The sequence below is a fragment of the Cytophagales bacterium genome (assembly GCA_033344775.1).
Taxonomy (GTDB): Bacteria; Bacteroidota; Bacteroidia; order Cytophagales; family Cyclobacteriaceae; genus JAWPMT01.
In genome coordinates this window covers 461,370-519,040 of the sequence record JAWPMT010000007.1, presented here as the reverse complement: position 1 = coordinate 519,040, position 57,671 = coordinate 461,370, and the positions used below count along the sequence as shown (strand labels likewise).

Below are 57,671 nucleotides of genomic sequence, written 5' to 3'. Positions count from 1 at the left end.
GTTTGAATTCATTCAGGAAGGCTATAAGGTTATACAACGTTACAGTGATCAATCTTTCAGGCATAACAATCAGGAGTGGCGGCCTAAGACTTATTGCTTTGATGACCTGGGCGCTGAAGACACTTTGAAATATTTCGGAAACGAATGCAATGTGATGGCCGAAATTCTACTATCCAGGTACGACCTATTTATTTCCCAAGGCATGCTTACTCACATCACTACAAACCTCAACAGTACAGAAATGGACGAACTCTACGGCAACAGAGTACGGAGCAGAATGAGGGAAATGGTGAACCTGATTAATTATGAGAATGGAAGGGATAAGCGATGCTGATTAAACGAAATACTTACGGATTTAAGTTGATGTTGAAAAAATCCTGTCTTTTAATCTCGAAGTAATCTAGCATTACAGCAACTATCCCTTTAAGCTCAATGTTCAGATTATCTGGATGAATTATGTTTCTCGCAAAACTTGCTCGCTCGAACTCAATAGCTACTTTAAAAAGATTTCGCGAAACTTCAGACTTTGAAAAATATTCTCGAAGAATGTCCATTTCATTAGTCTCAATAGACTTTCGAATCGAACTTGGGGAAAGATCAGATCCTGCAATTTGGACTGCCATTTCAATAGTACGGTTGACTCCTTCTCTACCTAAATTGCCAAACTTCAACCCGTCATTCAAAGACTCGTGTCTTAGTTTTTGCTCCATAAAAGCTATATCCTTAAGAAGAAAATCCAGAATTATCATACCATGAGAAAGGACAATGTAAAGTGCTCTCAAGGCCGTAGAAGCTTTCTGATGATCAAAGACTCTTTGAGCAAAGTATTTAGCAGTAATCAGATTTGAATTGAAACCGCTAAAATCCAATTCATTTAAGAGCATTGATTTTGACCTCTCATATATAATCTTCCACGATTTATTATTGTGTGTTTTAAAGCTTTTAAATCTTAATAGTTCTTCTAAAAATTCTTCTTCTGAATATCTTTCAGTAAGACTATAGTTTAGTTTTTGAAGGAAACTTCCATCCAGAATTTTTACTCCATTTTGTTGCCCATACATACGGACAACTTCTCTTCTATCCATTGTGGCCACAACACAACCCTCAAATTCCAATAGTTGCTGCAGACCTTTTGCCCAAAGGATTCTCTCAAATGCTTTTGATGATTTTTTGTTCTTTAAATCGACATTCAACCGTTCCCTCGATAAGCTAGAAAACCTACCATAAAGAAATAAATCAACATCAGTTATTTCATTTCCTTTGAAATGATACTTTACACCTCTTGCGACATAATAACCAGCTTCCAGGAAATACTGACGCAATTTTTCTTCCATCAATTCCCCTTTGAATAATTCAGCTTGTTTCCCCATTTTTAGTTGCGCATCGTTCTTAGGAGTTCTCCGACATTTATCTTCTTTGAGGTGCTTTTCTTTCGCCTTATTCTCATTCTATTATCCTCCGGTCCCGTATAATTTGTTACACTCGAGCTCTTAAAATCTAATTCTAATGATGCTTGTTCGGCTGAATCACCTTTTTCAAGAACATCCAAGGCTAATCTACCTATATCAAATTTGAGTAAACGCATGGAGTACAATGAACCGCGACTATGCTTTAATTCGATAACTCTATTTACCACTAGAACAAGATAATCCTGTCCTATAGCTGTACATGGACCAACACTTTCACCTCGCAGTAATTTCCGGATAGTGTTGACCAGCATCGAATGCCCTTGTATCTGTCCTCTATCTGGACTACTGATTTTCATTCCATACGTCAATGAAGCAATAAAGGCTTTTGCCATATCTAAAGCATCATCTTCAAACGGGTTACCAAACTTTGAAAAAGAGGACGGTTTTGTTATAAAGACCATTGAGTGCTGATTGTTACTCACTTCATTGAAATCATACATCGCAATTGACTGTAATTTGGAAAGAAGAATGCTTCCCAATATTCTGATAGCTGATTCTTGCGTTATACAGCCTTCCGATTTAATCAAGTTATCGACTTCAGTAATTTTCCGGGAATCTTCATCACTCAATGAAGACAAGACTTTGGAAGTTTTTGCAATCGCGTCTCTTCTAAAAAGATTTCCATTGAAGTAAACCTTTTCAGAATCGAATTCTTCGTAATCAATTAATCCAATTTCTTCTGAGAGTTGAAACAACTTCTTATTCTTTTCGGAACTAAGATGATAGGTGTCACTGATATATTCTTTGACTAGATCTCCTTGAACGGGTCTATCTGAGCTATAATTTGCCAGTTCCAATGATGCTTTCTGGAAATCATCGGTGGTCGAATCCTTAAAAATTTGGGAAGTATGATCCAGAACTTTAGAGGTAGTGATTCCTAATACTGAAATATCACCCTTACTAGAAATATCAATCAGTTTCGCTTTTTGCAGGGTATCTTTAATAATAGGTAGCTCTAGACGCTTATTTATATTGGAAGCCTCGGCAATAGTGTTTACTTTGTTTGCGTTAAGATAACTCTGTTCCTTTGAAGCCGCCAAGCTTGATAAAAACAGTCCGCATTTACCAGCAAGTTCAATATCTTCGAATTCAGGAGCGTTCTTGAATTCCCTAATTTTCTTCGTGTGGTGAATTACCCATGCACCTTGAGTCCTTTCTTCCATTGTGAGTTTATAGGAATGATTTTACGCGATACACCCAGGTATATCACTATGTGGTTTCTTATTGAGATTACAAGGAACTAACGCAAGAAACTAAAAAACGTTTTGTGAGGTAAAGGGCGTCATTTTCGCGCAAAATCTATTAATCTATACCAGATTAACCGAGTTCCGTGCCAAATTCGATGTTGAAAAATTCAAGAAATAAGCTTAAGTACTCTTCCTGATAACAGTACTACATATCATCTCTATCTCTACCACGACCTTTTCAACTTTCAAGGAGATTTCATCTTGTCCTTCATAATCAGACCAAATAACCTTTTCAAGCTTATCAATAAGTTCAGACTCTTGGACGTAATTCGATTCCTTATTTAACATTCTGACTCTAGCATCGGCCAATCTAAAGGCGGAAGAGATTAATTTATTTCTAGTTCGAATTAATTCATCGAAAAAGGAAGTATCACGTTGATTAAATACTGCGGCAAAACGAAACTTTAGCGATTGAAGTTTATAAAATGTCTCTTTCACTGTATTTGCTCGCTCAATGGTGACATAGGCGGAATTTCGAATTTCTGTTTCTTCAACTGTCTCATTTTCTAGTTTCTCTCTTGTTCTCCCTTCACTAGACCAACTGAAGTCTTGCCGAATCATCGCAATATTTTCTTTTGCTTCATAGACCAAAGCCAAGATCTCTTCGGCTAATTCATATTTCCTTTTCCACCTTGTTTCTCTTCGCCAGGAATTGATTCCATATATTCCAACAATAGAGGCCAACAGAATCGCAAGAGTTCTAAACCCTGCCAATATCAACTTTACAATCTCTGTTTCCGGGAATTCCATAATATGATAACTACTTCTTAATCCTCTTATATGACTCAAAGACTTAAACTCAGCAATTCATCGATTAACATCTTCAGCAAAAAACCTAAATAACGGAAAAACACATCAACTGCCTGTTATATTTACTAGAAATGTTGCAATAAAAGGTCGATAACTTCGGAACATAAATATGGATTTCAGTTCAATCATTGCTTTACTTAAGACCTTAAAAACCATCAAATCCAGTGTAGGAGTACTAATTTCATTCAAGGATTTCTGGCAAAAGCACGCCGTTGGCAGTGCTTTTGATCAAGCTTTATCCAGCACCTTGATCAAAGTTGATGAAAATTACTCAGGGCGTCTCTTCGGAGGAGATTTGCGGCAGGTATTCAATAAACCGGAAATTAAAGCTCAATTGCAAGAAGTATTGTTTGCATATGGTGAAATAGATAAAGAAGAGTTATCCAAGGAAATCTACTTTAACAACCTTCCAGAAGACTTCTTTGAAGTTTTCATGTCTAATTATTTTAATGAACTTATTCAACGTGAAGAGACAAGAAAGTCCTTAGCTGAGTGGGCAAGTTCACAAGATCTTGTTTCAATACAGGAAGGAGTCTTTCGAGTAGAAGAGGAATTGCAAGCGATGAAAAGCCTTCTGGTTGACCTTGCGTCAAACAAGACGAAGCTAGAAGACTTATCGCCCATCTCGTATCCAAATGTTCCGAAGTATTTAGAACGCACACTGGTTCCATTTCTTGAATTTACCTCCTCCAATCTCGAATATGATCATGTTTCACATCAGCTTTGGAAGTCGGATTCAATCAGACTTGAAGATTTACTGCTAGAGAAAGATAGAATTGTAATTCTTGGAGTGGGTGGTTTCGGGAAAAGCGTTGAATTCAAAAATCTGGCTTTTGTCCTTTCGAATCAGGATACGAAATTTCCAATTCACATCAATCTGGGAGAGTATGGCAATGAAAGTATTGAAGACCTGTTACGCCTCGAATGCGAGCAATGGTTACTAATCCCTCCAGAAAATATCATTATAATCTTTGACGCGCTAGATGAAGTTCACACATCTCAAAGCGACTTTTTCATTAGGAAACTTAACAAGTTTTCGAAACTGTATGGAAGTATCAAAATAGTAGTCAGCTGTAGGAATAATCAATATCCGTTAGATCAAGAGGGAAAGGGCCCATTAGAGGGGTATGAAACCTATTCTCTTGCTCCACTGAGTACCGGAGTTATCCTTCACTACTTAGAAGGAGAACTAGGAAAAAAGGGCGAAGAATTCTATACGAACTTATGGAACAGAAATTTACTGGACCTGATTAGATCACCGTTTTATCTTATCAAGATCACGGAATTGCATATTGAGAATGGGTTCTTGCCAGAAAAACGTTCTGACCTTTTTGACCACCTAACAACGAAGAAAATCGAAAGCGATCTCGAGAAATTCAAACTCATAGGAGTTGACTTAAGAAACTATACCAAGAAAATCAAAAAGGAGATTTACAAAATTGCATTTGTATGTCAATGTCTTGGTAAAGGCTCGCTAGATGAATTCGAAGAATTACAAGAGATTGTTCTTGATCCTGAAATGTTACAACGTATTCAAAGATCTTTTTTGTTCAATAGAAGTGACGGAAACAAATGGGAATTTGAGCATAACAATTTCCGAGAATACTTTTCTGCCATTTTTTTAAGAGAAATGGGATTCGATTTTATCAAACGAATAGCCACATTTCCGCCATCCAATAAGATAATCAAGCCTAATTGGGTTAATACCCTAACCTTTTTAATTGGAATCTTAGACGGGAATTCTGATTTAAACAAAAACGTGATCCATTTCTTACTGGAGTATGAGCCGGAACTGCTATTCCGCATGGAGAAAGAGAAATTGGATTTATCGACCCGATTGAATTTAGCGCAGCAAATAGTAATGAAATATGAGAGTAGAGACTTGTGGGTAAGAAGTGAAAAATTCAGCACCCATGACATCTCTCTTTTTATTTCTGGCAGTCCTGACGCTTTCGAGTGGTTAAAGGGCAGACTGAATTCTAAGGATAGCAAGATTCTCTTACACACCTTAGAATTTTTAGAAGGCTTCGAGTTTAATTCTGAACAGAAACAAACAGTAATAAAGAAACTAATAGTTATTCTGGGGGAAAATGGTATTGACGAATATTTCTACTACAAGACGGTAAAGCTTTTATTAAAGTTAGAAGTGCAAAGCGAATCCATTATCGAATTATTGCACTCTAATGAAGGGTTTGGTAGAAGTCAATATATACGAGCAGGATTGTATTTGTTTATAAAATCCAATGGACTGAGCGATAAATACCTTTCGCTATTAATTGACGGCGCGTCACAGGTTAAAGATCTAGGTGTAACAAGGAATTCAAAACGAAGAAGGAGAGACGTTTTCACAAATTTGGAATCGGAACACTTGATTGAAGCATTTTCCAATATTCATAGTCGCGATTCTCTTATAAGGCTTATTGATTGGATAATTCAATTACCGAGACATTCGGACCTTTCTGATCAAGAAGGTATTATTGAAGCCATCGTAAATAAGTGTCAAGACTATGATCTAAAAGATCCATTAATTCTTGATTCTTTTGTTAAGCTATTGATTTTTGTTGAACGCACCCACATACCGAAATTAGAAAAGAAATTATTAGATTCAATAGCAAAAGCAAGTCTTCAACATAAAGTATTTCGGAAACTCTTCCAGAAATCCAATAGCCACCAGGATGATAGTTTCTGGGTCATGTCAAGAGTCGCTGGAATTGACGAAGTAAAGTTGGTTTATGACAGCTATGTCTCCAACAAAATCTCAGATGACTATGTGCGAATATTTAGAAACACATTAAGTGGCGAGGACAAGGAGGTTCGAGAATGGTTTCATACGAAAATCAATGAATTCTCCGGCAATAAATTCCTGTATGATCCACCAGAACCATCGTGGGACGAAATTATGAACCGAAAGCGTAAGGAAACTATCGATTTCCTTCATAACAAAGAGGCTCTAGTTCAATTGGCTCGAAGGATTTTTGAAAAATTCGGCAAGGAAATCCTTTTCAAAAATGAAATGCTACGTCGTATTACCCGGAAAGAATTGGATTCTGAACTCAATGAGAATTTTGCTTTGGACATACTCAGAGGGATCTCCACGGAGCAAGGAGTGACATTTGACCAGTTCGTGAATCACATTGATGATAGTAAAACATGGGAGTGGATCCAAATGACGGAGCTCGTATCACAAGAAAGAAGTCATAATGTTGCATTACAACCTAGAGATATTCATCTGTTAAAGTTATGGACTGAAAAAAACCTTGCCGATTGTGACTTTAAGACAGCATTGACGGAATCTGGAAACCAGATTTCTGTTAAACGATTAGAAGTATATATCACATTCTTAATACGACATCACGAATTTGATGTTCCTTATCATGTGATCTTAGACTTATTATATATGGCATCATCTTACCTTCTATTGGGAATAGAGGGTGATACAGAAGACCAAAAAGTTGATAGGCCTACAGAGCTCTTAAGGTGGATATCTGAGAAATGTGGGCTTGAAGAAACTAAAGAGAAAGTTTTAGAAATTCTATCTGAGAATCTTGCTCAAGATGTGTTCACGAACTTAGCTTCATTCGCGGCAAGTCAAAACATGATTGACTCATTACCATTTATACTTTCAGCGATTAGATCAGATCGTTTTAGAGATCACCAAAAGAACAATCTTCTAGATGCTTATTTTGAACTCAATGGCGACATGGAACAACTAACTGAGGACATTCACAGATTTCCTTTATACACAATACTCCACGCTCTTGATCTGTTGAATGACAATGAATACCTAAGACTTGAAGACCTTTGTTTAACATTATGTGAGACAATTGAAGATTCAGACAAACAGCTTGAGCTGATCCAACGAATGATGAATTTTTCATTTGTATCAAGCTGCCGAGAACTATTCAAATGGATTAAAAGAAATAATGATCTACCGGTTAGGCACGGTTTTCAATCTACCATAAGTGCAAATGATACTCTGCTAAGCAAGACTTATAAAGACCTCACTGATATTTACGAAACCTTGATTAAAAAAAATCTAGGAGACTGGGATTTCGATGGTCGCCGATCTTATTTAGAGTTGATACTTAAGGCTGGTACTTTGTCAGAGCAGCCTTATAACTATGTAAGAATGAAGTTGCACGAGTGGATGGAGAATTATGACGGTCATCATTTTCTTTATTTTAAAATCCAGGAATTAGACACCCAATACTACCAAACAGTCAGCCCTGTTATGACACTCTCCGATATCCTTGAAACCATAGAATGAACGGTGGTATTAATTAGTAAAAATGGAACTGATCGCTAAAAGGACGAAAAACCATAATAGGGTACTTCCAATCAGTTGTAGTGTAAGAAAAGGTATATAGCTGTCTTTTGCGAATTGATTTTTCTTTACTGTAATTATGCTCCTAATTGAGTAACCAAGAAAGAAAAGAAGGATTATCGGCCATAAAATCACCAGGATCAAAACGACTATAATCTCAAAGAAAGCTGGAGAGCTTAATCCCGCCCCCTTAAAGATTCTGTAAGTCGCTCGAGCAGTATTAGAAATAACTAGAGACCCAAAAAACACATAGTCTTTCAACCAATTATCCAGACAAAAAGGTAGCCAATTAAACAAAAGATACCAGATTGATTTATACTGTGAAATCAGAACCTGAAAGAATGGAGCCCACTTATAAACATCCTCAGTTATGTTTACTAAGCCAATAGCACCGAAAAGTGTACTGATTATCATCCAAGTCTTTTGAATGGGATTTAATTTCGACATTTCAATGTTTGGACTCTACTGTTTACCTTCAAATACTTCCTGCCAGATACTAAAAAATTTCATAGCATGATCGGGATTTGTTATATCTACCTCCTTCGATAGATTTCGGGCATTGAAATTGATGTAGTTTTTTCTGTACTTATTGAATTCTTGATATGCCTTTAAACCATAGCTGTCAGGACCTGGAAGCACAACACCAAACCTATGTTTTTCATTTAATTCTAGGTCAAAAACTACTAACAAGGATCTTATCTCAAATGGTTTTGTAATGATGTTAACTCCCAATAATTCATCTGGAAATCCTTCATAAAACAACGGGATATCATTTACAATCTTCTTCTCGGGACTGTTTATTTGATCCCTTAGTTGAGGGATAGACTTTCCCAAAAGAAAACTGTACCCCAAAGTTCCAAAAGCTATCAAGTACGCCACTCTTAATAAAGAGATGTCTGCCTTAGGATTTGGAATATTCACTTTAAAATTTATACTATTTCCCTCAACTGAGAAATACTCGACTAACTTCTTCGCTCCCGGGTGCATACTTGGTGGCCTGAAGTGGAAAGTTGGGTTACTTTTAGTCGAAATTTCAACTGGAATACCTATTGTATCATCAAAAAAGAACTTTGTTTTCATGGGTGTAACACCCATTGTAAATTCCCTTACTTCAACAAAAGTTCTAAGCTTATGATCTAATAAATGCCCTCCCTTAGAATTTGAATCTTTTGCAGTTAAGGCAACGACGTGGCCTTTTAAACTGTTTGGGGGAGAATGTTCTAGTGTCAAATGATCGGTATAAATATCATTTAGCCCTTCTTGATTGAATAGCTTTAGTGAAAGGGGACATAGATATTCAGAATCCGCTGAACTGTAATTATCATCTTTACTTTGGATAGAAACTCCAGGATAATTTCGAACAAAAGCAAGATTCTTGCTGAACTTATTAAACAGAGCTAATTTCTTTTTTTGTCGGGTGTTCACTTGATCATTTCAACTTATGCAAAGTTACAAAAGTCACTGAACCATTTTCTGCCAAAAACTAATAATCAAGAGATAGGGGCCTATTAAGTCCAATAGTTATTCCCCTCACACCAACTAACTTTCACGGTATGTTTCATTTAACAGATTACAATCATGAAAAAGTTAGCTAAAACTTTAATTCTAGCACTTCTATTTGCACCAATGTTTTTTGCTTGTACATCACTCACAGGTGACCTGGAAGAACTTAATAAAAGTACTCCAGATCTCGTTACGCAGGAGTCTGGAGGAGGCGAAGATGATGGTGAAGATTTCCCTAAAGGAGGGCAGTAGTCTACAATATGAGGCTGGAGAAGTCTGGCCTCACACTTCAATCCATCAATTTGATATTACTAAATTCCGTTATATCTTTTCCTCATAATTCTGTCATAATGGTTTCACCCTCTTGTGATAGAACCCCAGCAAATCGCCTACAGCAATGGAAAAGATACTTCTTACCTCTATCAGTGTGGTTCTGTGCTTATACTTGACTATGGTCAAGTTATCGGCTATGGATTATCAAACAACTAGAGAAAAAGTAAAAGAACTACGCAAATCAAACCCCGAAAAAGCAATTATAACAATTGAGGAAGTACTAGACGAGCAGGTTATAACTGCTTTAGAAAGAGCTGAATTGAATTACTTACAAGGTGAAATTTACTACTTCGAATTATCCGATAAAGAGAATGCCTTGGGGCAATTTTATAATGCTTTAAAACACTTCAGGTTAGCTAAAATTCCAAAAAGAGAATACGACTGCCTAGTCGCCATTGCCCTATCATTTCACAACCTGTTTCATTACGATTTAGCAGTGAGTTATTTTGAAGAAGCATTAAATGTAAGTGGCTTAGACACATTAGGAATAAAGAGGGCCGAATACAACCTGGCAAGAACTCTTCGAACTCAAAAGAAATATAGCCGAGCTGAAATTATTCTAAAGCAACTCTGCAGTTTCTATGAAACGACAAACAACCTGGGAAGGCTCTATTCTTCAAAAACTGCCCTGGCACTTAATTATTTAGATAGTGGAGCTTACGGTGAATCCTTACGGCTGTATAATGACGTACTAGATTATGCTGAATTCAATAATGACCAATCAAGAAAAAGCAGAGCTATCAACAGCATTGGATTTATTAAACTGAAGCAAAATGAATTCAAGGAGGCCGAAGAATTTCTATTGAGAGGGTTAGAGTTGAAGAAAGAATCAGCTAACCAACAAACCTTACTGGTCAGCTATCTCAATCTTGGGGAATTATATACCGAATTACAGAAACCAGCACAGGCTTTAAAGTATTATCAGTTAGGGAGTGAATTAGATCCTTCGGCAGTTAATCACTTGAATTTCATTGAGGCATTGGATCAGCTTATTCTCATTTCTAAGGATCAAAACGATCTGGCATCTGTTGTTAAGTATCACGAACAGATAGCTGAAATCCAGGGACCATACGTAGCGCTCAATGAACGCTTAGAGCAAATGCATGCTCGTTACCGCGCCGAACGAGTAAAGTACATGCATGACCAGCTGGAGTTAAAAGATCAATTGATTCAATCCCAGAATCGAAATATCATTATTGGGATCATACTGTTTGTAGTTACCATCATAGCCGCAGTGGTTGTGATCATTCAGCAGCGGAAGAGAGCAGTAGATAAAAGTCTTCGTGCCTGGCTCATGGAAAAGAATAAGTTGCTTTACTTCATTGCCGGCCGCTACAAACTCGATCTGAAAGAGGTTCAAAAGGAATTAGAAAATCGCTAGTCAGCTTTTTGGTTCTTCTCCAGTAATTCGATGTACTTTTCTTTCAAGTCCGTGTTTTCTTTTAACAGGCGCTCTTTTGTCTTGTACAGCTTGATATAGATCTCAGCAATTTGTTCTTTACTGTAGCCCTCCAGGTATTGGAATTGATCAGCAGTTGATACTCCGCTTTCCACAAATTGATCGTGAACCATGCTTCGTTCTTCCCCTTCTGTTTCATCACCTCGTGATACAGAACTTCTTTCCATATCCTGGGTAACAAACTTGCTTGGGTCTAGGTTGAAGTAATCCATCATCTGGATAAACTTCTCCAGTTTAGGAAATGCCCCGTTTTCGTAGGAGTTTATATTGGACTTACTCAGACCAAATAATAGCCCAAACTCTACTTGTGAAAGGTTGTTCTCGGCGCGTAGTGCCTTCAGGTTCTTACTAAAGTAGTTCAATGTCGCTCTTGGTTCAGGTAAACAGCTTATCGAATCACAATATTATTTGCGAACAATAAAATGATACCGATGCATTTATCTAGGTCTAAACTAAGGAAAAATACAGGAGGTACAACACTAACAGCCTTAGGTACTACGACATGGTACGGCGTGATTCAAGTAATGCGATGTACTTTTCCTTAAGGTCCAGATTTTCTTTCAAGAGACTTTCCTTCGTTCGAAATACCTTAATGAAAATCGCTCTTAGTTGTTTTTTTGAGAAGTCTTTCAAGTACCTAAACTGATCAGCTTCCGAAACGGCACTTTGTACAAAATGATCATGCAAGATGCTCATATCAGTTGATTCCGCATCATGGTCACGATATACAGCATGCCTTGTCATGTCTAGGGTCACAAATTTGCTGGGGTCCAAATTGAAGTGATCCATCATCCCGATGAACATTTCCATCTTCGGGAAAGCTCCGTTTTCATAAGAGTTGATATTCGACTTACTCAGACCAAACAACAGACCAAATTCCACTTGCGAAAGTTGTAGCTCTGCACGTAGCGTTTTGAGGTTTTTACTGAAATAGTTCAACGTAGCTTTTTTTATTCAAACAATAATATCTATTATTGAACTATAATATTGCTTTTGAGTAATTTAATAATTCTTAACAAGAAATATGTTAGTTGTTCAAGGGTGATTTATTGAAGAACTATAGATGCTTCGGATCATATGATTACTCCCGGACCACAAGAATCCTCTGTAAGTGTACACTTACCCGCACTGATGCAAGCAAAGCTCTCCGTGTTCAACAGGTTAATCAATGAATACCTGGAAGAAGAGGACCCAGAGACACATGGAGTTTTGTATCAGGAGTTGATTAAGCAAGTGCATTTAATGATGGAAGAGAATCGTGATCTAAAGACGTTGGTGCATTTATTTCACAAGACTGGCATTATAGAAGATTATGGCGTCATGATGGATAGAGAAGAATTTAAGCATGAAGGAGAAGGTTAATTTGAGACAGGTGGCGGCCATGTGACTCATGATTGTTATCTGAACCCAATAGCGGGTAGGAAACTAGGCCTACCCCTATTACTCCTCATAACTGACAATATGAAAATCAAAGCTTTCAGATAGGACTACCATCCTTTTACAGCTGATAGCTGTTTGCAAAAATGAAAGGCCTGGTGGCAGGTTCTTAGTGAGGGAATCACAGGCCTGACATTTTTGATCTGTTGCGAATGAATATAAACCTGTGAATTGGTGCAGGTCTATGCTGGTTGTATTTGCAGTGGGGTTACCGCTCCACTGTTTTTTATACCAAACGAAAGATGTATGCTCTGTTTGGCGGAGTAATACCGATGCTGGTTCTATGGCAAAGTCGGGGCGTCACGTCCTCGACTTTCTTCTTTTAGGATAAGCTAAAATGATAGTTGAATTAGATACTGAATTGAAGGAACACCGATGCTGAAAGCCGGAACATCACACTACCGACTTTCCTAAGGTTCTAAGACAAAAGTGTTTCCACTTTGAGAGTAAGATATCAGAATTGAATGAATTACACACTCTAACCAGAGCAACTATCAACACATACTATGATCAGAGGAAGTAGCTTGAATTCCACCTATTAAGTCATTATTTACATTAAACTTCAGTTCTATTGCGCTAGAATAAGGTAGCCTTGAGGATGTCTATGCCATTTAAAAATCGAATTGGTTAATACAATTGCCTCCAGGAATTCATCAAAGCTATCAGGCCATCCTGGTATTCTACCATAAATCTGTTCCTCCGGAACTTCTGGAGCAGATTTAAAACCCTTACTTTCTCCCCGTTGATACCATTCTAACCAATCTGAGTTCACGAAAACCGTCCATGGTGTTTCATAATTTGCAGGTTGATGATCTCCAATAGGTGAACCACACAATAGAACACCCAATTTTGAAAGATCGGATAGGTCTTTATCTTGAATGATTGGTGAAAGAATACTTCGGTAGTGTTTTGCCATCTCACCAACGGTCAAGTATGCAAATTCTTTTGGCGTAATAGAAGAGGATTGCTTCTTAATAGTTGCTTTAAATGAATGCCTTTCTTGGGGAATCCCAATTGTTTCCAGCACAATTTCCTCATGCCTTCTTTTTACTTCTTGCAAATGGGCTACCGTCCATGTTACTACATCTCGATCAATCATACGAGCATGGGTTCCACATAACCATATTCCATTTGATATATCCTTTCTCTGTTCTGCTGTTAAAGTTGCATCATAACGAGGACCGCCTGGAGCTGCTGCAGTTATGTGGGCAGCCTCTCCAATATTGTTAACAGAATCCGGGGCTTCCGCACTTGGCCCTATTGTCACCGCTCTACATATGGAGCATTGAAACCCAGACCGCTTTGCGAGTATTCCTCTAGTTGAATTGCTGAATTCATCTCTCATAACTCAATTAAACTCATCAATTAACACCCAAAATTCCTAATGAAATAACCCTGAAAATAGAGTATTTTTTCTAAATCAGACCCTCAGTTTATTCACGGGATTTAACTTGTACAAAAGTGATAAGAGTACTGTAATAGCTCTGTAAGAGTAGTGTAATAGTACTGTAAGAGTATTGCGACTATATATAAACATATTAAACATTTAAAACTTGATAAACAAAAAATGTTTGTCAAAAAATTTTCTATCTCCACACTTGACGTAACAAGGCGGCTTTAGTGGGGTCCAACCATTATTTAAAAAGATACATTCGTTACGGTATGTATTATAAGACCCAGTAATCTTGGATGATTTTGTAGACTTTGGGCGTCTCCCTGCGGGTCGGGCTCTCCACAGTACACGGTACTTTGTTGCGATCCCTGACGCGACGATTTCTGCGGAGGCACCGCACCCTTTGCCCTCTACCTTTTAAATGATGTGAAGTTTTGGAATTATAGGTGTCTCCCAATCAGTAGTTCGTTTTCTTTTCTTTGGAGGGCAAAGCGTGCTCTGAACTGCTCCTTACTTTTATTTGATTCTCCGAAGGCCAAGCAAGAGATCTGTAGTGGCCGCTTATCTAAAGGCCAACCCTTTCGGGACCACTCCAGAACACTTGCTTTTTGGCCTCCAAGTTTATTCCGTGGTTTGCTGCTCAATGACCCACACACATTTGCTGCGTTCCCTCCCCATCCCGATAATATCGGGGGCTAACCTCCCTTGTGGTCCTGTAGCTCCTCGGCGGCTCACACGCACCAAAAGCGTGTTTAGTTCGTCTTCCTTTCTCTAGTTCCCCATCTCACAGGGTCCGGCAAGAGATCCAGAGTGAAGGGGATAGCTTTCAGTTGGTTGAGGTTTCTTAAATGGAAATAAACCTTTGATAATTTAATCCAGCTTCCGACTTTCTTCCACTCCGCAACACTTGCCTATTGCTACACACCAATGGAGGAACTGCAAAAGGCGGGTTTCGCAGGTAATGCGGCGTGGCGCACCGGTTGCCCTGCAGGTTTCACGCCAGACTAGCCAGAGCCTATTCCATTAGTGTTCTATTTCAAAGGCATTCCATACACACTGGCTCCCTTTCAGGTCTTCGAGTCTGTCATGTTACCTGCTTTGTGCTGTCCTATGCGCCACAGCAGTTACCCTGGCCACTGTAGCCCCTTTCCTCCATACGCGCAAATCCGTTTCCCAGGCGCTAGTGTCCTGCCACTGCTCTAGTTAATGCGAGCCTGCGGACTCGGGCAGTACCGTATCAGCCGCACATGGCCAACGCTGGACCAAAGCTGCCACGCACTCCCAGGCGGCCTAATTCGGCCTTCTTCTGGCAGGCTGCCCTCATACTCGCTTACGGCTCGCCGCACAGACGTCCGCAACCCACTCCACTGCGTTCCGCTCATTGCAGCCGCTTTCCATCCGCACGCTGAAGGCTCTTTTACCTGCACTAAAGATGATGATTAAGGTACCCACCCAACCCACCCTTTGGTTAGGTTCATCTTTAGAGCTTAGGAGAATTAAAGTTTATGATCGAGATTTAATTGAAAACTATTGACACATGAAGTTTACAAAACCATTTAGAGGATTCTTATTAGGTCTAGTTATGGGAACCGTATTAGGCTATTCTTTGCACGACATCATTTATTTAATTCGGATATTGTCTGATCAATTTTCGAAAGGTGAGTACTTCGCTTAGTTGTTTCGGATAGGAATTCTCTCCAAGCAAAAAAATCCATCAAAGTTAAGGGGGTTCCCGCTTGGCTTTCCCGCAATTAAAAAAGCAAGGCGAAAGCACTGGATTGTTTCCTTATTGCGCTTTGCCTTGCTTTTTTCCTCCACCCCCTTTTTTGATGGCTTTCTTTTTTTCTCTTTTTTCTTTTGGAGTCAATCACTTGAGTCTTGACCTGGCTAAGGCTACAATCCATTTCAAAAACATCGAAACGAAAAAACTAACTGTAGCGCCAACCATGGCCAAGACGATTGTCCGGCCAACATCATGAAGATGAAGCGAAGGGATAATCGAAAGGACTGTCCCTCCGAATATCCCCGCCTTTGAACTGTACTGACTAAACATCATTATGCGTCAGGTGCCGGATCCGCTACTTCTGGTGCTTCATCAATCGCAATGATGGTCAAAGGATTGTAAGACCCACTCTTCAACGGGTACATGATTCCATTGACTTCTTGAAGAAAGTCCAGGCCAAGGACCAAGAACATGTCCAACTCGCTATTGGCAGTAGTCGGAACATTGAAATCACTGGCCGCTTCAGTTTGAGGACCAAGCTCAATCTCAGGGCTTGCGACCTGATTGAACAAGAAGCTTTCATTCTCGAAATCAATCTCCGCAGCTGCGACCAGGAACTTGAAGTGAGTTGCCCCGGAGGGAAACGCCACGGTATTGCCAGGAATGAACTCTGGGATTTGAACGCCCATGCTGCCAGCTGCCCGATCAACCACCGGATCATACTGCGCATACAAGGTCGAGCTCAGCTTTCCGTCGATGTTGAAATCAAAGCCATTCAGAATGTTCAGATCTCCTGCAGTGACTTGGCGCTCACCTCGAGCATTGGTGACATCAGTCTTAATCACTCGAAGGATTTCCCTGGTCAACCTGCTGGTAACCTTGGAGTCAGATGCGTTTTGGATCAACAGCCTGAAAGCATTTCGGATGATCCGACCTGCTTTGCCTGCCCGGCCAAACTCAGAGCCATTTTCACGGGTCCGCTGAAAGGCTGGATCATTCTTGATACGATCCGCATCAACCCCGCCTTTCTCCCTGGCTAAATAGCCGTCTTTGCTTTTGTAGAAGGACACATCCCCGATGGTTCCCTCTAGTTTAATGATTCCTTTTTGTCGTGCCATAAAACTTAAAAAATTTGGTTTACGGCTGAAAAAACGCATATTTAACCTAGAGCAGATACAGAGAGATTCCGGCTTTGATAGCTATTGGTACTTATTGCCGAACATGCCTCCTGGAAAGAGCATGGATAAAGCATGACAACTAAGAAATGAGGTTAAAACGAATCATAATCTATCCCAAGGATATCCAGCGCATTACTGGCAAAAGTGAGCGCTACGGGAGGCTTATGCTTCAACGAATCAGAAAGCAACTAAAAAAAGAGGATCACCAGCTGGTGACCCTTCGTGAGTTTTCTGAGTTTACCGGGATCGATATGGAGGAGGTAAGGGAGTTTATTGATTAGTAGCTCTACCAAAGCCCGTCCCGCCAAGCTTCTCTTTCAGCGCTTTCATGTCCTCGCTTACTTTCTCCTGGACAACCTTCGCATAGACCTGGGTAGTCTTCAAATTCTTGTGACCTAACATATTTCCGACCGTTTCAATCGCTACACCATTTGAAAGCGTGACTGTCGTTGCGAAAGTGTGCCGGGCCATGTGGAACGTAATGTTCTTGGTGATCCCGCATAGGTTCGCGATCTCTTTCAGATAAGCATTCATTTTTTGGTTTGAGATCACTGGTAGCAAATGACCAGAGTTTACGGTTTCTGGGTGGTCCTGGTATTTCTCCATGAGCTCACTAGCCTGGGGTAACAAAGGCACATTAGAGGAAGATCCCGTTTTCGTTCTTTCGACAAATATCCAGTACTCACCATCCAGCCCCTTAGAGATATGTTCAGGTGTAAGTTTCTTCACATCGGCATAAGCCAAACCCGTGTAGCAGCAAAAGAGGAAGATATCTCTTACCTGCTCCAATCGCTCTACCTGGAATTCCTTTTGGTACAAGTCCGAAAGCTCCTCTTTGGTTAGGTAGCCTTTCTTGACTTCCTTCAGTGTCATTTCAAACCTTGCGAATGGATCACGCTCGATCCACTCATTCTTCAATGCTAGGAACACGATCTTCTTGAAATAGCTCAGGTATTTCATCGTGGTATTGTGGCCAATGTTCTTCACTGATTTGAGGTAGAACTCAAAGTCTGCTATGAATGCATACTTTAGTTCTCTCAGCATATAGTCGTCTCTTTGGTACTGATGCTTAATGAATCGTTCTAAGTGCTTCAGAGTCGTCTCATATCGCTCCAAAGTACCCTGGGAATACTCTTTCCCCAATTGAGCTTTCATTTGACTGTTATGATGCCTGAAGAGTTCAAGTAGTGAGTGTTGCTTATTCGTTTTACCCAGGTAAATGTTTTTGATGCTCTGAGCAGATATGAATTGATCTTCCTCCTGCAGTCGATCATGGATCTTATCCAACTTTACTCGCATCTTATCCAGGTGCCGATTGATGATCCTGGCTTGTTCGCCTGTACCTCTCACCCTTCCGGCGCTCACATTCCATTTCTCAGGTATTACCTTTTTACCAGTTGATATTTCCGCTCTCTTGCCATTTACGGTGATTCTGGCCATGATTGGCGCTTCACCTGTCTTTTTACTGATGCGGTTACTGAGAAACCAAAAGAGAACGCTGAAAGTGTTGTTCATAGTAATTGTTTTAGAATGTTACTTTTTATAGTCGTTTGGCATGGATCGAGGGTTCGAATCCCTCCATAAATGTAACCTAAAAACACCAAAAAACCTCATTTAGAGGCAAAAAAGCACATTCGGTTAACAGAATAATTGTTAACCTGTTTGTAGACCAATTATATGAAAATACCTGGAAGAAATGGGGGTGTTAAGAAACAAAAAACCCTTCATACGTGCAGTATGAAGGGTTTTGATTGATTTTGCTTTCTTAAAAGCAGAGGAGGAGGGATTCGAACCCCCGGTACCTCTCGGCACAACGGTTTTCAAGACCGCCGCATTCGACCACTCTGCCACTCCTCTGTGATCTTTTGCGTTTAGAGTAACTACCTTACTCTTGATTCTCAAATCGAGGCAGGCCGCCGCAATCGACGCGTCCGGCTAGGACATTTTGCCACTCCTCAGTGATGTGATCTAAAAATCGGATCGCAAAACTATTGTTTTTATACTTCAATCCAACTATTCGATCGCATTTTTTGACTCTTTTCTGAATTAACATCGAAAAAGAAAGCCCCTGATCTATGACCAGAGGCTCCATTCAAGTTTGGGTTTATTCTTTTACTGGAAGAAGATCCCTCTCAAGGAAAGAATTTCTTCATCAGTTATCGTTGGAACGGACGCTCCATACGTTGTATTGATCGTCTCAATAAACGCGTTAGCAAACAAAGCGTAGCCTCTTGGATTAGGATGGATTCCATCTGTGGAGTAAATACCTCCAGGACTGAAATCCGGAGCGAGTGTTTGGCCACCAATTTGGATACCCAGAGTCCCGTCAGCTGCGGCAACACCAGCAGGCGTAAACGCCAATGCCGTAGCTTGCTCTGGAGTTAGTCCAGTAACATCAGCCAATAAAGGATAAATATCTACTACTCCAACCATTGTTTCACCAGCGGCTGCATTTGTCGCATCCACTACTCCTTGAATGATTGCGGAATAAGTCGCTGCTGCAGTGATGATCTCTGTTTGCTCTTCGATGGTCAGCACCCAGCGATCAACAGCAGGGATACTTGTTCCCACTCCTCCTGCGAAAGCTGCTGCTGCTGGAAGCGGAACCAAATCCGTAGCTTCTGTGAGTCGATAATTTGGCAATCCCAAGGCACTGAGGTCAGTCAGGTTCTCATCTTCCATAACAAAGGCACTGCCGGCAGAAGCTGTAAAAGCAATGGTTCGACGATCTGCTTCTTCCTGCGTAATTGCACCTCCTAATACGGCCAGATCTAATCCGCCATTGTACGCCGCATAGGCTGCATTTAGTGCATCAGCACTTGCCTGATCCAACGGAATTGGATTGTAGGGAACTGCTCGGAAGTATGGCAAGAAAATAACAGGGGCAATGTTCATCACAACTCCCTTGGCTCCAGTAGCAACCATCGCTGAAATCAATGCTGTGTATTGTCCTTGAAAATCTGCAGCAGAAGTAATCTGGATGCCATCATTGGCTCCTCCGTTCACTGCATAACCCAGGATATCATTTCCACCCAATGAAGAGGTGAAGAATGTTGGTCCTGTTGCAATCGCATCAGTCAAGATAGAAGAGCCGGAGACACCATCGACACTTGGATCCGTAGCAAATCGCTGATAGAAAGGATTAAATGCTGGATTGGCCTCCGCATCTGGGCCTCCCGTTGCAGGTGTCAATGCTTGCGCAAGAATGATACCTCCAACACCGAAGTTGTTCAACTGTGAACGATCTCCTGAATATACCGTAGGCAACTCACCGACAGTAGGCTGAGGTGCTAAAGCAGCGATGTTCAAGAAGAACCTTCCATTGATGCTTCCATCCTCGTTCACACCGGTAAAACCATTGACTGAATTAATGTCAGGCTGATTGAAAGTACCGCCTCCAACACCTTCTGTCATCAGTTTTTGTGCGATCTGAGCAGGATAGCTATATACTTGTCCATCGGTATATAATGCACCATCCATTACACCGGCAGCAAAGGATGCCCCGAATGAGACCATGTGCTCAAAATTGGCAGAACCAGCCGACCCAGTGGCTGTAGGAGATACAGGCACTGGATTAAGATCTAATTGATCTTGTACCAGATCATCTTCTGACGTACAAGAAGCGATCAAAAATGCGGCCGCTAAAATGTATATTAAATTCTTTTTCATGTTCTTTTCTTGTGGAATGGATTAGTTCAAGAATTCGTCAAAATTCAATTGGATAAAGAAGATCGCCCCTTGACGAGGGTTTCCGAATGAAGTAGTGAAACGCTCATTCAATACGTTCGAACCACCGATCTTAACAACTGTTTTCAAATCAGGAAGTTTGTAAGATACCTGCGCATCCAAGGTTCCGAATGCTGGAATAACAGCAGTTCCGAATGAAGATTCCCAAAGGAATGCTTCCTGCCATCTCCAGGCTACATTAAACCCGAAATTATCAGTTACTTTCCTGTTACCAAATCCAAGATTGTATTTGTATTGAGGTGTGTTAAAAGAAGCAATAAAGCCTTGATCCAACAAGTCCTGCTGAGAAATCAATTCATTGTATGATACGTTTCCTTTCAACGCATAACCACCATTCAAAGTGTATTCGGCACTCAATCCCCAACCTTGTGAACGAACGTTACCGTCTGCATTGATATCTACACCGTAAGCTTGCGTAGCAACAGTTCCATTAAGGATCGCCGCCTTTCCTTCCGCCGTAGTTGCATCAAATCCAGCAATTGGTGTTTGAAGTTGCGTACGAATATCACCTGTTCCGAGCTGATAAGCTTGCACCGGAGTAATTTCAGCGATGAAGTCCTGATAGATATTATAGAAATAGAACCCATCAATTAGTAAACGACCATCTGCAAACAGACCTCTATATCCACCTTCAATCGTATTCACTTTCTCAGTGGTGAAATCCTGCTCCATCAATCGAGTGGCTTCAGGGGTCAATTGATCAATTGAAAGTTCTCCAGCCGCTACCGCCGCCAAGTCAGATGCCAGATAGGAAGCAGAAGCGTTCCCTCCACCGATCAGATTATATCGATTCAACAAGAATCGCGCGCTACCGATCAAACGTCTTGATACCACATCAAGATCAATAAAGTTATCCTGAGTAGTAGGAATACGGAAACCACGTTGGAATGAACCTCGAATGTTGTGATCAGGTGCTACTTCGTAAACCGCACTAAAACGCGGTGAAAACTGACCAGTGAAGAATTCGTTTTTATCATATCTCAATGAAGCCTGAAGGTTCAGAGCGTCGTTAGCCAATGATTTCTTCAACTGAACATACGTTCCCCACTCCGTGTAAGAGATTTCATCACCATTGTCTTCCAAAGCAAATAGGGTCGCTTCAGAGTTCAGGTTGAAGTTTCTGAAGTTGGCTCCAGCTACTATATCGATCCAATCTATTTCATTTTCAAAGTTGTAGCTACCCTCGTAGTGATACATATTGGATTTATCCAGGAACAAAGCACCACCATCAGCTATAGAGATGCCTCTGATTCTATTGAATGCTTCGTTAAATGCAGGTGTTCCAGCTTCCCAGGCAGGTACACCCAGTGCTGTGTTTCCATTAACTCGTGCATCTTCAGTAACCGCTTTAGCGATCGCATGAAGCTCAGCAGCACTAGCAGTCAAATCCGCCTGCAATGCGCCCGTGTAAGCTCCGAAATAAGTTGGTAAGTAAAACTGCTGATTGATTCGTTGAGTAACCGTGTTAGCTGCATAGCTATCACCACTATTTTCCTGAGTCGTATAAGCTCTCAAGAACCAGTTAGAAGCCTTCAACTCAACTTTACCAGTCCAGATCACGAAATCATCAAGAACGAATCGGTCGTTAGCCGTATATACTGTACTACCACTACCCCAGTTATACTGTACCAGCGCCTCAACTTTATCACTGATACGATAATGTAAGCCAGCACCGAATTTGATACTCTCCGTAGTATTATCAACAAAAGAATTTTCAAGGAATCCGGAAGGAGCAAAAGCACCTCTTGCACCATCAGGAAGCAAGCTTCTAATTGCACCAACAGAAGCAGCTAATGCAGGATCATCTCCATTGATCACAATATCAGCCACAGTTCCTACATCGATATTGAACTCACCATAGGTGTTTACGCCATCGTATAATGGGTTATTATTGGCATTCAAGCCTAACTCCGTATTTCTTGCTACACCTAAACCACTCTGATCGCGTACGTCTACCCCTACAAAATCATTAGCTCTTAAATACGATCCAGTCAATTTGAAGGCAAACTTGTTATTAAAAGCCTTTGCGTAACGAATGCCCCAATCTTGATAAAGGGAAGCATCGTCATCTTCATTGTCAATGTGGTTTACACCTAATTTACTGTAAGCGGAAAGGCCTTGGTACTCGAATGGACTCTTACTCTGCATCAAAAGAATACCTTGTAAAGCGTTTGGACCGTAGAGTGCCGAAGCAGGTCCAGGGATCATTTCTACACTTTCCAGATCCAGTTCGCCGATACCTACCACGTTACCCACGGGGAAGTTCAAACCAGGCGCCTGATTATCGATACCATCGATTAACTGTACAAATCTTGTGTTACCATTGGAACCGAATCCACGTGCGTTGACAGACTTAAAAGTCAAACTCTGAGTACTAAAATCAACCCCATTCAGGTTTTTCAAGGCATCATAAAAATCAGTAGAAGCATTGTTCTGAATGTCGAGGATATCCATTCGCTGAATAGATACCGGAGATCTCAAGGTACTCTCCTCAACACGAGATGCTGAAACTACTACTTCTTGTCCAAGCAGAACAGATTCAGTCAATTGAATATCAAGTGAAGTAGTTGCCGCATTTGTTATCTCAATTTCTTTCTGCTCATACCCTACACTACTGATGACCAGTGTAAGAGGTGGTGCGGATTGAACGGAAAGATTAAAATCTCCCTGGAGATTAGTGATGGTTCCCAATACAGTACCTTTTACCAGGATGTTCACTCCCAGCAATGGCTCACCCGTATTAGCATCCGTAACACTGCCGGACAGTTGTGTGCCTTGCGCGTGTACGAACGAAATAGTATGCATGCATACTAATAGGGAAAAGAAAGCCCTCGTAAATATTCTTTTCATATAGTTAAGGTTTAGACATCTAATAATTCTTTAATATTAGGTAAAATTTTTGTGACATTGGATAAAAAAGTCCATTTAAGGGCATTTACATTGGATTTTTTGCAAAATCCGGTGCCGAACAAAAATTCTGACATGGAACGGCAAACAATTCACCCTACCTATTCAGTTTACCCTTGTTAGCCTTAATTAATAAAGTGAGTCACACAACCGAATAATAAATTATGATCAATCTGGAGGGCCAGGTGGCCATCATCACAGGAGGCGCTAAAGGCATTGGCGCAGGTGCTTGTGATATATTCTGTCAAGCTGGAGCACAAGTCGTATTATGGGATGTCATTGATGGAGCTGCTACAGCAAATGCATTGACAGAGAAAGGCGGCAAAATTGTCTATCGCAAAGTCGATATCACCAACCGTGAAGAAGTAGATAATGCAGCAGGCTGGGTGCTCTCAGAGTATGGCAAGATTGACATATTAATTAATAATGCAGGCATCATTCGCGATCGATCTTTCCTTAAAATGTCTGAATTGGAATGGAACAGTGTCATTGAAGTGAACCTAAAAGGTGCCTTTAATACCTGCAAGGCTATTGTCCCGATCATGAAAGATGCCAATTATGGTCGTATTATCAACACCTCATCTATTAATGGATTGGCAGGTGCTTTCGGACAAACCAATTATGCTGCCTCTAAAGCCGGAATCATCGGATTCACAAAATCTCTGGCAAGAGAAACAGGTAAATATGGCATCACGGTTAATGCAGTAGCTCCTGGCTTTATTCGAACAGACATGACCGATAGCATGCCCGAAGAAGTCATTAAAGCAGGCATTGCGATGATCCCGGTCGCGAGAATAGGCACACCGGAAGATATCGCCCACGCTTATTTATACCTGGCTTCACCTCAAGCGGGATTTGTTTCAGCCTTCACTTTAAGTGTAAATGGAGGAGCACTCGCGATCTAATTAACCATGGGAGTAAAAAACGAACCGTATAAAACGATCCTTGAGCATCTGGCTGAACTAGAGGGAATGTTGGGGCAAGAATTGGGTCTGTCGCCCTGGACAACAATCACCCAGGAACAGATCACCACTTTTGCGAAAATCACCGGTGATGAACAGTGGATACATATTGATGTAGAGCGCTCCAAAAAGGAATCTCCTTATGGAACGACCATCGCTCATGGATTCATGATTCTATCGCTGGCCTCCAAGTTTGCTTATGAAACGATGCATATAAGCGATGTGGGCATGGGGCTTAATTATGGACTTGACAAGGTTCGCTTCATGAATGCCACACCTTCTGGAGCCAAGGTCCGAGGGCGTATTTCACTTATGGAATACGAAGCCATTGATCATGGTGCGAAATACAAAGTAAAAATCATTTTTGAATTGCAAGGACAGGAAAAACCCGCTTGTGTGGCAGAATTCCTGGCTCATGCCTATACCTCGAAGAAATAAAAATATGCGCAAGGATCTACCTGAAATTCTGGATCAATTCAGGGCCTTCATGGCCGAAAACCTGACTCCCTTAGAAGAAAAGTATCACAATCGACCATGGGATGAAGTAGTCCCACATTTAGATCAGGTTCGGGAAAAAGCAAAAGCTGCTGGGCTTTGGACCCCACAAATCCCCGAGGAATACGGTGGGATGGGACTTTCAGTAGCTGAATTTGGTGAAGTCTGTGCAGTACTTGGCATGAGTCCTTATGGCTTTTATTCTGTGAATTGCCAGGCACCTGATGCAGGAAACATGGAGTTATTGATTGAGTTTGGAACAGACGAGCAGAAAAAGCAATTCCTTGATCCACTTACTCGTGGCGAAATCAGAAGTTGCTTTGCCATGACCGAACCAGAATTTGCTGGGTCTAATCCTACCATGCTAGGCACTACAGCAATCCAGGATGGCGATGAATTTGTCATCAATGGACATAAGTGGTTCACTTCCAGTGCTGATGGCGCATCATTCACCATTGTGATGGCAGTAACTGATCCTGATGGCGATAATCCGCATAAAAAAGCGACACAGATCCTTGTCCCATTAGACAATCCAGGCTACAAATTCGTGAGGAATATTCCGATCATGGGCGAAGAAGGTTCTGGTTGGCACAGTCATGCGGAAGTGCGCTTCGAAAACTGCCGAGTACCTGCTTCTAATGTATTGGGTGCGGTCGGCGAAGGTTTTGCATTGGCTCAGAAACGTCTTGGCCCTGGAAGAATCCATCATTGCATGCGTTGGATGGGCATGTGCGAACGAGCCATGGAGTTTATGTGCGAGCGCGCGGCCACCAGAGTGATCGCTCCTGGAAAAGTCCTTGGTGATCAGCAGGCCATTCAATTCTGGATTGCCGAAAGTCGTGCCGAGATTAATGCGGCTCGATTAATGGTTCAGGATGCAGCACAAAAAATTGATACGGTAGGTGCCTCGAGTGCTCGCCAGGAAATCAGCATCATCAAATTCTATTGTGCCAATGTACTTCAAAATGTGCTGGATCGTGCCATTCAAGTGCATGGAGCTTATGGTATCACTGATGATCTCTTGATTTCATCGTGGTATCGACTGGAACGAGGCGCAAGGATTTACGATGGTGCCGATGAAGTGCACAAAGCCCGTGTAGCAAGAGACATTTTGAAAAAATACCGAAAGAAATAACCAGCTAAGTAACGCATTAATATGTCAGATTGGATTGACCAGCCAAGAGCCATTCGCGAAGGCGAAGGACTGAATGAAGAAAACCTCCACAAAGTATTACTGGATCATGTGCCGAATTTGTCTGGCGACATCAAGGTACATCAGTTTCCAGGTGGTTTTTCAAACCTGACTTATTCGGTACAGGTAGGTTCCCGCGAATTTGTCTTACGTCGGCCTCCTTTTGGGGCGCAGATCAAATCCGGGCACGACATGGGCAGAGAATACAAGATCCTATCCAACCTCAACCCGCAATTCAGCAAGGCGCCTAAGGCGGTTTATTATACAGAAGATGAATCTATCATTGGTTCTCCTTTTTATCTAATGGAACGCGTTCGTGGTGTGATCCTTCGTGCAAAAATGCCCGCGGACATGCAGCCAGATGAAACGCAAATGGCAGGCATTGCCAATTCCTGGTTGGATACGCTTGTGGAACTTCATTCTGTGGATTATGATTCGGCCGGCCTTTCTGATTTGGGAAAACCCGAAGGCTATGTTGAGCGACAAGTGGGTGGCTGGACCAAACGATATTTCAATGCAAAAACAGATGAAGTTCCTTTATTGGAAAACGCTGCAAAGTGGCTCAGTGAAAATATTCCGACACAAAGTGGCGCAACCTTGATCCACAACGACTTCAAATATGATAACGTGGTATTGGACCCTCAAGATTGGACACGTGTCATTGCGGTATTGGACTGGGAAATGACGACTCTCGGGGACCCCTTGATGGACCTGGGAACCAGTATTGGATACTGGGTCAATGGGAATGATCCCGATTTCATGAAACAATTGGACCTTACCCCGACGCACCTGCCGGGAAATCCTTCAAGAGGTGAATTGATGAATCGGTATGCAACAAAGACCGGAACAGAAGTTGGCGATGGTGTTTTCTATTATGTCTTCGGATTGTTCAAGATTGCTGTCATCGTGCAACAGATCTATTATAGGTATAAGAAAGGATTGACCAGGGATCCCCGATTTGCAGGCCTGTTGGATGCAGTACAGGGCATTGGCCATATCACACATCAGGCCATTTCAAAAAAGCAAATTGACGACCTATTTTAATCGCTGATCTAAAATCATGTCTAAAAACCCACTATACGATCTGATCGAATTGGAAGAACTGGACACTAACCTGTTCAGGGGACAAAATTATCCCGCTTCCTGGGGGCGTGTATTTGGAGGCCAGGTATTGGCACAGTCACTGAATGCAGCAGATAGATCAGTTCCAGATGATCGCCAACTGCACTCGATGCACGGTTATTTTATTCTCGGGGGTGACCTGGCTGCACCTATCATTTATCAGGTGGAGTGTATTCGGGATGGCAAAAGTTTCAATACACGCCGAGTGGTTGCTTTCCAACATGGCAAAGCCATTTTCAATATGTCGGCTTCATTTCAGGTTAAGGATGAAGGTTTCTCTCACCAATATCCGATGCCAAATGTAACCTCTTATAAGGACCTGATCTCCGATGAGGAATGGATGCAGCAAAATGCGGACAAACTTCCCGAAGCCTATAAAAAGTACTTAATGAAACGGCACATCGAATTTCGGCCCGTAGAGCGGATCGATGTATTCAGCATGAAGCCACAACCACCCATCATGCACATCTGGATGAAAAGCGAAGAGCCTCTTCCTGATCATCCTTCTTTTCACAAGCAAGTTTTGGCGTTTGCATCGGATTATAATTTGATGACCGCTTCTGCCCTACCTCATCGAGGGAAATTTAAACCAGGACAGATCATGATGACCAGCCTGGACCATGGCATGTGGTTCCATCAGGATTTCCGCGCCGATGAATGGCTGTTGTTCGAAGTAGAAAGTACCGTCACCAATGGTAGCAGGGGCTTTAGCCGGGGATCATTCTTTAATGAAAATGGAGACCTGGTGGCCAGCGTAACTCAGGAAGGTTTGCTCAGGATGAGAAGAGAGAAATAAAATATGAAAATGATTGAATTTAAGTCTTAGCTCGAAAGTGACCTTTCACCATTTAATGAATAGGAACTAACCTCATCATGTCAGAAATACTACTCAATAGAGAAGGTGCCATAGCCAGAATTACCTTGAACCGACCGGAAAAACTCAATGCTTTGACCGGTACCATGGTGGAAGAATGGCGAAAAGTTTTAGAAGAACTATCCAGAGATTCGGAATGCAGGGTTGTGATTGTAACGGGCACCGGAAGGGCCTGGTCGGCTGGAGTAGATCTGTCTGCTTTTCAGGAAATCAAAGTAGAACCCGGATTTCAGTTTTGGGAAGATGGCATGGCAGTCATGCATCAACTCGAGACCATGCCTCAGGTGACCATTTGCGCACTCAATGGATTTTGCTTTACCGGAGCCATGGAATTGATGATGGCTTTTGACCTGGTGATCGCATCAGATGAAGCCAAAATTGGAGACACCCATACTAAGTGGGGCATCCTTCCAAAATGGGGTATGACCCAGCGTCTACAGCATTTAGTAGGTCTGAGAAAAGCCAAAGAATTGTCCTTCACTGCGCAAGCCATTTCTGGAAAAGAGGCGGCAAATATTGGATTAGCGAATCTATCAGTACCTGCATCAGAACTGGAAGAAACAGTCATAAAAATTGCCAATCAAATCATTGAGAATAGTGCCCAGACCATTGCTGTAGTGAAAGAACTCTATCATCACGGCAGTCGACATGGATTGGAAGCCGGACTGAAATTTGAAGAAAATTATCAGGCGCCACTTACCGATAAAACTGAGCAATTGGCGAATTACAAGTCAAACCTTAAGCAATAACTATTAACCCCTCATTTGAAATGAATTTCGAAAATCACGTCGTGATCATCACCGGAGCAGGTTCCGGGATCGGTGCAGCCTCCGCCCTTCAATTCGGAGCTTATGGTGCTACCGTGATCGTCTCCGATATCAACGAAAATGAAGCCAAAAGTACCGCAGACACCATCAAGCAAAATGGAGGGAAAGCCGAGGCGGTAAAAACAGATGTTTCCAGTTTTGAGCAAGTAGAAAGTTTGGTGAAAAGCACGGTAGAAAAACATGGTAAACTAGATATTCTGGTCAACAATGCTGGAATTGGTCCGCGTCAGATGCTCAAGGCAGGTGACCACACCCTCGAAGATTGGGATCGGGTAATCGCTGTGAATCAAACCGGGGTTTTCTACGGCATGAAGTGTGCCTTGCAGCAAATGGTCACACAGGGAAATGGCAATATCATCAACGTTGCCTCTTTAGCGGGATTAAAGGCTTCCGGAAAAAACCTCTCTTACTCCGCGAGTAAGTTCGCTGTGGTAGGTATGACGAAATCTGCCGCACTGGAATACGCGCGCCAAAACATTCGGGTAAATGCCGTTTGTCCGGGGTATACAGAAACCAATCTTTTGGGTCAGCTATTTTCCAGTAAACCGGACATGGAGCAACGCTTGCTGGCTTTCATGCCTATGGGCAGGTTCGGAGAAGTTGAAGAAATAGCGAATGCCATCACCTGGCTGGCCTCTGATCAATCCAGCTTCATTACCGGGCAGACCATTACCCTGGATGGAGGGTCGTCGCTTTGAGCAAGTCTGAAGTAAATATCAGAGAAGACCTGCAGGGACTCAACGAACGCAAGGCACTCACATTTGATATCAATCGTCCGGAAGCAGTAGAAAAAAGGCATCAAAAAGGCCTGCGTACTGCGCGTGAAAATGTGGCCGATCTATGTGACATAGATACTTTCGTGGAATATGGAGCCCTGGCCATTGCTGCGCAAACGACCAGAAAATCGAGAAAAGAACTGAGAGAACAAACCCCCGCTGATGGACTTGTTACGGGTATTGGAGCCATCAATGGTGAATTGTTCGGAAAGGAAGCAGCCAATTGTGTGGTGCTCTCTTATGATTACACGGTTCTAGCAGGAACACAGGGAGCATTTAACCACAAGAAGACCGACCGCATGATGCAGGTCGCTAAAGCGTCTAAAAAGCCAATCGTTTTTTTCGTGGAAGGCGGCGGCGGACGTCCGGGAGACACAGACTTTTATCCAATTTCCGTCGGCGGGCTTGACTTAAGCACCTTCACGGAATATGCGGGATTAAGTGGCAAGGTACCTCGTATTGCGATTGTGTCCGGCTATTGTTTCGCGGGTAATGCCTCTATTGCCGGTAGTTCAGACGTGATCATCGCTACTGAAAATACTTCCATTGGCATGGGTGGTCCAGCCATGATAGAAGGCGGCGGACTGGGGGTGTATCATCCGAAAGAGATTGGACCCGCACAAGAACAAGCACTTAATGGCACCATCGATGTACTGGTTCAGGATGAAAAGGAAGCCGTTGAAGTCGCAAAAAAATACCTTTCTTACTTTCAGGGAGACACAAAGGATTGGTCAATAGGAGATCAAAGAGGTTTACGAGAGCTTCTTCCCGAAGACAGAAGATATGGTTACGATGTAAAAAAAGTCATTCACCTTTTAGCTGACGAGGGAACCGTACTTGAATTAAGGAGTCTCTTTGCCAGGAACGTGGTAACTGCTTTGGCACGAATAGAAGGCAAACCCGTTGGAATTATTGCTAATAGCACGAGACATCTCGGAGGTGCCATTGACAGTGATGCATCGGACAAGCTTTCCCGATTCATGCAATTATGCGATGCCTTTGGCCTGCCGATTGTTTCGCTTTGCGATGCGCCCGGATTCATGGTTGGACCACAAATCGAGAAGACGGCCATGGTTCGTCATGCCAATCGACTCTTTATCACAGCAGCCTCCCTCCAGGTTCCGATTTTCACCGTTGTGCTTCGAAAAGCCTATGGTTTAGGCGCAATGGCGATGGCAGGTGGCAGCCTTTGGAAGTCCTTTTTTACCATTTCCTGGCCTTCGGGGGAGTTCGGAGCAATGGGGCTGGAAGGTGCTGTAAAATTGGGGTTCAAAAAAGAACTGGAGGCTTGCCCTACCGACGAAGAACGAGAAGCACTTTATGAAAAGCTCGTCAACGAAGCGTATGCGAAAGGTAAAGCCATCAATGCAGCGCCAATGCTGGAATTTGATGAGGTGATCGATCCTGCCGATACCAGAAAATATCTGATCACCGGACTCAACTCCGCGGAGATCAAAAGAAATGAACGAATGATAGATAGTTGGTAAATGAATACACTGAAAATAAATAATAAGGGAAATTATGTGGTCGTCGAGCTGGCACGTGGAAAAGTGAACGCCATCAATGCTGAGATGGTCGCTGAGATCAGAACCCTTTTCAAGGAATTAGATCAGGACGAAAAGGTAGGTGGCGTCGTGCTGACGGGTAATCCAAAAATCTTTTCGGCAGGACTGGACCTGATTGAATTGATGGGCTACAATGAGGAACAAATCGAAAACTTCCTCCGTGATTTTGGCACCATGCATGTAGAGTTGAGTCGATTTTCCAAGCCATTTATATGTGCCTTAACCGGATTTAGTCCGGCTGGTGGAACTGTAATTGCGATCACTGCTGATTACCGAGTGATGGCCGATGATCCGAAATATTCCTTAGGGCTCAACGAAATGCAGGTCAATGTACAGATCACGCAAAACCTGACAGAAGCTTACGCTTTCTGGTTAGGCCGCAGTTTAGCAAACCGGTTCATTCTTGATGGCAAATTGTTGAGCCCACAAGAAGCAGAGCAGTTCAATTTAGTAGAAGAGATCTATCCTCAGGAAGAGGTACTGAATAAGGCAGAAGCCAAAATGCAACAGTATTTACAAGCAGACCCGGACATCTTTCAGTACACAAAAAAAGCCTTAAGGCAACCTTGGTTTGCTGCGCAGAATCTGGATGCTGAAGGCGACCTGAAGCAAGCCTTAAAAATCTGGTGGAAACCCGAAGTAAGACAAAGAATAACCGCTCTCATTGAGAGCTTTAGCAGTAAAAAGAAATGAATAATAAGCAGCAAATCTTAGTAAAGAGACCAATGGGTCTGCCTGAAGCAGATACCTGGGAACTTCAAGAAAATGAGACTCCTGCATTGGCAGAAGGTGAAGTATTGATCAAGAACCACTTCATTTCATTGGATCCTGCCATGCGTGGATGGATGAATGATGCCAAAAGTTACATTCCACCGGTAGGCATCGGGGAAGTGATGCGAGCAGGCTCGATTGGTGAGGTAGTTGAAGCAAACAATCACCCTAAATATAAAGTAGGTGATACTTTAGCCGGATGGGGCGGTGTTCAGCAATACACTGTAACTAATGGCGAAGGGTTCTATCCGGTAGACCCAAGTCTGGCACCCTTGCCGACTTATATCGGAGCATTGGGAATGCCTGGCATGACGGCTTATTTCGGCATTTTGCAAGTTGGTAAGATCAAAGAAGGTGAAGTTGTCGTTGTATCGGGAGCTGCTGGTGCTGTAGGCGCTGTAGTCGGACAGATCGCCAAGATCAAAGGATGCTATGTGGTAGGTATTGCGGGTGGACCGGATAAGTGCAAATACATCACCGAGGAATTGGGCTTTGATGCTGCCATCGATTACAAAAATGAAAACTTGCGAGATCGCTTGAAAGAGACTTGCCCTAAGGGCGTAGATGTCTACTTCGATAATGTTGGTGGTGAAATGCTGGACATTTTACTGACCCGCATCCGCAGAAAAGCAAGAATCGTGATCTGTGGGGCCATTTCTCAGTACAATAACAAAACTGAGATCAAAGGGCCTAGCAACTATCTGTCATTGTTAGTAAATCGTGCCTCAATGGAAGGTATGGTCGTGATGGACTATGCTAGCCAATACAAGGAAGCAGCCATGGAAATGGGCATGTGGATGATGCAAGGTAAAATGAAAGCTAAAGAAGATGTTTATGAAGGCATTGAGAACTTTCACGAGACCTTTTTGAGATTATTCTCAGGAGAGAAATTAGGTAAGCTGATCCTGAAGGTGAAGCCCGACTAAACCTATTAAAATTACCAATTTTAACAGGCTCAGTTTGACAAATTTGATAGTGAACCAATGGTCGGATTGAGCCTGATTTTTTATGCACTACATTACAAGGCATCAAAAGGAATTGCCCAAATTCACCATTAGGCCCCTAAGAGAACTGGATTGGGCATTAATTAATATGAAATCGAAAATCAACGATTTATCTCTAAATTTGTTGCTCTTTTATAACCAATTACAACATACATGAAACTACTGACAAAACGATTACCATGGATTGTGGCACTTATGATCATGATCGCCTCTTGTCAAAATAATGATGACGGAATTACTCCGACAGGCAGTATACAACTTTCATTAAACCCTGTCATTACAGAAAACAGCGGACGGCTTGAAGAAGGCGATCCGGCAACTGTTGTCATTTCAATCAATAAGAGTGACGGAACCACCGTCCTGGATAGTGAAGAATTTGACGTATTACAATTCAACGATGCTTACTTGATCGAACCTATTGTTCTGGAGGTTGGCACTTATACGGTCGAGGAGTTTCTTGTACTCAACGAGAATAATGAGATCATTTTTGCCGCACCTTTGGAAGATGCCTTATTAGCTTCATTAGTTGAAAACCCCCTACCTGTAAGCTTTACAATTACCTCAGATGAGGTCTCAGATCTGGCGCTTGAAGTAATCAGCACGATAAACGTCGATCCGGAAGACCTGGGATATACTTCACTATCATTTCAAATCGCCCCTACAAAAAATATCTTATTAAGTGTGCAAACATTGAATAGTGATGCTACTGCGTTCGTCTTTACAGCTTCCGAATTAACCGTCTCCGGAGATGGCGATTTACTCTACTCTCGATCGCTAGGGGATTCCATCAATCTGGTACGTCTAAGAACAGATTACAATGAAGTCACCTTAACCGTCAAGCTCGATGAAAACAATTCAAAAACTGCTGTATTAAATGCTGACTCCATTGATTATCATACAACCGTTCCTCTAAATATCACATTTACTTCCTGTAATGCAACTGCTCCTACCACAATCGATCAGGATGTATTTGCTCAATATTCGTTTACAGGAAACGCCAATGATGAAAGTGGTAATGGACTGGAAGGTACACTTGGCGATGGTTTTGGTGGCAGCGAACCTGTGCTGACTACTGACCGATTAGGCCAAAACAACAGCGCTTACGAATTTGACGGCACGGACTATATCGACTTAAGCGAATCTTCACAATTCAATTTTGCAAATCACAGTAACTTCTCAATATCGGTATGGTTTGACCCTACCAGCGTAAATACGGATGATGTACAATATGTGGTAGGCAAATACAACTCAGCCAGTGACAATCGAAACTGGAGGATCGATGTGTATAATGGTGAAATCCGTTTCTATGCATTTGACCAGGGAGGCACAACTAGCAATCAATTAACGACTTCCGCAGATGAAGATTGGCAGAATATCATTGTCACTTTTGACGGAACTAACTATGAAATGTTCAAAAATGGGACATCTGTGGGTACAGTTGCCAATACGATCACCTTTAAGTCGTCCTCTTCTACCACAAAATGTGTCGTTGGGGCTGCTCATCATTCGGATGGTCTATTCGATAGAACATTTTCAGGAAAAATTGATGACTTAAGATTCTATAGCAGGGCAATTAGCGCTGAAGAGATCGAATACCTCAGTTGCCAATAACAACCTGATCTATCGAAGATCCAAAAACTTTAAGGGTGTCTGAAAAGTCACTCTTTTTTTGTGCCAAAGCAGTTTAGAAGGCATGTATATGCTGAACAGTAATACGCATATCTTTTAATTTAGCTGCTTACTTCATAAATGGAAAATTGTGACGAGAAAGCATTTTCTTCTTTCCAAAACACCTATTGAGCATCATTCGGGCAAAGTCGTAACGATCAGTGACTATTATCTTCACCTGGGAAGCGAGCTCGAGCATACTCATGTGGATCATGCTCGTATTGGAATTCATTTGATCGGTGACATCTTTGATTGGTTGCAACCCGAAAAAACCAATGAAGAGCTGCTTTCGGTTTTAAAAGCACAATCCCTGGAGCAGCTAATCCTGGAATTCGACCAGTTTTCAGGGGAATTCATCGTCATCTTCCAGATTGATGAAAAGATCTTCTTATTCAATGATGCCTGTGGACAAAAGGAAGTTTATTATGATGCCGACTTTCAGGCTTTTGGTTCCCAGCCAAGTCTACTAGGCCTAGTAGCAGATTTACGAAAGCACGAAGCTTCATCTTCGGCACAGGACTTTTACACATCAAAAACATTTAATCGGAATCTACTTTTTGTTGGCAATAGCACACAATTTCAAAATGTTGTTCATCTGACGCCCAATCATTACATCGATGTTCATCAGAAAGAAATCAACCGATTTTTCCCTTTAGAAAAGCTTAAATCACGTACGCTCCAGGAAGGCGCTTCTCAAGCTGCGAAAATGATTCGCGGCTATGTTGAAGCAGTTGCCACAAGGAAACCTTCGAAAATTGCTGTAACCGGAGGTTATGACAGCCGTGTCTTGTTCCTGGCCAGTCTGAACAGCGATAATTGCGAATATTTTGTTTTCCGGCACAAGGGCATGTCAGATCAACATCACGACATTAAAATTCCACGGGAATTAACCACTGCTTTTCAAAAAGAATTTGATGTCATTGATGATCTGGAAACCTATGAAGTGACTACCGATTACAAGGATCACATCGATTTTCCCCGGTATCCAAAAATTGACATCAATGATGTAGATCGCTCTTTCATAAATGGCAACGTCAGTGAAATAGCAAGAAACTTCTTCGGCTATGGAAGCTGGTATACGGCGGAGGACCTGGCATTCATCTCTGGAAACTCAATTCATCCATTTGTTGTCGATCAATATGAACAGTGGCTCAAAAGCAAACCGCATTTCGAAAGATTCGGGTATCATGTACTCGACATGTTTTACTGGGAGGAAAAAATGTCCAACTGGGGGGCAAAAATGAAAACAGAAGCAGCTGCTTTAAGCAGAGACGTCATTTCACCCATGAACTCACGGGCATTGCTAAAAACATTGCTTAGCGTAAATCGAAAGTACCGGGACTCACACTTCAACAAGCTCTATGACGAAATCATCAGGGAACTTTCGGATGGGAATAAAGCAGCGATAGACCTACCGATAAATCCGGACAAAAAACAGGACATGATCCGAACAATGAAAAAATACAGGCTTTACAATCTGTATCGAAGATTGGGGATCAAAACCCGAAAATTGAAAGTTTGATTGAACCCATGTGATTTTTCAGGATGTTCTTTTACAGTTGATCAAAGATCAAGGCCGCTCTGCATAGACAAAATAATGTCTGGGAGTGATTGTCCTTAAAAAAGGTCGAATGCCAATTTTCTTGATGGGTGCAATATGTTTTTCATCTTTCTTGATTGACCATCCGGCCTTTTCAAGCAGCATTTTCACTTGCTTTGCCTCAAATTCATGATAGTGGCAATCGTATGGATCATGATCATTCCAATAGGCTTTTGTAAACCACATGGAGAGGGGAACAGTAATGACCAGTTGTTTTCCAGCAATGGCTTTTAACAGTGGGAATGGAGAAACCATGTGCTCCAGTATCTCGAATCCTACCACCACCTCATAGGTAGGGTCACTAACCACCTCAAAATCAAGGTCCAGGTCCTGCCCTACATTCGTGTTGGTGATATCATACCCTTCATTGATCAGCATGTGTGAAAACGGATTGTCAGGGCCCAGGTTCAGAATCTTTTTACCTTTCAAATCCAAACCGTTCATGAACTCCAGCGTATTCAGGAACCGACGATGATGGGTTTTGAAATACGCGCCATCCTGATCTATTTCTATCATGCTTCGTGTCTATTTGGACCCAAAGTTAATTCCTCAACCCATGAGTTCCACGACAACCGAAAAAGACCTCCTCAAAAAATAATTTACTGAATCAATCAGTCTTTTAGTAAGCTACGGGCAATGACCAGTTTTTGAATCTCTGAAGTTCCTTCTCCGATCGTGCAAAGTTTTGCATCGCGATAGTACTTTTCTACCGGGTAATCTTTAGTGTAACCATATCCACCAAAGACCTGCACAGCTTCATTGGCCACAGAAACGGCAGTCTCGGAAGCATACAATTTGGCAATAGCCCCTGCATGATTGACATCTCCTTTGCCCGTGTTTTTGAATTCGGCAGCCTGATACGTCAGCAGTTTTGAAGCTTCTACTGAAGTCGCCATTTCCGCCAATTTGAAGGAAATACCCTGAAAATTGCTGATGGATTGTCCAAACTGCTCTCGCTCTTTGGAATAGGCTATCGCAGCATCCATGGCCCCTTCAGCAATCCCGCAACTCAATGCGGCAATAGAGATCCGACCACCGTCTAATACTTTCAATGCCTGAACAAATCCATCCCCTACTTCTCCAATCAGGTTTTCGGCTGGAATTCGGCAATCTTCGAAGATCATCTCGGAAGTTTCGGAAGCGCGCATTCCTAGTTTGTTTTCTTTTCTTCCGCCTTGGAAACCGGGAGTTCCACGCTCGACAATAAATGCAGAAGCATTTCTCTTGGTGTTGGGTTCACCCGTTCTTGCCACCACTACGGCCACATCACCTGAACCTCCATGAGTGATGAAGTTTTTCGCGCCATTGATCACCCACTCGTCTCCCTCCAGAACAGCCGTCGTTTTCATGTTCCCTGCATCAGATCCAGTATTAGGCTCCGTCAGTCCCCACGCGCCAATCCATCCGCCAGAAGCCAGCTTCGGCAGGTAAGTATGCTTTTGATGCTCGTTGGCGTGATAATAAATGTGGCCCGTGCACAAAGAATTATGTGCTGCCATAGACAGACCAATAGAAGGGTCTGCTTTTCCTAATTCTATGATGGCCGTGGCATACTCATGATAGCCAAAACCGCTTCCTCCATATAGTTCAGGAACAAAAACCCCCATCAATCCAAGCTCACCCATTTTACGGAATAACTCCGAAGGAAAATGTTGGGCTTCATCCCATTCCATTTTATAGGGTTCAATCTCTTTTGCCGCAAAATCCCGGATCATTTCCTGGATCATTGTTTTGTTTTCTTCAACGGCAGCTGGGTTCACTTCTGTTGCAACCATAAGGGGTGAATTTTTGGGTTAGAACAAATATAATTCTTTATACCATTAAAATGATCTTATAATCTTTCAAAAATCAAGCCAAACAAACGTTTACTAAAAAATTTAATTTGGCGTTTCATTGATTGACCATTCATAATCCATGTAATCAATATCGGCCTCTTCTAATATTTTCTGCTGCACATATTGATTCAAGAATTCTCTCAAAGAGCCACTTTTTGTAAAGTCTCCGCTAAACCACTGAAATATTTTCGAAACTTCGGCCTTGTCTGGGCTGATGAGGTTTCGAGCTGGGTCATTTAAGAATTCAACCGCTTGTTCCTGCAACTGCTCTTCCAACTTTGAGGCCTTAAATGCTTCCGCACGTAACTTCGGGCAAGACATGGAAGCACAATTGATCGCAAAATGAATCCTCGGCTCTTCAAATATTTTACGTAAAATGTTGTGCTCTATGTTGTTCAAATCATACTTTTCTCCGGCGATTTCAATGAATTTGATGTCCCAGGGAGTATTAACAAAAGGAACCTGCACTTTAGCACCAATGTCTTTGATGCTCTCGACCGGATAATGATCGAGGATCAAGTCAATGGTAAACGCATTGTAAAGATTGATCCAGTATGCCAATTTCTCTGGCTCCGTCCAATGCTGATCATTCGGAGGGTTGTCGGTGAGTAAGTCGAGGTATTGATCCAATTGCTCACGATCTTTTTCAAATCCTCTATAAGAAACCAATCCGGAGGCGTCTACATGTTTTTTGAGCAAGACATCAAAAATTTCATGCGATATCGGCTGAGTATTAGCTTGTTGCGGATCCAATGCATTGCAGCTGGCCATTAATACAGCGATAATGAGCCCATAAAGAAGTTGAGGCAGAGACAAGTATTTTGTTGCTTTTTGAAAAGAAGCCATTATTTTACGAGTTGCGAAGTGCGAAAATAATCCTTTGATACACCTAAATGGTAACGTTCATGTGTAGCATAAGGTCGTGTAATAAACCTAATTTGTTATCCAAATGACACAGTAAGAGCTATGGATATTATTTTGGAAAATAGTCAACTAATTGCGCTCATAGCCGGCTTTTTGATCATTGCGATCGCGGCAGATCGCATTGCGCGTGTTTTCCAAAAAATCAATCTACCACTGATTACCGGAGTGATCATCACGGGAATTCTAGCTGGTCCTTATATTCTGAATCTAATACCTGTTGAGGCAAGTACACAGTTAACATTCATCAACGAAACTGCTTTGGCTTTCATCGCTTTTGCGGCCGGAGCCGAGCTTTACTTGCGTGAGTTACAAGATCGGATTAAAAGCATCAAATGGAATACATTCGGCCAACTGGTCGTCACATTCGTCCTCGGCTCCATTTTACTGGTTTTACTGTCGCAATACATCCCCTTTTTAGCAGGCAAAAGCCTGGCGGTAAGAATCTCAATCGCTACCATTACTGCGGCGGTATTTGTCGCCCGCTCTCCAGCTTCGGCCATTGCCGTGATCAATGAGTTGCGGGCAAAAGGCCCTTTCGTGAAAACCGTAATGGGCGTGACGGTCGTCAAAGATTTTCTGGTCATTGTTTTGTTTTCCATTTGTTTGTCTTTGGGGCAATCATTGATCTCTGGAAAAGATTTCAATTTTGTTTCTATCCTGTTCCTTTTGCTTGAGCTCGGATTGTCCTTTGCTTTAGGATTTTTCGTTTTTGGGTTCTTACTCAAAAAAGTACTCTCGTTCAGAATCAGACGGGATATAAAAATCGTGATCGTCCTTCTGGTCGGTTATTCAGCTTACTACTTCTCGGGAATGGTTCGGGATTATTCAGGTCAGGTCCTTTCACACTCCTTGTTTTTGGAACCGCTGTTGATGTGTATCCTGGCAAGCTTCAACGTGACCAACTACAGCCGATACCGCCCCGAATTCCTGAAGATCCTTCACGACGCGAATACCCCTATCTACGTAGCCTTTTTTACCCTAACCGGCGCGACTCTATCGGTCAATGTACTGGGGGAGATCATCGGAGTAGCCCTGATCCTGTTCGGCATCAGAATTGCAACCATGATCATTGGTGGCTATGTGGGTGGCATGCTTGCCGGCGACCCGATGAAGCAAAATCACCTGGGATGGATGCCATACATCACCCAGGCAGGTGTAGCCCTGGGACTTACGACGGTCGTTGCCAATGAGTTCCCAGACTGGGGACCACAATTCTCAACAGCTATCATTGCCATGATTGTACTCAATCAATTCATTGGGCCACCCTTATTCAAATTCGCGATTTTCCAGGTTGGAGAAGATCGTACCAGAGGAACTACTCCCGATTTTGATGGGATCAATGATGTGATCATTTTCGGTTATGAAAGCCAGTCACTTGCCCTGGCCCGACAACTTAAAGACAATGGCTGGCAAGTAGAGATTGCTACGAAGAAAGAAAAAGGAAGCTTCACCGAACCAGAAGATTTTCCAATCATTTATTTCAAGGAAGTTTCTAAGGAAGTGTTCGATGCGATGGATATGCCTAAAGCCGATGCCATTGTGACCATGCTCTCTGACGAAGAGAATCTAGAAATCTGTGAACTGGCTTATCACGAGTACGGCACGAATGATCTGGTGGTAAGGCTCAACAACCGCTTTAATTCTCAAAAATTTGTGGACCTCAATGCCTTGATCGTGGACCCTTCTACGGCCATCGTGAGCCTGATGGATCACCTCGTGCGATCACCGCAAGCCACATCCCTTTTACTGGGCATGGAAAAAGGTCAGGATACCCGAGACATCAAACTGGGCAACGCTTCGCTACATGGAATAGCCCTCCGGGACCTGCGCCTTCCTTCGGACATCATTATTCTTTCAATTTCCAGAATGGGTCAGTCGATCATCAGCCACGGCTACACCCGCCTAAGGATCAATGACATCATTACCGTAGTAGGGTCGATCGAAAGCCTGAATGAAGTGCAATTTAAATTTGAGAAGTAAACCCACTTAATGCGCTGTTTTTCAGCCTCACCTTCTTATCGCGTAAATACCTAAAATTAATAGAAGACCTATGAATAAGATCGTGCCCCATATTAACACAGCGTTTGAAGAACCTACAATGGGTTGATCATTTCCAGACACTACCAAGGCACCCCAGAAATAAGGGTAACTCTCAATTTCTGTGGCACTTTGTATATAATCCAGTTTCGCCTGCCGGAGTGCAGCTCCTTTGGTTTTACCCTGTGACAAATAGTCATAGAATTTTTCAATGATAATGCTGGAGACCCGATCATCCACTTTCCAATGGCTCATCACAATACTCGGAACACCTGCATACTCAAACCCTTTGGCAAGACTTAAAATCCCATCTCCATTTTGAATTTGCCCAAACCCTGTATTACATGCGCTAAGCACAACCATACTGGCCTTCAGGTCCATGTTGAATAACTCGAACGTATGTAACATTCCATCCTCCAGACTGTCCGTGTGTTGCTGAAAAACTAACCTGGAATTAAGGGGATCACTATGATCCACAAAGGCATGACCAGCCATGTGCAGAACTCCAGTGAAATCACTTTGAGCTTTAAACGCGGATTCGGTGGCCTCATCTGCCAAAAAAACCTCGCCTTTCAGATAATTTTTAATAGCCTCTGCCTCTTTTTGATTCCATTTCAATGGTGTTATGGCATCCCTAAACTGATCTGAGATATCGAGAACCTGTGGAAGGTCCTGTGACCTATAGGAAGGCGCAAAACTGATGACATATTCTTCGGCTGAAACCTGAGAAAGCTCTTCATTGTCACCGTAATCATAAACCACCTCATAATCCTGAAGTAGGTACTTATATTCCTGACTTTCCGTTTCCCGCATCGTCACTTCAAGCGGCAAATAGCCTATAAAGCCATCAGGAACTACCCTCAATTTCTTAATTTCAGACCCCTCAAATGGGGTAAGTAGTGGTGATATCAATACATCATACAATCTCTTCGCGTCATCTTTCACAAATTCACGATCTGACAGTTTCTGTCGGTAGGTCACTATCATCTGGTCCAGTGAATCTCTTGAATAAATAGGTACCAGCATAAGAGAATCATGCGTCATAGCAAAACCGTAGTACAATGAATCAGTTAAAAAAAATTCAATGACCAGCTCATCTTCCGAAAAATCCTGTCTTCGAGAGGCCAGGTCTTTTACTGAAAAATCGTATTTGAGATGGTAATAAGCCGGAAATTTCTCCTCTAATATGAACTCCAAAGAATCCTGGGTTTGAATCAGACTAAAGAATTCATCTTCAAGTTCCGCTCTTTCCAGTGAGTCTAACCCTTTCTGAGTCATCTGGGAACGAACAAATGAAAATTTCTCTTTTAACTGCCTTTCATATGTGACGATGGAATCCGGAACATCACCAAAATTTTTGGCATCGTTCACAGCAAGCCAATCTAGCAAGGTACCTGTTTTGGCTTTTCGAGAAAAGTGATAAATATTTTGAAGGTAGGTTTCCTGATTAGTCTCATGATAAAGCCTTGCCGCTAACTTCAAAGCGTTCTGGTATATATTCTCGGCAGAAGCCGCAAACTCAACTTTATCTGAATACTGAATGGCTCTCCTTCTCGTCAGAGCTACTACTTCATCAGCTGTGATGAATGCAGATAATGCATGAATCAAGGCATCTTTTGTCCCTTTCTGCTTCAAGATGCGAGCCTTAGTATCGAGAATAGACAACATTAATACATTATCGAGGCTTTGAACCGGCAATGGGTTTTTGGCCAGATCCTCGTCATTAAAGTCCTCTGTACAGGCAATCAAAGATTTCTGAATATAAAATTGAGCCTTATCTGTCTGACCTAGTTCCAGATATACCTCACTCAAGGACTTCAACACCGTGGCCACCAATGGATATCGCTTACCAACTGTTCTTTGAAGTCCTTCCAAAGCAAATTCGAAATTATCAATTGCCTCTTCGGGCTGCCCTAAAATCTGATAACATTTGCCTTGATTAATATAAACACCCAATAAGTCACGATGATCCTCACCCCAAATCGCAGACAGAATATCGATCGCTTTTTGACTAAATTCCAGTGATTTTTCATAATTACCTGCCCTCAGGTAAACCTCTCCTAAATTCAAATTTAGTGCTCCAGACCGGAAATTATCGTTTGCCACATATCCAGTCTGAATGTCAAGCGCCGTTTTCATGAGCGTAATAGCTTCCTGATAGTCTTCCGCAAACATCTTGGCTGCACCAAGATCATTAATAGCCCACGCAGTAACATAATGATTAGGCCCCCAAGTTTCTTTACTTAGATCCAGACTTTGTTGAATATATTTTATGGCAAGTTCATATTGCCCCATCTGCATATGGATAAGGCCCAGACCATTGTACTGCGCGACTAATCCCCGTTTATCAACCGATTCTACATCCTTCTCAAGATTAAGTGACTTCTGGCGAAATTTCAAAGACTGACTGTACAAGCCTTGTTGATAGAAATTACTGGAATATATGCTGTAGATGTGAGGAAGGTTATGATCGGATTCAGGACTGGCTAATGCAAGGTCAATGGCTTTCTCAATCCAACCCTCAGCAATTCTGTACTTACCTTTTTCCAGATAGACCGTTCCAATCTGTCGATGGATGGCGCTCAGCTTCGGATGTGATTTTGGCAAAATATCCTCCCGCAAGTCCAGACAGAGCTTGTAATAATGTAACGACGAATCTGTGTTACTTAAATCCGAGAAATAGGTCCCAATATATTCCAAGGAAAGCGCATGAGAGACATTATTACCACCCGTTCTTTCAATGTTTTCCAATAGGTTGGACTTCTCATATTTCAATGCCTTATCCGCCTCTCCCTCAAAAGAATAGGTATGCCCTAACTCCAGTTTGGATCTAAAATACTGCTCCCAAAGTTCGAATTCGTTAAAAAGTTCAGCTGCTCGTTGAAAAGAGAGACGAGCACTGTCATAAGTACCAGACTCCCGAAAGCTGATGCCCTGACGTAAGTAAGCGTTGGCCCGGGTTGTATCTGAGGTTATCTCCGTTTGCGCACATAGTTCAGAAGACATTAAGCCTAAACATATTACCAATAGTACTATTCCGTATTTCATGAGTTGTTCCTGATCATTTTTTCATTCTCAAAGACCCACATAATAGCGAGATCGTTGCTCCAGATGAAGTTATTTGCTTGATAATTCGTGAGGTTCTTTTAAGGCAACAAGGTTAATACGATTTTAGCATCTAACATCCTTTATCAGGAATTAATGATTTTCATCAACCGGCTCCGTCCTTGATAGCAACAATTCAAAACAAAAAGGAGCACCATGAATGCTCCATTTTTAACTAATCCAAATGTGTGAATGTTGCTCTTATGAGTAACTACCGGTTAGTTACCCAAAGCGGGTGATCGTTCCATCTTCAGGTTTAAGAAGTAATTCGGCTAAAATTTAAAGAATCCAAAAATCCAGCACCAACTACTCCGATCAAGCATGAGGTTTAACCTGTTATCAAGTGTTACCATACGGATAAGGATCATTTAACTTATTTAATCTTGTACCGAAACAATTGGTTATTTGCAATATTGTTCATTCTCAGTGGTCTATTTGTAGAGGCTATGCCACTAAGGACTGCCACTGACTCACTTATCAATGGTTCTTTGGATATCGTGCTTCAAGTGGAAGAGCTGATCAAAACCGGTCAATTATCTAACGCTAGATCCCTGCTAACTTCTACCACAATTGAGGAATATGAGCATCCAATTGATCCAATTCAATTCAACTATTTGACAGGCCTACTACATTACCATGAAGGAAAATATCAGCTAGCCATCCCCCTACTGAGAGCAGCTATCTATGATCACCCTACTGATATTTATGAGGAGAAATGGAACCTAAGACCGCTGGAGGTTATGGGTCATGTGTATTATTACCAATCACAATTAGATTCCTCCATCCATTACTCGCTCCGGTATCTACAGTCTTTAGAATACTTCAAAGATCAGGACCCTCTTACTTGGAGTGATCTTTGGAAGAAGGCGGTGTATAGCATGGGGCATCTCTACGTTGAAAGAGGAAATTATCAGGCGGCGCTGGAGCAATACAAACTTTGGGCAGAGATTGCATCAATAGGTGCAGAAAAAAACCTGGCCCTAACGTACCGCGGAAGGGTCTTAATCGAAATAGGCGCCACCCATCAGGGACTGGGTCTATTGCAAAAAGCAATTGATTCAATAGATGCCCCCCTTTATCCAATCCAGTATGCCTTGCAGGCTGAAGCTTATTTGAAGATCAATCAACTGGACCTAGCAGACCTTCACATTCAACAGTTATTTGATTTGTTAGCTGAGTACCCCACCAATTCATGGATTATGGCAACAGCAGAATTTACGAAAGGGTGCATTTTATATAAACGGAAGGAGTATGAAAAATCTATTGATTTTTTTCGGAGGTCGATAAAAAAATTAGCGCATCATGATCCAAATTCTCAAATGATCATTCAAGGCTATACCCAATGGTACAATAGCCTTATCGAAACCCATCAATTCGAAGAAGCAGAAGCATTAAGCAAGGCACTTTCCTCTAATCCCCGCCAAAAAAGCTCAGCGCATTGGCTCCGGTATGAATTGGCTACTGCAAAAAGAGCCATGTACATCGGTAAACAAGCAGAAGCACAAGAAATACTTCAAGACATACTTGATCGGAACACGCGTGAGTTAGCCAATGGATACGTCCGGCACATCGATCCGTGGCTTCAGGCGCAAGCCAGGATGAACCTGATCGCTCTCAACCAAAAAGCTGAAATTGAACCTTCAGACTCAACATTTAATCAATATTTAGAAGTGGATGAGGCAATCAATGAATTGCGGATGACTTACTTATCATATGCGGACCAAATCGGATTGAGTGACACCATACATGGCATGTATCAGGAGGCAATTGATTACGGATTTCAATTGTATGCCAATGATCCTGATCAAGACCTTTTAAACGACATTACCTGGTTGATAGAAAGAAGCAAATCCATTAGCTTATATCACCAGTTAGATTTGAAAGGACGCCAATCACAATTCGTTGATCAAAGCAAAATCAATCAGGAGTTGAATCATTACTATGGACAACTCTTCGGAAAAAAGGAACAACAAACCTTGCTACAGGACACCTTGGTCAAATTAGAGGAAGCAAAAAATCGATTTACCCAAGAAGAAAATTTCGGTTTATCAATAGGCAAGCCCATCCTCCATCAACTATCAGAAAAACTCGATAAGGACCAAACACTGATCAGCTATTATTTCGGGAAGAAGTACTTGTATCGCCTCATCCTCAATCAGCAAAATCAAGACATTCAATCACTCGGACCAGTCACTATCATTCAAAAAGCCATCCAAACCTTCAATCAGCAGCTATCACTTCGTGATTTCTCCAAAGAAGGAGTATCAGACTTCAGTGAGTCAGGGAATAGCCTTTACCAACTACTGTTTGATGCCATCTCGTCGGAACAACTCACCAAGCATTTGACCATCATTCCTGATGGACCTTTATTTCAGGTTCCTTTTGAATTGTTAACTACAGAAACATCCGGCGAAAACTACCGATCCTTGCCTTATTTACTGAAAAACCATGTGATCAATTATAGCCAATCATTATCCCTGTTGGATCATTTCAACGATATAAAGAAAACAGCTTCACCACACGTGATGGCCGTCGCGCCCAGCCAATTTGAAACGACCGAACAATTGATGACTTCCATGCCATCAGTCAGCCGGGATTTTGGTCCTTTAGCCCATAATCAGGAAGAAGTTGAGTATGTCCAGGAACTATTTGGAGGGATCGTGCTTAAAAGTGAGGCAGCCACGGAAAGCGCGTTCAGATCAAACTTCAAACCGAATGCTATCCTGCACCTGGCCACACATGCATACAATGACCGGGTGACACCCGACAACTCGTTCATCTTTTTCCAAAATGACAAACGAGATAGCCTTAATGATGGCAAGCTGTATGCCTGGGAAGTCACCCAATTGGAGTTGACCAGTCCAATGGTGGTATTGAGCGCCTGCAACACCGGATTGGGCAAAACCTATCTGGGCGAAGGTCCACAGAGTTTAGCCTCTTCGTTCTTTCGAGCAGGCGCACGGTCGGTGTTGATGTCACTTTGGAAAGCCAATGACCTTACAACCGCCAATCTGATGCAACAGTTTTATTCTCATCTGAAAACCGGGAAAACGAAAGATGTTTCGCTTCGTAAGGCCAAGTTAGATTTTCTGGAAAACTGTGATGAGTTGTATGTTCACCCTGCATTTTGGGGTGGTTTTATCGTTGTTGGTGATACGAGATCAATCGATCAAGACAGGAATTACAATTGGTGGCTGCTATTGATTATTCCTACTTTGGTGACCTTATGGCTACTCAGAAAAAAGAGGACATACAGGTAAAACAAGACATCAGCATCAGCGATGCTCCCATTATGCCATACCTATCAATTGTTTCTTGGTCTCCTAATGGTTTCGTATAATCAAATGCTCTGGGTGGGATTTCGGAAAATTTTTAAGCTGCCTGAAAAAGCATAAAAATGCCCTAGGCAATCAAGCAAAGGGCTTTTTAAGATATTTTAAATCTTTCCAGTCGTATTTGGACGAAGTTTCGGGAGCTGTGTTAAGGATTATTTTTTCCGCGATGGAAACCATCGATCCTGAACCCAATTTTTATTAGCCAGGGTCGGTTACTCAAGTCGTTGGACCGATGATTTACATTGTAAAGCAGTAGGGTGAAAAGTGTTGCTTTTCCAATTCTGAAATCTTTTCCTGCTCCTACGAACAATCCCCAATCTTTCACAAGGCGCGAGTTGGCCGGTTCGGAACCAAAAAGGGAACGGTACCATCGTTCGGAGTATTCCCCCCACAGAAAAATAGAAGGAGTCAGGTGATACCGTGAAAAGCCACTCCAGCCGTGGTTATCAGAATTAGGCTGAGATACTCCTGAGAATTGTTCTCGAACCCCAAAGCCAAGCCCGGTCATCCAATGTTTGTTCCACCAATAACCCAATTGCAATTGGGTATCGAGCACCAGCGGATCCGTGGATGGCATGTCCAGGTTTCCGCCAAAATACAATCGGTCTGCAAAAGGTAAATCCGACAATGAATTTCGTTTCAACCCGTTTTTAGGATCTTCTATAGAAGGTAGCTTTTGGTATTTCTGTTTGAGCTTTTCCGTACGCAACATCGCATCCTGAAATTGCTGTGGGTCGACCTTGTCAAACAACCCCTGGGCATCTTTGGGTGAAATGAAATTTGGATTCTTCAGTGCGGATACTTTTTCAGAAAGTCCTAGTACCTCTTCAGGTAACCCAGCACCCTCTCCCAAGGGCAATTCAGGATTATCCGGAAAGTACTCACTAACCTGTTGTTCGGCATGCCGCTCGGCCTCCTTCTCAGTGTGATTGGTCATGGCTTCCCACGTCAGCGAATCACGATTCAAATCAGGTAATTCGTAAGGTGTACCGGAAATTCGGTCCTCTAATTCTTGGGCTAAAGCTGCAGAGTCCGATGGATAAGGAACGCTTTGTTTGATGGCTTGCCTTCCCTCTCTGACCCACTGTGCCGAATCTTTCGCCGCGTATTGTTCAATGGTTTTCTGGTGTTTATGGGATAGTTTTCCTTCTGTCATCAAACGATCCACTAAGGCTACCGAATCTTCTTTTGAGCATACAATAGCATCCGGATATTGGCTCCGCTCCTCTTCGTATAACCTATTGAGCTTTTTTCGGGCTTTAACATACTTGCGCGCTTCTTTGGCTTGCCGCTTATAGGCCTTCCATTGCGCTTTTCTTGCCTTGACCTCTGCCTTGCGATGATTGAATTGACCCACGGCTTTTTGATGCTTCCCGGTCGCCTGAACCTTACTGGTGACCTGAGCAAAAGCCCCTACTCCAGCCAACATCCACCAAACAATCAAGATGACCCTTCCGATTTTTTCCATATATACTGCTTATGGGTATTAGTTGCATTGATTGTGGAAGCGTTCCAGTTAAATCAGGATTTGTGAAAAATAAAAGAGCGTAGCAGGTGCTACGCTCAGTGATGAATTCTTATCGTTTTTCTCAGATTCCTTAAAAGAAACCCAAGTCTGGCACGGAAGTAACTTCCGCGCCAGGTAGAAAATCGTAAATTTTAACCTTGAGTAAAAGTGGCCTCTTTTCGACATCCAAAACACTTAGTGCCTCCAAACTTTCTATAATTCTCAAGAGCTTTATCAGCTTTTTGACTGTCTGAGTTTCTGTATTTGAGATATTCGGCTTCAAAATAGTTCATAAGGTTTCTATTAATTCTTCGACCGTCTTTCATTATTGTGATATCGTACAACAATGCAGCCCCTCCTACAACTGGATAAAAATAACTTACAGTACTTATAGTCCCATTTTTAATCAAATTCCCTGTTGCAGCATTATTGTAACTTCCTGTACGGTAAACTTCTGCTTCTGCTTCATAAATGTCTGTCATTAAAAAGGCCATATCAACAATTAGCGTAGCTCTCCCCAACTTGCCCGAAAAGTTTTTGATAGAAGTAATTTGGGAGTTCTCAACCAGGAGCCTAACCTCTTTCACTTTCAAAGATCTTGGATTTCCAACTTTGATACGGTTTATGGGCAATTTGCCCCCTTCACCTACTTTAATTGACTTGACTTTTAGCTTAGACCTTTGCCGAGGTAGATCCAGGTTATTTGCTAATGTAGTGCCCCCGGCGGAACCAAAGGATAAAGCAGAATTGGTATTCCTTAATATAGTCATTATGGACTCCATCTTTTTCTTATCCACGCCATTGTCCAAGCGAATCAAACCTTGGTCTTTCGCATACTTCTCACTATAAGGTTGGTTATGAATAATACTTCCATCAGTTGCTAACCACTTTTCCAAACCTTCCAATTCAGCATGAGCAGTCACATGATTTTCACTAAATGCATAAGGACTATTATATACATATTTTTCCGCTAACGGATCGACATTAAAGAACCTTCCTAATTCAGGCATAGCATTTCGCCATTTATATTGATCCCAATTTGTCTCAGTCTGATGCTCTTGACCTTGGAATCTCCATAAGTTTTCCAGATTACCGTTTCTACTTCTTGAGTTGAAAGTCAACCCAAACGGGTAATACTCATCTGACTGCACTACATTGGTCTTACCCTGATACACATTGAAATCGTCAAAATGAACGGCAATTGGCTCCGCATTTTCATTGCTCAGGTAAGTCAGAAAATATCCCTCTCGATCAGGTATGATGTCGCTGATGGACAACTTCTGGTGCACCCCAATTCCTTGGGCCGCCGTACTCACCTGGGTAAATCCCGAAGTGACAAACTTCATGTCTTCATCGAACAGGATGTAGTTGAGGAACGCCCTGGGGGCCGTGTTGTTGGTTCCTCCTTTGTTTGCTGCATTGAAATCTGTAATGGCATCATTAAAGGCATCGGAATTAGCACCTGACACGCCTTCGCCATCCACAAAACTGTCGGTGAAAGCCCCAAACAACAAGTTGTAGGCAGTAGGTAAAAACGTATTACCAGCAGGAACTGCTTCGTAGTTTGCTTGGACACTTAGGTGAAGGGTGTCCGACTTATTCACTTTCAGCAAGAGCATCGCTCCTACTTCTCCGTTTTCATCCAATAATTCTACCCGGCTACCGCCTGAAGTAGTATTGGCCTGGGCATTCACGTGTGGATGTAGTGCCTGGAAGCCATTGCCCTGACCTGCCTCAAACGTACCAATCGTGCGGTAATTTTCGGGAGTGGTAGAAAAGGTCAATCGGTTGTTCCCCAGGTGATCTGCCAGGTGGTACTGGTAATCAAAACCTGCTCCTTCACCGAGTGAAATAAGACGCCCTGCCGCATGTTGGATCAAACTTAAATCATGGTCTTCATAAATAACACTTGCTCGATAATCCGTTTTGGTCACCACACCCTCAATGTTCGCTACTTTTTGCAGTTTAATTCCGGCTGCATCGTATATGAACTGAACGGTATTGCCGTTGGCAAACTGTACCATCTCTGGCAGGTTAAGGAAGTTGTAGCTAATGGCAGTGATGTCCTTGTTACGATCCAGTGTCATGTTTCCATTGGCATCGTAAGCATAGTCATCTCCAGTATTGGTACCATCTTTGAATCCACCGATATTTGCCCCATCGTCGACCTTCATCAGGCGATTGCCCACGTTGGTATACTGCAGATCATCATTCAGTCCGTTTCCGGTGCCGTTTCGCTTTAACGTCTCAATGTTGCCGTTCAGGTCATACGTTAACTCCGGCACATCATATTGACCAACGTTGCCGTTGTTACTGAAATGATCGGCCGCTGCAAGTCGGTTCAATTGATCATAGGTGAATGCATAACCCCTGGTCTTATTGTACCCTACATTGCCATGACTGCTGTACTTGATAGCACTGATGTTACCATCGTAGGTCCCAACATTACCCATCTGGGCATCTTGCGTGCTATAATGCAGCTCCATCCCAAACAAGTCCAGGTTGGCCTCCGTTGGATCAGCATTCAGCTCCGGATCATTGATGGACTTCAACCAGCCACGGATGTTGTATTGGTAATCCAACGACTGCTCAAACACAGGATCAGCAAGGGTGCTATGGAGATTTTTCTCCGTTACCTGACTGATCTCATTGTAGGTATGGGCTTTCAACAAAACCGAATCCTGATCATCGAGTTGATGCCAATGTTCTAAGACTCTGCCTGAATGATCATACACGAAGGACTCATTGATGATATGCTGCTCCAAATCATCATGGATACGACGCGATTTCAGCACTTGACCAATAAAATCGTATTGGTTATAAATCGTCTCCGTTCCTCCGTCCAAGTTCTGTGTAGCAATCTGGAGAGGTCGCTTTTCTTCATCAAAATAGGTAACTGACCATAGAAACTGGTTTGTACCCAAAACATTGGTTTTCGTAGCAGAAACTAACCCTTTGGTAGAAGCTGCTCGGGTTACAGCACCCCATTCTCCAACAGGATAAGAAAAGGCCAACACCGCAGGAATACCGGTCGGCGTTGTATCGTAATAGGTTACCGAATGTACTTGATCCACCTGGACAGGATAGGTTTGATTGGTGTAGCTATGTAACGCACTTCCTGCCGTCTCAAAACGATTACTCCCACGGGCATCGGAGCGAATGGACTCCAAGGTACCCGTAAGTGTCGTAAGACCCGTGATCACAGGGCGGTTTAGCTCATCGTACTTGGTAAATAACCACTGGTTATTGGCTCGTTGATTACCATCTTGCGAAAGCAATAACCGATCCCACCGATCATAAACCATCAACATATGGTCTGCACCTGGCACCTTTTTCTTGATCACCCGATGCCTGCCGTCATATTCGTATTGAAAAGCCCAGAGATCCAGTAAATCTGGAGTGATTACTACACTGCCTGCCAATGACTTGATGATCGGCATGCCTGCAAAGCCTGAAGGTACGGTGACTCGGACGCCCTCCAGGAAATAAAACTTCTTGTTTGCATCTCCGGATTGCAATGTGTAATCTTCTGTCAAGACCGTGTAGTCTCCAATGGTACCATCGCCCGCACCTTCTTCCAATTGTTTGACGCCTTCCGGTGGAACGACCACCCTCAAATCACCATAGATGTCGTAGACATAATAGGTATCCGCCCAGGCATCCACATCCACCTGATTCCTTTTCAGTACCATTTCTCCACTCTTATTCGTGTAAGTAATGGATTGGTTTCCATCTTCATCAGCTACCGTTACCTTAGTCAGCTCTCCGGCCTCATAATATGTACCCAGCAATTCTACAAAGTCTTCACTGAACCAGTGATATACTTCTTCAGGACCGTTCACTTCATATTTCATGGTCACTGGATGCGCATCTGGTTGCCAGGCTTCTCCCGGTGCACCTTGTTTCAGGGGTCGGGCCAGGGGGCTCTTCTCCACTTCCGTGATCCCGAAAGGAAAGGTACTATGTGCGATGCCAGGTGTTTGCCGATAGAATTGATGTTGCGGACTATTTTCATAGGTCCCATCTTCAATGGCGTCTGGTTGGTAGCAGGCCGTTGTTCCATTCGTAAAGGGCAGGAAACTTTTGAGGTTCTGCCCCAGTCCATTGTATTCCATAGGCTGTACCACATCCAAGCCAGAAGGAGAAGCCTGCCAGGCCACTTGCTGGACTGAACGACCCAGCCCATCCATGTATTGATAGGCAAGATCTTTATAGGACTTATCTCCATAATAGATATCATCAAAATCCTTGTCCTCTTCTCTGGCACTGTATGTTGCCACATAATTGATCTCCTGATCCTTCAAGGGCACAGTTATGGTCACAATGGCCGTCGAATCGCTTTTACAATCGTCTGTCACGACTCGTCTGAATTGAGTGGTCTCTTTGATTCTTCCTGTAGGTGTAAAACTTAAATCGCTGGCATCTGGAATAACCTCCCATTTTCCATTCTCAATTTTTCGAACCCAGGAATAATTCAATGTTCCATCACCACCCGATGGGGCACTCACATTTCCCAGTTCGCCAGCGTATTGACCTTCCTCAATGGTTTTTGATCCATCGACCTGCCCGGGGTTCAAGGGCGTATCTTTCATTTGGATCGTGACAATGTTAGACCCTACACTACCGCAATCGTCTATCGCGTATCGTCGGAATTGGGTCAGAGTGGTCAATTCATCCGGTGCATAGGTCAAGCCACCATGTGATGTACTGAGCCAGGTCCCTGTATTCCCTTCACGATATTTCCATTCGTAAGACACACTTCCGGTTCCTCCTTGCGCCGCTCCATTACTCCCCAAAGGCTGAGGCTGATCACCTGGACATATGATCTGATCACCGCTGATCTGCCCTGGGGACACTGGATCAGCAATTTGTACTGTGATTTCATTGGAATAGAGTGTACCGCAACTCCCGCCGCTTTGCACCCTGAATTTAGTGGTTTGGGTGATCGGCCCACTACTGATGGTAGATACGAAAGTCGGAAGAGGTGTTTGAACCAGTTGGGTCCATGAGCCTCCGTTCACACTTTTCATCCATAGCCCATCCGGACCGTTCACATCGGAAGCCGTGAGCTGAATTGCTTCACCACTGCATACCTCCGATTTTGAAGACACAATTGAACCCGCAGAAAATCGATTGATGATCATTGTGGCATTCACTGCACCTTGCACTTCAAGTGTGAATTGACTTTTATCAGATGGAAAGTCTACGTACACTTGAGGAGTGATACCGAATAATCGGACACCATCCAGGTACCACTGATGACTCCCTGCGGAGAGGCCACCATTACTTGATTCAGCCTGATAGAGGACATCTTGCTGTTCACCGGGACAGATGACTTGTGGGCCCGTAATTTGCCCATCCTGGGCCTGGGCAAACCAAACGATCGCCCATAATATGCCTGTCAATAGGTATTTCATATTCATATTTTTAGCGATTAGAAGTTTTGATTGATGTATTTGTACTTGTGGATCTTCAGGACATTCTGATCCTGATCGCGGACAGTAAATAAGCGACCAAACGCATCATATTCGAAATGTGTCCGGTAGCCCGTTTCGTCGATTACGGTGGTAGGACCGAAAGGCTGCTCATGAATGAAGATCTTCAACTGCTGATGCTGCGTTAATCGAGCCTGCAAGGCAAGAAGTTTAGTCAAATAATTACCTCGATTATTCAGATCCTTGAACCATCCACGGTTTACCCCTAGCGCCGACAAGTGTTCTGATAGTTCGGTCTCGGAAACATTGACCAGAGACGCCACCAGATCGAGACCATTGTAGCCCCATAAAAAGGTGTTCCGTATCTCCTCAGAATCATTGGCGGTATTACTTGGAAACGATCTGATTTCAGTGATAAGATAATCTCCATCATAGGAATTGGTAAGTTCAACCGGGTAATGTGGGTCAAGAGTAACCACTTCAGCAGGCACCTCTGATGGATCACGATTCCAGGCAGCGTAGGATAGAGGGCGGTTACCCTGATACGTCAATCGCTCTCCAGAAACTTGCTCGCCATCTACCTTGGTTACTTGCTGCTGGATGAGTGCAGGCCGGTCAGCAAGACGTATCATAGAAGATGAGATCACTTCTCCTTCACTATTGGTTGTTTCTGTTCCGGTTTGGAAATGATGATCATCCGAATCGTATTGGTACTGAACCTCTGAGGAGATTGTACCATCATCTTCGTATATAAAACTAGTTGTCCGGTCCAGATAATTCCAATTGGTATTGTAGTAATAATAATTAGACTTATAATCCGTCTCCGCACAATCACTACAATCTCGATGTACCACTTTTAGGGTCTTGAGCGCAGTGATAAAAAGATCTCTATCGATCGGCGCGTCCTGATAATGATTGACTTGTAATCGCTTCAGAAGCAATTCTCCTCCTACCAATTCAAAAGTTTTAACAGAATCGGTTTTCCCATTCTTAAAAGTCAAGTCCAGGGCAGGTACAAACGGCTCCTCCTCTGGCTGGACTGGCATCTCGTTGACGAAACCGTACTCGACCATGCCATTCATCTTCTTGTCATTTCCAATGGCCGCATTTTTGGTCCAATCAGGTGGCGCTGGATTGAATAACCCACTGTCCTTGTCTTCATTTCTGATTTTATAGTGCTTCACCTTCGTATACCCGACATGGCCACCACTCATCGTCGCTATAGGAATCGCCGGAGAGGAATTGATGTTGATGTAAAGCGACATGGCATTGATCTCACAAGGATCCGCCAGGTCGGCATTCCCCCAATGAAAGTTGTAATCGAAAGGATTGTCTTGGTCAAGGGGTGGAAAATCCTCCCTGGTAACATCTCTTGTATCAATTTCATAGGACCAACTATTGTTATCTCCCTTGATCCATATAACTGAAGTAATGCTAAGCGTATCATCTCCTACGTAAGGCTGAATACCACCTGAACCCGACCCATCCCCAAGATCAGGAGGATTTTCATCAAAATAATCAGTCAAATCCAACCTGAAATGCTCGCTCAGGTAAGCACCGAAATGAGGCAAGGTAAATACGACACCACTGGATTTCTTCCGTGTAGTATCACCGATGGTATATTCATACATATCATGCAGATACTGATCGGATATGGGGTCATAGCTGGTGATCTCTCGTACTCTTAGTCCACCAATTTGGGCAAAATCCATCGCCCGGTATTCATCCACTACCACCTTTAAATCAACAGGAAATCCGTAGGAAACCGCCCTGATGCGATAAGTTCCTGCAGGCAACAAAAAACGGTTGGTTGCTGAAAGATCAATACCTAGTAGTGGAACAGGAAGCGTACTTTCAGCTTTTTCAAGGGTTTGAATGACCCAATCATTGTTGATCAACTTCTCTACATAAAACCCAGAATTCTTTCCTTCCACATCCGGTTCTTCTGAAGACATAAGTAGGGAAAGAGAAGCTTCGTTTTGGACAATGAAGTTCTCAGAAATCCCCGTTTGAGGATTCTCTTCGCTTCCTTCCGAAACATAAAGTTGCAAAGTCTGTGTCTCTCTAAAATTCGGATGTGCTACATCGTGTAGCTCGTAATCGAAACTTGTATAGCCTCCTGTCGGATGTATGATCTTGCTTAAAGTACCAACTTTCGTCTTTTCTAAGTCAATGGATCGGTCTGCGCCGTTTGGATTGAAGTGATAAGCTTCGTCTCTCCAATCAGGCACGAGGTTTTGATTCGAAATTTTTCCGTTGAAATACCCGTAAAAATCCTGTGCCGTAGAATTCAGAGAAGGTACCTGAACCGGTGAGAAATATTCAAACTGCTTGAGGTGTATTTTGTTGCCGGAACTATCAAGGGCAACCTGATCAATACCATCCAATTTCAACTTCTGCTGGGCAAAATAGCTGTGATTGAGCTCGTAACGTCCAATCTTCTCCCCGTTCTTTTTAATGGTGATGGTTTCAAGGGCTTTGCTCCCATTCAAATCATTACGGTCCAATGTGTCTACCCCAAATTCAATCAAATATCCATTGGAAGATTCGATGCTTGCCAATCTTTTTGCCTTCACCGTACTTTCAGTGGTACAGAAACTATTTTGTGGTGAATAGTTATTTGAACGTATCGTCGAAAAGCTGTAGATCTGAAATTGCTCAGATTGCGAGTAAAGTGATTCATACACCTGCGTCTCATTCTCGTAACTAAAATTTACGTATTCTGACCCGTAGCTCATCTTTGTCAGATACCACGCGTTCTGTCGCTCCACCACACCGACTTCCTCAGTACCATTCGGCTGGCATTTCGTAAGGGTAGAGGTATATTCAGCAGCAGTAAACTCATAAACCAGTCCATTTGGCGCAGTTATGGTCCATGAGAAGTCCCCTACAACAGGGTAGTTGGCCTGTCCGTTGGCCGCGGCCGTAAAAGGATGTCCGATATCAAGATCACTTGCACTGAGAAGAACGGGCTCACGGTCCTGGTTGAATACAAACTTGGCGGACAAACCCGGCGCTGACAGATAGAAAACATCTGGTTCCAAATCTTTCTTACCGGAAGCAATATCTTCTACAATACCAGGGGTATTTCCCTCAACAGCACTGGT

At 42.6% G+C, this 57,671-nt stretch carries 38 protein-coding genes and 1 tRNA gene (2 of these 39 cut by a window edge); 20 read left to right on the top strand and 19 right to left on the bottom strand.

The window, feature by feature from the left end:
* On the top strand, window positions 1-334 hold the 3' portion of the coding sequence (locus R8G66_34200) for an ATPase (GenBank protein ID MDW3197480.1). The gene continues 314 nt to the left of window position 1, outside the view; the window shows 334 of its 648 coding nt (coding positions 315-648); its start codon lies beyond the left edge, outside the window; the stop codon is at window positions 332-334.
* A gap of 13 nt (window positions 335-347) precedes the next feature.
* Here R8G66_34200 and R8G66_34195 read toward each other — a convergent pair whose 3' ends face one another.
* The 3 genes from R8G66_34195 to R8G66_34185 all read right to left on the bottom strand — a co-directional run bounded on the left by R8G66_34195 (window position 348) and on the right by R8G66_34185 (window position 3,466).
* Entirely contained in the window at window positions 348-1,370 is a 1,023-nt protein-coding gene (locus tag R8G66_34195) for a hypothetical protein (protein MDW3197479.1), read from the bottom strand.
* A gap of 2 nt (window positions 1,371-1,372) precedes the next feature.
* Window positions 1,373-2,632: a hypothetical protein gene (locus R8G66_34190; protein MDW3197478.1), complete on the bottom strand. Its 1,260-nt coding sequence runs from the start codon at window positions 2,630-2,632 to the stop codon at window positions 1,373-1,375.
* A 204-nt stretch (window positions 2,633-2,836) separates the two neighbouring features.
* Complete coding sequence (locus R8G66_34185) at window positions 2,837-3,466, bottom strand: hypothetical protein (GenBank protein ID MDW3197477.1); 630 nt, start codon at window positions 3,464-3,466, stop codon at window positions 2,837-2,839.
* A 169-nt stretch (window positions 3,467-3,635) separates the two neighbouring features.
* Between R8G66_34185 and R8G66_34180 the strand changes: the two genes are divergently transcribed.
* The gene (locus tag R8G66_34180) at window positions 3,636-7,793 is read left to right on the top strand and encodes a hypothetical protein (protein ID MDW3197476.1); all 4,158 of its coding nucleotides are present in this window, start codon (window positions 3,636-3,638) and stop codon (window positions 7,791-7,793) included.
* A gap of 519 nt (window positions 7,794-8,312) precedes the next feature.
* Here R8G66_34180 and R8G66_34175 read toward each other — a convergent pair.
* The gene (locus R8G66_34175; protein ID MDW3197475.1) at window positions 8,313-9,275 is read right to left on the bottom strand and encodes a hypothetical protein; all 963 of its coding nucleotides are present in this window, start codon (window positions 9,273-9,275) and stop codon (window positions 8,313-8,315) included.
* Window positions 9,276-9,428: 153 nt separating this feature from the next.
* Here R8G66_34175 and R8G66_34170 point away from each other — a divergent pair, with 153 nt between their 5' ends.
* Window positions 9,429-9,605: a hypothetical protein gene (locus tag R8G66_34170; GenBank protein MDW3197474.1), complete on the top strand. Its 177-nt coding sequence runs from the start codon at window positions 9,429-9,431 to the stop codon at window positions 9,603-9,605.
* A 145-nt stretch (window positions 9,606-9,750) separates the two neighbouring features.
* The gene (locus R8G66_34165) at window positions 9,751-11,067 is read left to right on the top strand and encodes a tetratricopeptide repeat protein (GenBank protein MDW3197473.1); all 1,317 of its coding nucleotides are present in this window, start codon (window positions 9,751-9,753) and stop codon (window positions 11,065-11,067) included.
* Here R8G66_34165 and R8G66_34160 read toward each other — a convergent pair.
* Window positions 11,064-11,507, bottom strand: a complete 444-nt coding sequence (locus tag R8G66_34160; GenBank protein MDW3197472.1) for a helix-turn-helix transcriptional regulator — start codon at window positions 11,505-11,507, stop codon at window positions 11,064-11,066. The genes R8G66_34165 and R8G66_34160 overlap by 4 nt on opposite strands.
* Window positions 11,508-11,640: 133 nt before the next feature.
* The gene (locus R8G66_34155) at window positions 11,641-12,084 is read right to left on the bottom strand and encodes a helix-turn-helix transcriptional regulator (GenBank protein MDW3197471.1); all 444 of its coding nucleotides are present in this window, start codon (window positions 12,082-12,084) and stop codon (window positions 11,641-11,643) included.
* Window positions 12,085-12,276: 192 nt separating this feature from the next.
* Here R8G66_34155 and R8G66_34150 point away from each other — a divergent pair, with 192 nt between their 5' ends.
* The gene (locus R8G66_34150; GenBank protein ID MDW3197470.1) at window positions 12,277-12,507 is read left to right on the top strand and encodes a hypothetical protein; all 231 of its coding nucleotides are present in this window, start codon (window positions 12,277-12,279) and stop codon (window positions 12,505-12,507) included.
* Window positions 12,508-13,150: 643 nt separating this feature from the next.
* On the opposite strand, the gene R8G66_34145 is transcribed toward R8G66_34150, so the two are convergent.
* Together R8G66_34145 and R8G66_34140 are read right to left on the bottom strand one after the other, a co-directional pair.
* Complete coding sequence (locus R8G66_34145; protein ID MDW3197469.1) at window positions 13,151-13,849, bottom strand: hypothetical protein; 699 nt, start codon at window positions 13,847-13,849, stop codon at window positions 13,151-13,153.
* 2,181 nt (window positions 13,850-16,030) lie between these two features.
* Entirely contained in the window at window positions 16,031-16,816 is a 786-nt protein-coding gene (locus tag R8G66_34140; protein ID MDW3197468.1) for a hypothetical protein, read from the bottom strand.
* A 146-nt stretch (window positions 16,817-16,962) separates the two neighbouring features.
* On the opposite strand from R8G66_34140, the gene R8G66_34135 reads away from it, so the two are divergent.
* Window positions 16,963-17,157 (top strand): hypothetical protein, encoded by a 195-nt coding sequence (locus R8G66_34135; protein MDW3197467.1) that lies wholly within the window; start codon window positions 16,963-16,965, stop codon window positions 17,155-17,157.
* Here R8G66_34135 and R8G66_34130 read toward each other — a convergent pair.
* From R8G66_34130 to R8G66_34115, 4 genes are all read right to left on the bottom strand, one after another.
* On the bottom strand, window positions 17,147-18,391 hold the full coding sequence (locus tag R8G66_34130; protein MDW3197466.1) for a site-specific integrase: 1,245 nt from the start codon (window positions 18,389-18,391) through the stop codon (window positions 17,147-17,149). The two genes, R8G66_34135 and R8G66_34130, sit on opposite strands and share 11 nt — an antisense overlap.
* 257 nt (window positions 18,392-18,648) lie before the next feature.
* A tRNA-Ser gene (locus R8G66_34125) sits at window positions 18,649-18,733 on the bottom strand.
* A gap of 255 nt (window positions 18,734-18,988) precedes the next feature.
* Complete coding sequence (locus R8G66_34120) at window positions 18,989-20,545, bottom strand: hypothetical protein (protein ID MDW3197465.1); 1,557 nt, start codon at window positions 20,543-20,545, stop codon at window positions 18,989-18,991.
* Window positions 20,546-20,566: 21 nt separating this feature from the next.
* On the bottom strand, window positions 20,567-23,473 hold the full coding sequence (locus tag R8G66_34115) for a TonB-dependent receptor (GenBank protein MDW3197464.1): 2,907 nt from the start codon (window positions 23,471-23,473) through the stop codon (window positions 20,567-20,569).
* Between the two features lie 224 nt (window positions 23,474-23,697).
* Between R8G66_34115 and fabG the strand changes: the two genes are divergently transcribed.
* The 12 genes from fabG to R8G66_34055 all read left to right on the top strand — a co-directional run bounded on the left by fabG (window position 23,698) and on the right by R8G66_34055 (window position 36,308).
* Complete coding sequence (gene fabG / locus R8G66_34110; GenBank protein ID MDW3197463.1) at window positions 23,698-24,435, top strand: 3-oxoacyl-ACP reductase FabG; 738 nt, start codon at window positions 23,698-23,700, stop codon at window positions 24,433-24,435.
* A 6-nt stretch (window positions 24,436-24,441) separates the two neighbouring features.
* Window positions 24,442-24,930, top strand: a complete 489-nt coding sequence (locus R8G66_34105; GenBank protein ID MDW3197462.1) for a MaoC family dehydratase — start codon at window positions 24,442-24,444, stop codon at window positions 24,928-24,930.
* Window positions 24,931-24,934: 4 nt separating this feature from the next.
* On the top strand, window positions 24,935-26,122 hold the full coding sequence (locus R8G66_34100; GenBank protein MDW3197461.1) for an acyl-CoA dehydrogenase family protein: 1,188 nt from the start codon (window positions 24,935-24,937) through the stop codon (window positions 26,120-26,122).
* Between the two features lie 21 nt (window positions 26,123-26,143).
* The gene (locus R8G66_34095) at window positions 26,144-27,223 is read left to right on the top strand and encodes a phosphotransferase family protein (protein MDW3197460.1); all 1,080 of its coding nucleotides are present in this window, start codon (window positions 26,144-26,146) and stop codon (window positions 27,221-27,223) included.
* Between the two features lie 16 nt (window positions 27,224-27,239).
* Window positions 27,240-28,097, top strand: coding sequence for an acyl-CoA thioesterase II (locus R8G66_34090; GenBank protein ID MDW3197459.1), 858 nt, complete (start codon window positions 27,240-27,242; stop codon window positions 28,095-28,097).
* Between the two features lie 77 nt (window positions 28,098-28,174).
* Window positions 28,175-28,924 (top strand): enoyl-CoA hydratase/isomerase family protein, encoded by a 750-nt coding sequence (locus R8G66_34085; protein ID MDW3197458.1) that lies wholly within the window; start codon window positions 28,175-28,177, stop codon window positions 28,922-28,924.
* A 20-nt stretch (window positions 28,925-28,944) separates the two neighbouring features.
* Window positions 28,945-29,700 (top strand): SDR family NAD(P)-dependent oxidoreductase, encoded by a 756-nt coding sequence (locus R8G66_34080; protein MDW3197457.1) that lies wholly within the window; start codon window positions 28,945-28,947, stop codon window positions 29,698-29,700.
* Window positions 29,697-31,265 (top strand): carboxyl transferase domain-containing protein, encoded by a 1,569-nt coding sequence (locus tag R8G66_34075; GenBank protein ID MDW3197456.1) that lies wholly within the window; start codon window positions 29,697-29,699, stop codon window positions 31,263-31,265. Before R8G66_34080 ends, R8G66_34075 begins: the two co-directional genes overlap by 4 nt.
* Entirely contained in the window at window positions 31,266-32,036 is a 771-nt protein-coding gene (locus R8G66_34070) for an enoyl-CoA hydratase/isomerase family protein (protein ID MDW3197455.1), read from the top strand.
* The gene (locus tag R8G66_34065) at window positions 32,033-33,040 is read left to right on the top strand and encodes an NADP-dependent oxidoreductase (GenBank protein ID MDW3197454.1); all 1,008 of its coding nucleotides are present in this window, start codon (window positions 32,033-32,035) and stop codon (window positions 33,038-33,040) included. Before R8G66_34070 ends, R8G66_34065 begins: the two co-directional genes overlap by 4 nt.
* A gap of 231 nt (window positions 33,041-33,271) precedes the next feature.
* A complete protein-coding gene (locus tag R8G66_34060) occupies window positions 33,272-34,729 on the top strand; it encodes a LamG domain-containing protein (protein MDW3197453.1) in 1,458 nt (485 codons plus the stop codon).
* Window positions 34,730-34,877: 148 nt separating this feature from the next.
* On the top strand, window positions 34,878-36,308 hold the full coding sequence (locus tag R8G66_34055) for a hypothetical protein (protein MDW3197452.1): 1,431 nt from the start codon (window positions 34,878-34,880) through the stop codon (window positions 36,306-36,308).
* Between the two features lie 48 nt (window positions 36,309-36,356).
* Here R8G66_34055 and R8G66_34050 read toward each other — a convergent pair whose 3' ends face one another.
* The 3 genes from R8G66_34050 to R8G66_34040 form a co-directional block, all read right to left on the bottom strand.
* The gene (locus tag R8G66_34050) at window positions 36,357-36,902 is read right to left on the bottom strand and encodes a methyltransferase (GenBank protein ID MDW3197451.1); all 546 of its coding nucleotides are present in this window, start codon (window positions 36,900-36,902) and stop codon (window positions 36,357-36,359) included.
* A 95-nt stretch (window positions 36,903-36,997) separates the two neighbouring features.
* A complete protein-coding gene (locus R8G66_34045; GenBank protein ID MDW3197450.1) occupies window positions 36,998-38,161 on the bottom strand; it encodes an acyl-CoA dehydrogenase family protein in 1,164 nt (387 codons plus the stop codon).
* A 102-nt stretch (window positions 38,162-38,263) separates the two neighbouring features.
* Window positions 38,264-39,067: a DUF547 domain-containing protein gene (locus R8G66_34040; protein MDW3197449.1), complete on the bottom strand. Its 804-nt coding sequence runs from the start codon at window positions 39,065-39,067 to the stop codon at window positions 38,264-38,266.
* Window positions 39,068-39,187: 120 nt separating this feature from the next.
* Between R8G66_34040 and R8G66_34035 the strand changes: the two genes are divergently transcribed.
* The gene (locus tag R8G66_34035; protein ID MDW3197448.1) at window positions 39,188-41,125 is read left to right on the top strand and encodes a cation:proton antiporter; all 1,938 of its coding nucleotides are present in this window, start codon (window positions 39,188-39,190) and stop codon (window positions 41,123-41,125) included.
* A 27-nt stretch (window positions 41,126-41,152) separates the two neighbouring features.
* Here R8G66_34035 and R8G66_34030 read toward each other — a convergent pair whose 3' ends face one another.
* Complete coding sequence (locus R8G66_34030; protein ID MDW3197447.1) at window positions 41,153-44,188, bottom strand: CHAT domain-containing tetratricopeptide repeat protein; 3,036 nt, start codon at window positions 44,186-44,188, stop codon at window positions 41,153-41,155.
* 482 nt (window positions 44,189-44,670) lie between these two features.
* Between R8G66_34030 and R8G66_34025 the strand changes: the two genes are divergently transcribed.
* Window positions 44,671-47,547, top strand: coding sequence for a CHAT domain-containing protein (locus R8G66_34025; GenBank protein MDW3197446.1), 2,877 nt, complete (start codon window positions 44,671-44,673; stop codon window positions 47,545-47,547).
* Between the two features lie 220 nt (window positions 47,548-47,767).
* On the opposite strand, the gene R8G66_34020 is transcribed toward R8G66_34025, so the two are convergent.
* From R8G66_34020 to R8G66_34010, 3 genes are all read right to left on the bottom strand, one after another.
* On the bottom strand, window positions 47,768-49,090 hold the full coding sequence (locus tag R8G66_34020) for a hypothetical protein (GenBank protein MDW3197445.1): 1,323 nt from the start codon (window positions 49,088-49,090) through the stop codon (window positions 47,768-47,770).
* Window positions 49,091-49,281: 191 nt separating this feature from the next.
* Window positions 49,282-54,546, bottom strand: a complete 5,265-nt coding sequence (locus R8G66_34015) for a DUF6443 domain-containing protein (protein ID MDW3197444.1) — start codon at window positions 54,544-54,546, stop codon at window positions 49,282-49,284.
* A 17-nt stretch (window positions 54,547-54,563) separates the two neighbouring features.
* Window positions 54,564-57,671, bottom strand: the 3' portion of a protein-coding gene (locus R8G66_34010) for an RHS repeat domain-containing protein (protein MDW3197443.1). The gene runs 432 nt beyond the window's last position; only the last 3,108 of its 3,540 coding nucleotides appear in the window; the start codon falls outside the window, past its right edge; the stop codon is at window positions 54,564-54,566.

What these genes read in the sequence shown, in the direction of transcription:
- R8G66_34060 (MDW3197453.1), top strand. Translation starts at nt 33,272, where the DNA reads ATGAAACTACTGACAAAACGATTACCATGGATTGTGGCACTTATGATC.
- R8G66_34090 (MDW3197459.1), top strand. Translation starts at nt 27,240, where the DNA reads ATGTCTAAAAACCCACTATACGATCTGATCGAATTGGAAGAACTGGAC.
- R8G66_34095 (MDW3197460.1), top strand. Translation starts at nt 26,144, where the DNA reads ATGTCAGATTGGATTGACCAGCCAAGAGCCATTCGCGAAGGCGAAGGA.
- R8G66_34195 (MDW3197479.1), bottom strand. Translation starts at nt 1,370, where the DNA reads ATGGGGAAACAAGCTGAATTATTCAAAGGGGAATTGATGGAAGAAAAA.
- R8G66_34130 (MDW3197466.1), bottom strand. Translation starts at nt 18,391, where the DNA reads ATGAACAACACTTTCAGCGTTCTCTTTTGGTTTCTCAGTAACCGCATC.
- R8G66_34015 (MDW3197444.1), bottom strand. Translation starts at nt 54,546, where the DNA reads ATGAAATACCTATTGACAGGCATATTATGGGCGATCGTTTGGTTTGCC.
- R8G66_34070 (MDW3197455.1), top strand. Translation starts at nt 31,266, where the DNA reads ATGAATACACTGAAAATAAATAATAAGGGAAATTATGTGGTCGTCGAG.
- R8G66_34050 (MDW3197451.1), bottom strand. Translation starts at nt 36,902, where the DNA reads ATGATAGAAATAGATCAGGATGGCGCGTATTTCAAAACCCATCATCGT.
- R8G66_34040 (MDW3197449.1), bottom strand. Translation starts at nt 39,067, where the DNA reads ATGGCTTCTTTTCAAAAAGCAACAAAATACTTGTCTCTGCCTCAACTT.
- R8G66_34100 (MDW3197461.1), top strand. Translation starts at nt 24,935, where the DNA reads ATGCGCAAGGATCTACCTGAAATTCTGGATCAATTCAGGGCCTTCATG.
- R8G66_34135 (MDW3197467.1), top strand. Translation starts at nt 16,963, where the DNA reads ATGAGGTTAAAACGAATCATAATCTATCCCAAGGATATCCAGCGCATT.
- R8G66_34085 (MDW3197458.1), top strand. Translation starts at nt 28,175, where the DNA reads ATGTCAGAAATACTACTCAATAGAGAAGGTGCCATAGCCAGAATTACC.
- R8G66_34080 (MDW3197457.1), top strand. Translation starts at nt 28,945, where the DNA reads ATGAATTTCGAAAATCACGTCGTGATCATCACCGGAGCAGGTTCCGGG.
- R8G66_34165 (MDW3197473.1), top strand. Translation starts at nt 9,751, where the DNA reads ATGGAAAAGATACTTCTTACCTCTATCAGTGTGGTTCTGTGCTTATAC.
- R8G66_34180 (MDW3197476.1), top strand. Translation starts at nt 3,636, where the DNA reads ATGGATTTCAGTTCAATCATTGCTTTACTTAAGACCTTAAAAACCATC.
- R8G66_34170 (MDW3197474.1), top strand. Translation starts at nt 9,429, where the DNA reads ATGAAAAAGTTAGCTAAAACTTTAATTCTAGCACTTCTATTTGCACCA.
- R8G66_34120 (MDW3197465.1), bottom strand. Translation starts at nt 20,545, where the DNA reads ATGAAAAAGAATTTAATATACATTTTAGCGGCCGCATTTTTGATCGCT.
- R8G66_34030 (MDW3197447.1), bottom strand. Translation starts at nt 44,188, where the DNA reads ATGTCTTCTGAACTATGTGCGCAAACGGAGATAACCTCAGATACAACC.
- R8G66_34035 (MDW3197448.1), top strand. Translation starts at nt 39,188, where the DNA reads ATGGATATTATTTTGGAAAATAGTCAACTAATTGCGCTCATAGCCGGC.
- R8G66_34020 (MDW3197445.1), bottom strand. Translation starts at nt 49,090, where the DNA reads ATGGAAAAAATCGGAAGGGTCATCTTGATTGTTTGGTGGATGTTGGCT.
- R8G66_34065 (MDW3197454.1), top strand. Translation starts at nt 32,033, where the DNA reads ATGAATAATAAGCAGCAAATCTTAGTAAAGAGACCAATGGGTCTGCCT.
- R8G66_34045 (MDW3197450.1), bottom strand. Translation starts at nt 38,161, where the DNA reads ATGGTTGCAACAGAAGTGAACCCAGCTGCCGTTGAAGAAAACAAAACA.
- R8G66_34115 (MDW3197464.1), bottom strand. Translation starts at nt 23,473, where the DNA reads ATGAAAAGAATATTTACGAGGGCTTTCTTTTCCCTATTAGTATGCATG.
- R8G66_34140 (MDW3197468.1), bottom strand. Translation starts at nt 16,816, where the DNA reads ATGGCACGACAAAAAGGAATCATTAAACTAGAGGGAACCATCGGGGAT.
- R8G66_34185 (MDW3197477.1), bottom strand. Translation starts at nt 3,466, where the DNA reads ATGGAATTCCCGGAAACAGAGATTGTAAAGTTGATATTGGCAGGGTTT.
- R8G66_34190 (MDW3197478.1), bottom strand. Translation starts at nt 2,632, where the DNA reads ATGGAAGAAAGGACTCAAGGTGCATGGGTAATTCACCACACGAAGAAA.
- R8G66_34150 (MDW3197470.1), top strand. Translation starts at nt 12,277, where the DNA reads ATGCAAGCAAAGCTCTCCGTGTTCAACAGGTTAATCAATGAATACCTG.
- R8G66_34105 (MDW3197462.1), top strand. Translation starts at nt 24,442, where the DNA reads ATGGGAGTAAAAAACGAACCGTATAAAACGATCCTTGAGCATCTGGCT.